General features: G+C 72.0%; 52 protein-coding genes and 1 other RNA gene. 34 read left to right on the top strand and 19 right to left on the bottom strand.

The window, feature by feature from the left end:
• Positions 1-189: 189 nt before the first annotated feature.
• On the top strand, positions 190-504 hold the full coding sequence (locus DEJ35_RS13265; protein WP_110862170.1) for a hypothetical protein: 315 nt from the start codon (positions 190-192) through the stop codon (positions 502-504).
• 35 nt (positions 505-539) lie between these two features.
• Here DEJ35_RS13265 and DEJ35_RS13260 read toward each other — a convergent pair whose 3' ends face one another.
• A complete protein-coding gene (locus DEJ35_RS13260) occupies positions 540-869 on the bottom strand; it encodes a hypothetical protein (protein ID WP_110862172.1) in 330 nt (109 codons plus the stop codon).
• A 105-nt stretch (positions 870-974) separates the two neighbouring features.
• Here DEJ35_RS13260 and DEJ35_RS13255 point away from each other — a divergent pair, with 105 nt between their 5' ends.
• The 3 genes from DEJ35_RS13255 to DEJ35_RS13245 all read left to right on the top strand — a co-directional run bounded on the left by DEJ35_RS13255 (position 975) and on the right by DEJ35_RS13245 (position 3,342).
• The gene (locus tag DEJ35_RS13255) at positions 975-1,931 is read left to right on the top strand and encodes an AraC family transcriptional regulator (protein WP_110862174.1); all 957 of its coding nucleotides are present in this window, start codon (positions 975-977) and stop codon (positions 1,929-1,931) included.
• A 119-nt stretch (positions 1,932-2,050) separates the two neighbouring features.
• Positions 2,051-2,683, top strand: a complete 633-nt coding sequence (locus DEJ35_RS13250; protein ID WP_111192912.1) for a DapH/DapD/GlmU-related protein — start codon at positions 2,051-2,053, stop codon at positions 2,681-2,683.
• Positions 2,684-2,925: 242 nt separating this feature from the next.
• Complete coding sequence (locus DEJ35_RS13245) at positions 2,926-3,342, top strand: VOC family protein (protein WP_111192911.1); 417 nt, start codon at positions 2,926-2,928, stop codon at positions 3,340-3,342.
• On the opposite strand, the gene DEJ35_RS13240 is transcribed toward DEJ35_RS13245, so the two are convergent.
• From DEJ35_RS13240 to DEJ35_RS13230, 3 genes are all read right to left on the bottom strand, one after another.
• On the bottom strand, positions 3,323-4,270 hold the full coding sequence (locus tag DEJ35_RS13240; protein WP_111192910.1) for an isoprenylcysteine carboxylmethyltransferase family protein: 948 nt from the start codon (positions 4,268-4,270) through the stop codon (positions 3,323-3,325). The genes DEJ35_RS13245 and DEJ35_RS13240 overlap by 20 nt on opposite strands.
• A 63-nt stretch (positions 4,271-4,333) precedes the next feature.
• A complete protein-coding gene (locus tag DEJ35_RS17355) occupies positions 4,334-4,480 on the bottom strand; it encodes a hypothetical protein (RefSeq protein ID WP_181420139.1) in 147 nt (48 codons plus the stop codon).
• A gap of 95 nt (positions 4,481-4,575) precedes the next feature.
• The gene (locus DEJ35_RS13230) at positions 4,576-5,796 is read right to left on the bottom strand and encodes an alcohol dehydrogenase catalytic domain-containing protein (RefSeq protein WP_111192909.1); all 1,221 of its coding nucleotides are present in this window, start codon (positions 5,794-5,796) and stop codon (positions 4,576-4,578) included.
• Positions 5,797-5,919: 123 nt separating this feature from the next.
• Here DEJ35_RS13230 and DEJ35_RS13225 point away from each other — a divergent pair, with 123 nt between their 5' ends.
• Positions 5,920-6,258: a DUF3140 domain-containing protein gene (locus DEJ35_RS13225; protein WP_111192908.1), complete on the top strand. Its 339-nt coding sequence runs from the start codon at positions 5,920-5,922 to the stop codon at positions 6,256-6,258.
• 23 nt (positions 6,259-6,281) lie between these two features.
• The gene (locus tag DEJ35_RS13220; RefSeq protein ID WP_146244801.1) at positions 6,282-6,497 is read left to right on the top strand and encodes a hypothetical protein; all 216 of its coding nucleotides are present in this window, start codon (positions 6,282-6,284) and stop codon (positions 6,495-6,497) included.
• A 55-nt stretch (positions 6,498-6,552) separates the two neighbouring features.
• On the opposite strand, the gene DEJ35_RS13215 is transcribed toward DEJ35_RS13220, so the two are convergent.
• Together DEJ35_RS13215 and DEJ35_RS13210 are read right to left on the bottom strand one after the other, a co-directional pair.
• Entirely contained in the window at positions 6,553-7,404 is an 852-nt protein-coding gene (locus tag DEJ35_RS13215; RefSeq protein WP_181435582.1) for a family 16 glycosylhydrolase, read from the bottom strand.
• A gap of 125 nt (positions 7,405-7,529) precedes the next feature.
• Positions 7,530-7,790 (bottom strand): hypothetical protein, encoded by a 261-nt coding sequence (locus DEJ35_RS13210; RefSeq protein ID WP_110862190.1) that lies wholly within the window; start codon positions 7,788-7,790, stop codon positions 7,530-7,532.
• A 75-nt stretch (positions 7,791-7,865) separates the two neighbouring features.
• On the opposite strand from DEJ35_RS13210, the gene DEJ35_RS13205 reads away from it, so the two are divergent.
• On the top strand, positions 7,866-8,825 hold the full coding sequence (locus DEJ35_RS13205) for an SDR family oxidoreductase (RefSeq protein ID WP_110862192.1): 960 nt from the start codon (positions 7,866-7,868) through the stop codon (positions 8,823-8,825).
• A 202-nt stretch (positions 8,826-9,027) separates the two neighbouring features.
• Here the strand turns inward: DEJ35_RS13205 and DEJ35_RS13200 are convergent, their stop codons facing one another.
• Positions 9,028-10,254 (bottom strand): cobalamin-independent methionine synthase II family protein, encoded by a 1,227-nt coding sequence (locus DEJ35_RS13200; protein ID WP_111192906.1) that lies wholly within the window; start codon positions 10,252-10,254, stop codon positions 9,028-9,030.
• A gap of 151 nt (positions 10,255-10,405) precedes the next feature.
• On the opposite strand from DEJ35_RS13200, the gene DEJ35_RS13195 reads away from it, so the two are divergent.
• Entirely contained in the window at positions 10,406-11,260 is an 855-nt protein-coding gene (locus DEJ35_RS13195; RefSeq protein WP_220036900.1) for a DUF1684 domain-containing protein, read from the top strand.
• A 68-nt stretch (positions 11,261-11,328) separates the two neighbouring features.
• Complete coding sequence (locus tag DEJ35_RS13190; protein ID WP_110862197.1) at positions 11,329-12,351, top strand: transporter; 1,023 nt, start codon at positions 11,329-11,331, stop codon at positions 12,349-12,351.
• A gap of 69 nt (positions 12,352-12,420) precedes the next feature.
• Here DEJ35_RS13190 and DEJ35_RS13185 read toward each other — a convergent pair whose 3' ends face one another.
• Positions 12,421-12,981: a histidine phosphatase family protein gene (locus DEJ35_RS13185; protein ID WP_111192905.1), complete on the bottom strand. Its 561-nt coding sequence runs from the start codon at positions 12,979-12,981 to the stop codon at positions 12,421-12,423.
• Positions 12,982-13,124: 143 nt separating this feature from the next.
• Between DEJ35_RS13185 and DEJ35_RS13180 the strand changes: the two genes are divergently transcribed.
• Genes DEJ35_RS13180 through DEJ35_RS13170 form a run of 3 tightly spaced genes read left to right on the top strand, consistent with a single transcriptional unit; the run spans position 13,125 to position 16,866 of the window.
• Positions 13,125-14,339, top strand: coding sequence for an LLM class flavin-dependent oxidoreductase (locus DEJ35_RS13180; RefSeq protein WP_111192904.1), 1,215 nt, complete (start codon positions 13,125-13,127; stop codon positions 14,337-14,339).
• Complete coding sequence (locus tag DEJ35_RS13175) at positions 14,336-15,727, top strand: NtaA/DmoA family FMN-dependent monooxygenase (RefSeq protein WP_111192903.1); 1,392 nt, start codon at positions 14,336-14,338, stop codon at positions 15,725-15,727. Before DEJ35_RS13180 ends, DEJ35_RS13175 begins: the two co-directional genes overlap by 4 nt.
• Positions 15,724-16,866, top strand: a complete 1,143-nt coding sequence (locus DEJ35_RS13170; RefSeq protein ID WP_110862205.1) for an LLM class flavin-dependent oxidoreductase — start codon at positions 15,724-15,726, stop codon at positions 16,864-16,866. The genes DEJ35_RS13175 and DEJ35_RS13170 overlap by 4 nt, the downstream gene beginning before the upstream one ends.
• 141 nt (positions 16,867-17,007) lie before the next feature.
• Here DEJ35_RS13170 and DEJ35_RS13165 read toward each other — a convergent pair whose 3' ends face one another.
• Genes DEJ35_RS13165 through DEJ35_RS13155 form a run of 3 tightly spaced genes read right to left on the bottom strand, consistent with a single transcriptional unit; the run spans position 17,008 to position 19,954 of the window.
• Entirely contained in the window at positions 17,008-18,024 is a 1,017-nt protein-coding gene (locus DEJ35_RS13165; RefSeq protein ID WP_110862207.1) for a transporter substrate-binding domain-containing protein, read from the bottom strand.
• A 44-nt stretch (positions 18,025-18,068) separates the two neighbouring features.
• Positions 18,069-18,842 carry an amino acid ABC transporter ATP-binding protein gene (locus tag DEJ35_RS13160; RefSeq protein WP_110862209.1) on the bottom strand — a complete coding sequence of 258 codons (774 nt, stop codon included), beginning with the start codon at positions 18,840-18,842 and terminating at the stop codon, positions 18,069-18,071.
• Positions 18,842-19,954, bottom strand: a complete 1,113-nt coding sequence (locus DEJ35_RS13155; protein WP_110862211.1) for an amino acid ABC transporter permease — start codon at positions 19,952-19,954, stop codon at positions 18,842-18,844. The genes DEJ35_RS13160 and DEJ35_RS13155 overlap by 1 nt, the downstream gene beginning before the upstream one ends.
• 154 nt (positions 19,955-20,108) lie before the next feature.
• Here DEJ35_RS13155 and DEJ35_RS13150 point away from each other — a divergent pair, with 154 nt between their 5' ends.
• The 4 genes from DEJ35_RS13150 to DEJ35_RS13135 all read left to right on the top strand — a co-directional run bounded on the left by DEJ35_RS13150 (position 20,109) and on the right by DEJ35_RS13135 (position 24,498).
• On the top strand, positions 20,109-20,360 hold the full coding sequence (locus DEJ35_RS13150) for a DUF4287 domain-containing protein (protein ID WP_110862214.1): 252 nt from the start codon (positions 20,109-20,111) through the stop codon (positions 20,358-20,360).
• A 124-nt stretch (positions 20,361-20,484) separates the two neighbouring features.
• The gene (locus DEJ35_RS13145; protein ID WP_111192902.1) at positions 20,485-21,474 is read left to right on the top strand and encodes a zinc-ribbon domain-containing protein; all 990 of its coding nucleotides are present in this window, start codon (positions 20,485-20,487) and stop codon (positions 21,472-21,474) included.
• Positions 21,475-21,556: 82 nt separating this feature from the next.
• The gene (locus tag DEJ35_RS13140; RefSeq protein WP_181430180.1) at positions 21,557-22,951 is read left to right on the top strand and encodes an alpha/beta fold hydrolase; all 1,395 of its coding nucleotides are present in this window, start codon (positions 21,557-21,559) and stop codon (positions 22,949-22,951) included.
• Positions 22,948-24,498: a GMC family oxidoreductase gene (locus tag DEJ35_RS13135; RefSeq protein WP_111192901.1), complete on the top strand. Its 1,551-nt coding sequence runs from the start codon at positions 22,948-22,950 to the stop codon at positions 24,496-24,498. The genes DEJ35_RS13140 and DEJ35_RS13135 overlap by 4 nt, the downstream gene beginning before the upstream one ends.
• Before the next feature lie 28 nt (positions 24,499-24,526).
• On the opposite strand, the gene DEJ35_RS13130 is transcribed toward DEJ35_RS13135, so the two are convergent.
• Entirely contained in the window at positions 24,527-25,093 is a 567-nt protein-coding gene (locus tag DEJ35_RS13130) for a GIY-YIG nuclease family protein (RefSeq protein WP_110862220.1), read from the bottom strand.
• A 470-nt stretch (positions 25,094-25,563) separates the two neighbouring features.
• Complete coding sequence (locus tag DEJ35_RS13125; RefSeq protein WP_111091443.1) at positions 25,564-26,409, bottom strand: siderophore-interacting protein; 846 nt, start codon at positions 26,407-26,409, stop codon at positions 25,564-25,566.
• 84 nt (positions 26,410-26,493) lie between these two features.
• On the opposite strand from DEJ35_RS13125, the gene DEJ35_RS13120 reads away from it, so the two are divergent.
• The 10 genes from DEJ35_RS13120 (at position 26,494) to DEJ35_RS13075 (ending at position 37,575) form a co-directional block, all read left to right on the top strand.
• Positions 26,494-27,186 (top strand): heme oxygenase (biliverdin-producing), encoded by a 693-nt coding sequence (locus DEJ35_RS13120; RefSeq protein ID WP_110862225.1) that lies wholly within the window; start codon positions 26,494-26,496, stop codon positions 27,184-27,186.
• A 151-nt stretch (positions 27,187-27,337) separates the two neighbouring features.
• Complete coding sequence (locus tag DEJ35_RS13115; RefSeq protein WP_110862227.1) at positions 27,338-29,995, top strand: phosphoenolpyruvate carboxylase; 2,658 nt, start codon at positions 27,338-27,340, stop codon at positions 29,993-29,995.
• Between the two features lie 774 nt (positions 29,996-30,769).
• Positions 30,770-31,978, top strand: coding sequence for a multidrug effflux MFS transporter (locus DEJ35_RS13110; RefSeq protein ID WP_258378481.1), 1,209 nt, complete (start codon positions 30,770-30,772; stop codon positions 31,976-31,978).
• Positions 31,979-32,069: 91 nt separating this feature from the next.
• Complete coding sequence (locus DEJ35_RS13105; RefSeq protein WP_017886068.1) at positions 32,070-32,405, top strand: STAS domain-containing protein; 336 nt, start codon at positions 32,070-32,072, stop codon at positions 32,403-32,405.
• Positions 32,405-32,818, top strand: coding sequence for an ATP-binding protein (locus DEJ35_RS13100; RefSeq protein WP_110862231.1), 414 nt, complete (start codon positions 32,405-32,407; stop codon positions 32,816-32,818). Before DEJ35_RS13105 ends, DEJ35_RS13100 begins: the two co-directional genes overlap by 1 nt.
• A 130-nt stretch (positions 32,819-32,948) precedes the next feature.
• Positions 32,949-33,932, top strand: coding sequence for an AraC family transcriptional regulator (locus tag DEJ35_RS13095; protein WP_181430181.1), 984 nt, complete (start codon positions 32,949-32,951; stop codon positions 33,930-33,932).
• Positions 33,933-33,981: 49 nt separating this feature from the next.
• Entirely contained in the window at positions 33,982-34,587 is a 606-nt protein-coding gene (locus tag DEJ35_RS13090) for an alpha/beta hydrolase (protein ID WP_111091446.1), read from the top strand.
• A 107-nt stretch (positions 34,588-34,694) separates the two neighbouring features.
• A complete protein-coding gene (locus DEJ35_RS13085) occupies positions 34,695-35,798 on the top strand; it encodes a hypothetical protein (RefSeq protein WP_111192899.1) in 1,104 nt (367 codons plus the stop codon).
• Between the two features lie 194 nt (positions 35,799-35,992).
• On the top strand, positions 35,993-36,838 hold the full coding sequence (locus DEJ35_RS13080; protein WP_111091448.1) for a Nif3-like dinuclear metal center hexameric protein: 846 nt from the start codon (positions 35,993-35,995) through the stop codon (positions 36,836-36,838).
• Positions 36,839-36,840: 2 nt separating this feature from the next.
• A complete protein-coding gene (locus tag DEJ35_RS13075; protein ID WP_110862241.1) occupies positions 36,841-37,575 on the top strand; it encodes a zinc ribbon domain-containing protein in 735 nt (244 codons plus the stop codon).
• A gap of 403 nt (positions 37,576-37,978) precedes the next feature.
• Here DEJ35_RS13075 and rnpB read toward each other — a convergent pair.
• From rnpB to map, 3 genes are all read right to left on the bottom strand, one after another.
• An RNA gene (gene rnpB, locus DEJ35_RS13070) (RNase P RNA component class A) lies at positions 37,979-38,339 on the bottom strand.
• A 212-nt stretch (positions 38,340-38,551) separates the two neighbouring features.
• Complete coding sequence (gene ppgK, locus DEJ35_RS13065) at positions 38,552-39,301, bottom strand: polyphosphate--glucose phosphotransferase (protein ID WP_027465446.1); 750 nt, start codon at positions 39,299-39,301, stop codon at positions 38,552-38,554.
• A 41-nt stretch (positions 39,302-39,342) separates the two neighbouring features.
• Complete coding sequence (gene map / locus DEJ35_RS13060; protein WP_111091455.1) at positions 39,343-40,206, bottom strand: type I methionyl aminopeptidase; 864 nt, start codon at positions 40,204-40,206, stop codon at positions 39,343-39,345.
• Positions 40,207-40,463: 257 nt separating this feature from the next.
• On the opposite strand from map, the gene DEJ35_RS13055 reads away from it, so the two are divergent.
• From DEJ35_RS13055 to DEJ35_RS13030, 6 genes are all read left to right on the top strand, one after another.
• Positions 40,464-40,643 carry an SPOR domain-containing protein gene (locus tag DEJ35_RS13055; protein ID WP_027465448.1) on the top strand — a complete coding sequence of 60 codons (180 nt, stop codon included), beginning with the start codon at positions 40,464-40,466 and terminating at the stop codon, positions 40,641-40,643.
• Between the two features lie 137 nt (positions 40,644-40,780).
• A complete protein-coding gene (gene glnA, locus DEJ35_RS13050) occupies positions 40,781-42,118 on the top strand; it encodes a type I glutamate--ammonia ligase (RefSeq protein ID WP_027465449.1) in 1,338 nt (445 codons plus the stop codon).
• Positions 42,119-42,154: 36 nt separating this feature from the next.
• Positions 42,155-45,106, top strand: coding sequence for a bifunctional [glutamine synthetase] adenylyltransferase/[glutamine synthetase]-adenylyl-L-tyrosine phosphorylase (locus DEJ35_RS13045; protein ID WP_111091449.1), 2,952 nt, complete (start codon positions 42,155-42,157; stop codon positions 45,104-45,106).
• A gap of 578 nt (positions 45,107-45,684) precedes the next feature.
• Entirely contained in the window at positions 45,685-47,325 is a 1,641-nt protein-coding gene (locus DEJ35_RS13040; protein WP_111091450.1) for a glycosyltransferase family 2 protein, read from the top strand.
• Complete coding sequence (locus DEJ35_RS13035) at positions 47,318-48,868, top strand: glycosyl hydrolase (protein WP_110862246.1); 1,551 nt, start codon at positions 47,318-47,320, stop codon at positions 48,866-48,868. The genes DEJ35_RS13040 and DEJ35_RS13035 overlap by 8 nt, the downstream gene beginning before the upstream one ends.
• Entirely contained in the window at positions 48,865-50,292 is a 1,428-nt protein-coding gene (locus tag DEJ35_RS13030) for a UDP-glucose/GDP-mannose dehydrogenase family protein (RefSeq protein ID WP_110862247.1), read from the top strand. The genes DEJ35_RS13035 and DEJ35_RS13030 overlap by 4 nt, the downstream gene beginning before the upstream one ends.
• Before the next feature lie 413 nt (positions 50,293-50,705).
• Here the strand turns inward: DEJ35_RS13030 and glnA (DEJ35_RS13025) are convergent, their stop codons facing one another.
• Complete coding sequence (glnA, locus tag DEJ35_RS13025; protein ID WP_017886082.1) at positions 50,706-52,130, bottom strand: type I glutamate--ammonia ligase; 1,425 nt, start codon at positions 52,128-52,130, stop codon at positions 50,706-50,708.
• A 142-nt stretch (positions 52,131-52,272) separates the two neighbouring features.
• On the opposite strand from glnA (DEJ35_RS13025), the gene DEJ35_RS13020 reads away from it, so the two are divergent.
• The gene (locus DEJ35_RS13020) at positions 52,273-52,728 is read left to right on the top strand and encodes an RDD family protein (protein WP_071244549.1); all 456 of its coding nucleotides are present in this window, start codon (positions 52,273-52,275) and stop codon (positions 52,726-52,728) included.
• Positions 52,729-52,838: 110 nt separating this feature from the next.
• On the opposite strand, the gene DEJ35_RS13015 is transcribed toward DEJ35_RS13020, so the two are convergent.
• The gene (locus tag DEJ35_RS13015) at positions 52,839-53,555 is read right to left on the bottom strand and encodes a DUF4191 domain-containing protein (protein ID WP_110862249.1); all 717 of its coding nucleotides are present in this window, start codon (positions 53,553-53,555) and stop codon (positions 52,839-52,841) included.
• A gap of 128 nt (positions 53,556-53,683) precedes the next feature.
• Here DEJ35_RS13015 and DEJ35_RS13010 point away from each other — a divergent pair, with 128 nt between their 5' ends.
• Positions 53,684-54,520, top strand: coding sequence for a hypothetical protein (locus DEJ35_RS13010; protein WP_146244800.1), 837 nt, complete (start codon positions 53,684-53,686; stop codon positions 54,518-54,520).
• Positions 54,521-54,610: 90 nt separating this feature from the next.
• On the opposite strand, the gene sucB is transcribed toward DEJ35_RS13010, so the two are convergent.
• Positions 54,611-55,728: 2-oxoglutarate dehydrogenase, E2 component, dihydrolipoamide succinyltransferase (gene sucB / locus DEJ35_RS13005; RefSeq protein WP_111192897.1), on the bottom strand; the 1,118-nt coding region annotated here is incomplete at its 5' end.

Raw genomic sequence — 55,728 nt, 5'->3', positions numbered from 1 at the left:
GTCTCTCCCTGTGGTCGGTTTCCCTGGACGTCCCCGATCGTCTGCGACCCCCACTGGGCACCGGCTCAGGCTCCGGGCGTACCCCATCCGGAAAGCGAAGATGTGTGCCGCGCGCGACGGCGGCCTACCGTGGCACCGGATCAGGGAACCGTCACCGCGACGGATGCTCCTCTTCACCAGGGAGCAAGTGTGAAGTACGTGAACTACGCGGGCACCGTCCGTGTCCTGACGAGCGACACGATCGCGGAAGCGGTGATCCGGTACGCGGCCGCACTGCACCAGAGCCGGCTGAGCGACGTCGTGTCGATCCCGACCGCGGACGACTTCGGGGTGGCGAGCACCGTCGAGGTGCTGCTGGCCCCGGCGATCCCGGTCGCCGTGGAGCCCGCGCCGGACGACGTCCTCGAACCCGAGGGCGAGGCCTTCCTGCTCGAACTCGGTCGGCGCACCGAGGCCGTGCTCGCCGTCGACACCAACGCGTCGCCGCCGGACTTCGGGCGCTGAGCCGGCGCTGCGCAGGCGCTCCGCAGGGTTGCTCCCTACGCCACCGGCCCCTCGGTCAGGTCCGACCGGGTGTCCGCGTGGATCACCTCGTCGTGGTCGAACGTCAGCGCGGCGGCGCGCAGCCGCGCCACGAACACGGTGTCCTCACCCTCGAGTTCGTCCTCCTCGGCGTCCTCGACGACGAGCTGGCTCGACGGACCGATCAGCACCTTGGTGGTCGTCATGGTGCCGTCGGCGGCCACGGCAGGGATCGCCACGGTGTCCGCCCGGCTCCCCCCGGCCAGGGCAGCGGCGTACTCGATCACGGCGTCGGCCACGTCGTCGCTCGTCAGGATCGTCGAGCGGTCGTACTGGATGTACTTCATGTTCGACCTCCTGCAGCACAGCCAACAGCGCGCCGGCTGGTCGCCGTACAGGAACGCGGCGCGTCGCGCGTTGCGCAGACGCCGAGTTGTCGGGAGGATCGTCACGTGCCCGAGACGATGCACCGCATGCAGCGGGAGATCCAGACCGCCGAGCCGTCGGTCGCGGCCGAGGCGATGGCTCGGACGCACATCACCCACGGACTGTCGGTCGAACCGACGGACGCCGAGTTCGTGTTCGAGGAGCGCGTGCGCGGGACCGCACTGCTGTCGCTCGAGTCGACCCGCTGCACCGGGGTCCTGAGCGGCGCGATCGAGCCGGGCAGCGCGGTGATGATCTTCTGGATGAAGTCCGGGGTCGCCCAGCTCGACGAGAACCCCGTGAAGATCGGCCGCCCGACGCTCTTCCGCCAGGGCCCCCAGCGCTTCCGCTGGATCGCCTGCAACAAGGACGTCCTGCGCATCGACCGCTCGATCGTCGAGCAGGTCGCGGCCGAGCGCGGCGACTGGGCCCCCGGTCCCATCGAGTTCCGTCCGCGGCACGTCCCCGAGGGCGCGCCGCTCGCTGCCTGGTGGCTCATGGTGCGGTCCGTCGCACAAGAGGTGCTGGCCGGACCGGACGCCGTCCCGATCGAACGCGAGCGGGAACTCGCGCGCTTCGCCGCCGGTGGTCTGCTCACCGCGATCCCGCACTGGCCCGTCGGGCAGTACGAGCCGGCGATGGCCGCCACCGCCCGCTTCGCCCGTGCCGAGACCTTCCTGCTCGAGCACGCCACCGAGCCGATCACCGTCGACGACGTCGCCGAGGCCGCCGGCCTGAGCGTGCGCGGCGTGCAGGCGGCGTTCCAGCGGCACCACGGCATCACCCCGACCATGTACCTGCGCCGCATCCGGCTGCTGCTCGCCCGCGAACAGCTCGAGTCGGGCGACGGGCGGAGCATCGCCGAGATCGCCCGGGCCACCGGGTTCGCCCACCTCGGCCGGTTCGCGGGGAGCTACCGCGAGGAGTTCGGCGAGCTGCCCCGGCACACGGCGTCCACCGCGCGCGACGGCGCCCGCCCGTAGACGAGCAGCCGCGCGGCCCCGCAAGAATCCCGCAACCGCCCGCCGTCCGGCCGATCGCCGACGAGCGTCGCCCTACGTTTGCGCTGCACGGACACGCAGCCACGACGACTGGAGACCCCATGGCCGGCTCAGCAGCACCGCCCGTCCCGACCCCGGCGCCCGTCCCGTCGGAGCCCGTCCCGACCGCGTCCCATGCCTCGACGTTCGGCCGCCGGCTCATCGAGGACGCCTCCTACGCCCGTGAGCACCTCGTCTTCACCGCACTGCTCGGATCGGCGCTGCTGCCCCGGATCGTCCGTCGGCTGCTGCTCCGTGCCGCCGGTGCACGCGCCGAGTCCGGTGTGGGCACCGGGTTCTCGCTGACGGGCGACCCGAAGCACCTCACGATCGGCCGGGGCGTCTTCTGCAACCGGAACGTGACCGTCGAGGCCGTCGCCCCCGTGACGATCGGTGCGAACACCGCGATCGGGATGCAGGTGCTCATCATGACGAGCCACCACGAGATCGACGCCGAGGGCCGGTGGAGCGACGTCGCGACCGGCCGTCCGGTGGTCGTCGAGGAGCACGTCTGGATCGGCGGCCGCGCCACGATCCTGCCCGGCGCCCACATCGAGCACGACGTCGTGGTCGCCGCCGGCGCCGTGGTCGTCGGCCGCCTGGCGGCGCACGGCGTCTACGCCGGCGTCCCCGCCAAGCGGATCCGCGAGCTCGCCCCGTCCGCGCGACCGGCGGTGGTGGACCCCGCCGCGTGACGGACTGGAGGCCCGTGGCGGCGCCGCCACGCGCCTCCCGTCCGGCGCTGGTGCTGCTTCGGACACGCCGGCGTGTTGCTGCGACGCCGTGCCGTCGTCGAGACGCCGCCGAATGTGGAGGCGTCTCGACGACCTGGCGGCGCCGAAGGAAGACGACGGCGTCTCCTTCCGCGGCGACGCGCGCTCTGCCACGATGATCACGACGCGGGCGACGGCGCCCGCGCAGGACGAGGGAGACCGTCATGACCGTTCGCCTCAACCCCTACCTCGGGTTCCGGAGCGGCGCCCGCGAAGCGCTCGAGTTCTACCACTCGGTCTTCGGCGGCACGCTCACCATCGGCACGTTCGGTGAAGCCGGCATGAGCCAGGACCCCGCCGACGCCGACAAGGTGATGCACGGCCAGCTCGACGGCGACCAGGGCCTGCTCCTGATGGCCTCGGACGCGCCGTCCGGCATGCCCACGCCGGCCGAGAGCAGCATCTCGCTGTCCCTCAGCGGTGACAACCACGAACTGCTGACACGCTGGTGGAACGGCCTCGCCCAGGGCGCCACGATCGTCGAGCCACTCACCGCGGCGCCCTGGGGTGACACGTTCGGGATGCTGACCGACCGCCACGGGGTGTCGTGGCTCGTCAACATCAGCGGCGCGACGAGCTGAGCGGCACCGAACCCACGCGCGCCGGCACCGGCCACCGCGGCACCCAGCACCGGACCTGCTCCGCGTAGCGGCGGAAGTCGTCGCCGAACCGTTCCTGAAGGTCGGATTCCTCGAGCGGGCGGACGATGCAGTTCCAGACCACGGAACCGGCGACCGCGTAGACGACGACCAGCCACGACGACAGCATCAGGCCGACGGCGACCCCCTGGGTGATGCCGGCCAGGGCCATCGGGTTCCGCACCGACCGGTACGGCCCGGCGACCACCAGGCGGTTCGCGGTGGCCGAGGGCAGCGGCGTGCCCTCGCCCTTCGTCGACATCGCCGCTGCCGACGCGATGCCGAGCGCACTCGCCAGCAGGAGCACGACCACACCGACGACGGTGAGGGCGGTGACGGAGGGTGTCGGCAGGCGAAGGTGCAGGCCCCAGCGGTGCTCGGCGAACGCGATCACCAGGGGGAACACCCCGAGGAACAGGCCCCAGAAGACGACGATCTGCAGCACGGTCGCGGTGACGTGCCGGGAACGCGGGGCCGCGGCGTCAGCGGTGCGGATCCGCAGCGGACCGCTCGTCACCCACTCCGTCGGGACCCGTCCGAGCAGGACGAGGGCGAGGGCGAGGGTCGATCCGATCGTGGCGGCCAGCATGACCAGCACGCCCCAGCCGGCCTCGCCGATCGCGGTGGCCCAGACGCTCAGGGCAACGAGCACCAGCGCGGTCCACGCCGTCGTGACCACCGCGGCGGTCCGGACTCCCGCGGCGGCGAGGGCCGAGGCGACGACGAACAGCGGGACGTCGAACACGGCGACCAGCACCGGATCGAGCGAGCCGAGCGTCGCCGTGCGGATCCACGGCAGCGTCGCGACGGCGATCCACCAGGCCGCTCCGCCGACGGCTTGCAGCGCGTAGTACCGCCGGCCCCAGAACATGGGTGCACGGTAGCAGTGCGCGGCGAGGGTCCGGGCGGTGGGTGCCCCCGCTCCGCTGGTGGGTCAGTCGGTGTGGTTGATCTGGCCGAGCCAGCGGCCGAAGGACGGGGTGCGCTCGTCGTGCAGGCTGGGCAGGACGGGCTTCGGCAGGCAGGCGCGCTCGTCGGTGACGGTTCCGGCGCCGGTGCTCTTGTGGAGGTCGAGGCTCATGGTGGGCTCCTTCGTGGTCGGTGCAGAGTTCGACACCGGGCGGGGACGTTCCATTCCCACCCGGTGTCGTCGCGGTCCGGTGCAGCGCGTTCCGGTCAGGAGGTGCCGAGCTCGACCTTGATCCAGCCGGGTTCGCGCCGGTCGAACGCCTCGTAGGCACCGATCGCGTCGGTGATCGGCTCGTGCTCGGTGATCAGGGCCGTCGGGTCGAACTGTCCGGCGGCCACCATGTCGATCAGCGGCGGGGTGACGGAGTGGTGGTCGCAGTTCCCCATCCGCACGGTCAGGTTCTTGAGCATCGCCTCGCCGATCGGGTAGTGCTCGGCCGTGGGTCCGTACACCCCGATGATCCCGATGCGGCCGTACTTCGCCACGCTCGAGACCGCCCAGCGAGCCACCTGCGAGGGGCCGTCACCGGGCTTCCACTGCTGCTGCTCACCGAAGCCGTCGGGTGCGGCATCGGGCGCGACCGCGGCCACCTCGGCGTCGAACGCCTCCGCCTGGTCCTGGTCGACCGCCGCCGGGCCGCGCTTCGGGCGTTCGGCGTCCACGCCGACTGCGTCGATCACGCAGTCCGCGCCGATGCCGTCGGTCAGCGACATGATCGTCTCGACCGGGTCTTCGGCGTTGTAGTCGACGACCTCGCAGTGCTGGGCGAGCGCGGCGGCGAGCCGGGTCTCCTCGCCGTCGACGACGATGACGCGGGCCGCGCCCTGCTTGTACGCCGAGGCTGCCGCGAACTGTCCGACGATCCCGGCGCCGAACACCACCACGACGTCACCGCGCGTGACGCCCGCGAGCTCCGCGCCGAACCACCCCGTGGGGAAGATGTCGGACAGCAGGATCGCCTGCTCGTCGGAGACGGTGTCCGGGAGCGGGTGCATGGTGTTGCGGGCGCACGGGACGCGGACGTACTCCGCCTGCATGCCGTCGACCGGTCCGGTCGAGGCGGGGCCGCCGAAGAACGCGGTGCCTGCCTGCGGTCCGTTGCTGTTCGAGCGGTCGCACTGGGCGGTCCTGCCCATCCGGCAGTACCGGCAGGCACCGCAGGACACGGTGGAGTTGATCACGACGCGGTCGCCGGGGCTGAAGCCGCGCACCGCGTCCCCGACCTCGGTGACGACGCCGACGGCCTCGTGGCCGAGGATCGTGCCCTCGACCATCGGTGCCATGGTGCCGCGGACGAAGTGCAGATCGGTGCCGCAGATGGCACTGCGGGTGATCCGGACGATCGCGTCCTCCGGGTCCTGGATGGTCGGCTGCGGGACCTCGTCGAGCCGGATGTCGCCGATGCCGTGCCACACGACTGCGCGCATGTGATGCCTCTTCCTGTTCGGGTGCGGGGTTCGCAGGGTCAGGAAACGCGTGAGGGGCTGGGCACGGTCGGAGCCGCGTCCGTCCTGCGCAGTCGTCCAGCACCGCCGGGTTGGCTCGACCGCATGAGCGAGCACGACGACGAGCAGACCCGGGCCGACTTCGACGACGCGGTGAACATGACCGCCACCGAGCTGCGGAAGTGGCTCGACACCGACGAATCGAAGGCCGTCGGGCAGAAGCCCTCTGGCGGGGGCGAATCGACCGGGCACGAGAGCGGTCGGCACATCATCCGGATACTCGAGAAGCACCGGGCCGACCGCACCGACGACGACCTGGCGCACATGCGGAAGGTCGTCGGCTACGTCGCCCGGCACTCGGAGCAGCGGCCCGAGGGCGACGTGCACGACACCCCCTGGCGGTACTCGCTCATGAACTGGGGCCACGACCCGGAGAAGCACTGACGGCATCGGGCAGAATGGGTGGCGTGAACGAGACGGGCATGCCGCGCTTCCGACGGATCTGGTCGACCGTGCAGGTCGGTGTCCTCGCGGTCGCCGTCGCGTTCTGCGTCGTGATGCTCGTGATCGGGCAGGGCAAGCTCGACCGGGTCTACGCGGTCGCCGCGGTGTTCTTCGGACTCGCCCTGGTCGGGCACAGCACCTACCTGTGGCTCGTCGCCCGGGCGAACCGCCGTCCCTGACGCGGACGAGCGCGGCCTGACGGGGACGAGCCCGGTCACGGCGTGGGCGACCCGGCTAGCCGTTCTGGTGGACCCGCAGCCAGTCGACCGTCATCTGCTGCGGGAACCGCGTCGAGGCGTCGGGCGATCCCGGCCAGTTCCCGCCGACCGCGACGTTGAGGATCACGAAGAACGGCTTGTCGAACACCCACGGGGCGGAGCCGACGTCGGCCCGGGTGACCGTCCGGTACGCGACACCGTCGACCGTCCAGGTGATGGAGCCGGGGCGCCAGTCGACCCCGTACACGTGGAATTCGTCGGCGAACGCTGCTCCGGACGGAGCCGTGTACGCCGCCGAGATGCCCTGGGCGCCTGAGTACCCGGGCCCGTGCACCGTGCCGTGCACGATCCCCGGCTCGTACCCGACGTTCTCCATCACGTCGATCTCCCCGCACGCCGGCCACCCGACCCGCCCGATGTCCGCGCCGAGCATCCAGAACGCCGGCCAGATGCCCTGGCCGCGGGGGATGCGGATCCGCGCCTCGATGCGGCCGTACTGCGCGGTGTAGGTGCTCTCGGACTTCAGCCGGGCCGACGAGTACGAGCCGTCGGCCTCGCGGCGTGCGGTGATGACGAGGTTGCCGGCACCGTCGAGCGCCGCGTTCCGCCGCGAGTCCGTGTAGGTCTGCAACTCGGCGTTGCCCCAGCCGCCGGCACCCAGGTCGTACCGCCAGATCCCCGGGTTCGGCGCGCTGCCGGCCGGGCCGTCGAACTCGTCGGCGGCGAGCAGCACGGGGGCGGCAGCCGCCGCCGTGGTCGCCGCCTGCGCCGACCCGTCCGCGCCGATCGCGGTCGCGCCGAGGGCGGTCGTCGCGGCTCCGGCGAGTCCGAGCGTCATGAAGCGCCGTCGATCGATGTGCTGGTCCATGTCGTGCTCCCTGCAGCGCGATGGTGGTGTGGTCGTCGGATCATGCACCATCCGGACGAGTCAGACCAGGGCCGCACCGTGATTGATCCGCCCCGCGCACACCGCAGCCGGCGCCGACGGACCCGTCAGCCGAAGCGCATCGCCAGCGGCACGAGCAGTCCCGCGACCCAGACGAGCACCATCACGAGGGCCCCGACCGCGATGAGTCGTCGGCGACGCCGCAGCTTCGGGCTCCGCTCCTCGCCCCACATCTGCGCACGGACCAGTACCCGGTTCGCCTGCTCGACGACCTTCCGCACCTCGGGGTCGTCGACGTCGAGGGCACCGGAGCGGGCGTGCTCGGCGATGACCGCGGCTTCGTCGACGGTCAAGTCGTCCTTGCGCATGCTCCATCTTCGCACCGCGTGCAGGGGTACGACCCGGCTGTGCGGGAACGGACCACGGCCGGGTACCAAGGACACATGGGACATCGGTACCGCGGGAAGATCGTCGTCATCACCGGAGCATCGAGCGGCATCGGGAGGGCCGCCGCACACGAGTTCGCTCGCCAGGGCGCCACGCTCGTGCTCGCCGCACGCGGGCAGGACTCGCTCGAGGCCGCAGCCGCCGAGTGCCGGAAGCTCGGCGCCGAGGCGACCGCGATCCCGACGGACGTCGCCGACGAGCACCAGGTCAAGGACCTCATCGGCACGGTGACGACCCGCTTCGGTCGCATCGACGTCTTCGTCGGCAACGCGGCCCTGTTCGTCTACGGCCTGTTCGAGCAGACCCCCACCGAGGCGTTCAAGCGCGTCGTCGACACGAACCTGTACGGGCACCTCAACGCCATCACGCACCTGCTGCCGCACTGGAAGCAGCGCGGGAAGGGCACCTACGTGCTCGTCGGCTCGATCCAGTCCCTGCTCTCGGCGCCCTACCAGTCGGCGTACGTGACGAGCAAGCACGCGGCCCTCGGCCTGGTCGACGTGCTCGGCGACGAGTTCGCGGGCACCGGCATCCGGTTCACCGCGCTGCTGCCGTCCACGATCGACACCCCGATCTACCAGAACGGTGCCAACTACACCGGCAAGACCTCGCACCCGCTGCCGCCCACCGTCTCGGTCGAGCGGGCCGGCCGTGCCGTCGTGCAGGCCGCCACGCACCCCAAGCGCTACCGCTTCGTCGGACGGATCCAGGCCTCGCTCGTGCCGCTGCAGTACGTGTTCCCGGGCCTGTTCCACAAGATCACGAAGCCGATGGTGGAGACGTTCGCGCTCCGTGGCGAGGGCGCCCCGACCGACGGGAACCTCTACGCCCCCGCCGACGCCGCGAACGCGACGAACGGCGGCTGGGTCGCGAAGCGTCGGCGCGTCACGCGCCCCGTGCTGTGGGCCGGAGCGCTCGTCGCGGTCGCGGCCGTCGCCCTGGGCCGACGCCGCTGACGGACGGGAGGCACGGTGCCAACCCGCACCGTGCCTCCCGTCCGTCCGTGCGTGCGTCCGAACCCGCGCGTACCTGCACGAAACGGGCGTACCTGCACGAAACGGGCGTACCTCCCCGAAACGGGCGTACCTCCCGTGTTCTTCGTGGCAGGTACGCCCGATCTCGCCAGGTACCGCAGCCGTTCTGGGAAGGAACGGGCGGCTAGAACAGCTTCGCGCTCGCGCGCCGGGCACCCTCACCGAGGGACTCGAGCTTCGCCGCGGCGATCTGCGGGTGCACGCGGCCGCCGAGCCCGCAGTCGGTGCCGGCGATGACGCGCTCACGCCCGACCACCGAGGCGAACCGCTCGATGCGCTGCGCGACGAGGTCGGGGTGCTCGACAACGTTCGTCGCGTGGCCGACGACACCGGGGACGATGACCTTGCCCTCGGGCAGGGTGACGTCCTGCCAGACGGTCCACTCGTGCTCGTGGCGGGCGTTCGCGGCCTCGAACGAGTACGCGCCGGCGTCGATGTCGAGCATCAGGTCGACGATGTGGCGGAGTTCGATGTCGGTGGTGTGCGGGCCGTGCCAGGAACCCCAGCACAGGTGGAAGCGCACGCGGCTGGTGTCGAGGCCCCGCAGCGCGTGGTTGAGCGCCTCGACACGGATGCGGGTGAAGGCGCGGTAGTCCTCGATGCTCGGCTCGGGGTTGATCTGGTCCCAGTTCTCGGCGATCGAGGGGTCGTCGATCTGCAGCACGAGGCCGGCGTCGAGGATCGTCGTGTACTCCTCGCGCAGGGCGTCGGCCCACGCCCAGATGTGTTCTTCCTCCGTCGCGTAGTACTCGTTCGCGATGCGGGCGGCGGAGCCGGGGGAGAGCGCCGTGATGAAGCCGTTGTCCGCGCCGGCGGCCTCGACCGCGTGCTTGAGGTTCGCGGCGTCGGTGGCCGCGGCCTCGTGGCCGGTGTAGGTGATCGGGCCGGTGGTCGTCGGGAACGCGGTGGCGTTCTTGCCCGTGCCGATGCCCGACTCGGGGTCGGTGTAGGCGTCGTGGAAGATCGTCCAGTCGCGGCGGTCCGGGAAGCTCGTGAGCCGGATGTTCCCCGGGGTCGAGCGGACCGGCTTCTGCGAGAAGATGTTCTCGTCGGTCAGGCTCAGGCCGCTGACGCGCTGGAACGAGTACCCCCACCAGGCGCCGTAGTCGACGCTGTTCGACATCGCCTTGCCGAACTCGCCGTCGCCGGGCTGCGTGATGCCGAGCGCGGTCTGCCGGGCGACGACGTCGTCGACGGCCGCGCTCGTCAGGGCCCGGACCTCGTCGGTGGTCTCGAGCGTGAAGCCGTCGGCGGCCACGGGCCGTGCGGCGTTCGCGGCGATGAGCTCCGGGGTGCGGGGGAGCGATCCGGCGGTGGTGGCCTGGATGCGGTCGGTGTTCTCGAAGGGCATGCGCTGCCTTCCTCTCGATGAGTGCGGACTGTCGGGAGTCGGGGGCCGCGCGCGAGGCTTCGCGGTGCGCTGCAGTGCCACTCTCCCACGAGGGGTCGGACCCGTTACGTTCCGCGTCGCGCCCCCGGTCCGCGCGTCGTACGGTCGACCCATGAGCACGACGACCCCGGCGAACGCGACCACCCCGACCACCACGACCCCGACCACCACGACCGCACCGACCTTCGCCGAGTCGTGGACCACGTGGCACGACGACCACGAGCAGGCCCGGGCGAGCGAGCACGGGTTCCTCGCGATCACCAGCATCCGTTGGCTCACCGCCACGCCGGAACGGTTCGAGGACGCACCGGGCAGCTGGTCGACGGACGAGGACGGCCCGGTGGTCGCACTGGCCGAGGACGAGACGATCGAGGTCGACGGGCAGCAGGTCACCGGGACGCACCGGTTCGGCCCGCTGCCCGAGCGCTCGAGCACGAACGTGGTGTGGCGCGACGGCGACGAGACCGTGGTGATCGAGGTCGCGCGGCGAGGCGGCAGCGACCTGCTGCGCCCGCGGCACCCGTCGAACCCGACCCGCGTCGGCTACCACGGCACCCCGGCGTACGCCCCCGCTGAGCACTTCGTCGTGGACGCGCACTTCGAGCCGTTCGACACTCCGCGCGAGGTCACCGTGGGCAGCGTCGTCGACGGCTTGCTGCACGTGTACGAGGCCCCCGGCGTCCTGACGTTCGACCTCGACGGGCCGCGGTCGCTCCTGGCGTTCAACGGGCACGCCGGCGGCCTGCACGTGCTGTTCACCGACCGCACGAGCGGAGTCACGACGTACGCGGCGAACCGGAGTCTCGACATCGCCGCACCGGATGCCGACGGTGCCACCCGCATCGACTTCAACCGGTCGACGAACCTGCCGTGCGCGTACACCCCGCACGCGACCTGCCCGCTGCCGCCCGCCGAGAACCGGCTCGACGTGGCGATCGAGGCGGGCGAGCAACTGCCCGCAGCCTGACCGCGGAGCACGCACGGCCCCCGGGCGCGCACCGGGGCAGCCGACACGTCCGGAAGAATGGGGGAGCCATGCCACGACCCACCTCCCGCATCCCGCTCAACACCCTCGCCGTCCCGTTCGGCCTCGCCGGCTTCGCCGAGACGTGGTCGTACGCCGCCCCCGTGCTGCACCTGCCCGCCGTGGTGCCGCAGGTGTTCTGGGCGATCGCCGCCGTCGCGTCGGTGTGGCTGCTCGGGGCGCACGCCGTCCGGGGCGCACGCGTCGGGGAACGGCTCGTCGACCAGCTCCGCCACCCGGCGCAGGGGCCGATCGCCGCGCTCGTGCCCGCGACCGCGATGCTGCTCGGCGTCGACCTGGCGCGGTTCGCCCCCGTCGCCGGGCAGGTCGTCGTGCTCGCCGCCGTGGCCACCGCGGCCGGGTTCGCCGCCTGGCTGCTGAGCACCTGGTTCGAGGGCCGGCTCGCCCTGGAGTCCGTGCACGGCGGCTACCTGCTGCCGACCGTCGCCGCGGCCCTGGTCGCCTCGGTCGCCACGCACGAGGTCGGCGTCGGTTGGCTCTCCTGGCCGGCCCTCGGCGTCGGTGTGTTCTTCTGGGGCGTCATGACCGGCCTGCTGCTCATCCGGCTGGCGTTCCGACCGGCGCTGCCGGGGCCGCTCGTGCCGACGATGGCGATCCTGGTCGCGCCGCCGGCGGTCGCCACCCTGTCGGTGTTCGCCCTCACCGACGGAGCGGTCACCCTGCCCGTGCAGGCCATCGCGGGGCTCGGCGTCCTGATGGTCCTCGTGCAGCTGGCCCTGCTGCCGCGGTACGTCCGCCTGGCGTTCTCGCTCGGGTTCTGGTCGTTCGTGTTCCCGGCCGCCGCGGTCGCCACCGCTTCGGTGGAGTGGTTCCGGGCACTCGCGCTGCCGTCCGCCTGGATCCCCACCGCCGTGTTGTTGGCGCTGCTGAGCGTGCTCGTCGCGGTCGTCGGTGCCCGTTCGATCGGCCTCGCCGTGCACCACCTGCTCGGACAGGCCGAGCGGACCCTGCACGACGCCGACGACGAGGACGCCGCCCCCGGCCCCGTGACGGGCGCGACGCGCGTGGTCTGACGAGCGGGGCGCTCGGGCCGCGCAGGCGACGGACGGGAGGCCCGTGGCGGCCCCGCCCCGCGCCTCCCGTCAGGTCGCGGGGACGCGTCTCCAGCCGCTGGTCGCCCGCCAGGCGGGCGCGTCGAAGCGGAAGACGCTGCCCATGCCGGGCTGGTCGAGGGCGCGCGTGATCGGGACGCCGCGCAGGTGGGCCAGGAGCAGCGCGCCGACCGCACCGTGCGAAACGATCATGACGTCGCCGGTGGCGCAGTGCCGGCGCACGGCCGCGACGATGCGCTCCTGGGCGTCGACCGCCCGCTCCCAGCCGCGGACCGACTGCTCGGGTCGGGCGAAGAACGCGTCGACGACGGCCTCGAACTCGGACGGCGGCAGGTAGCCGGTCGCGCTCCGGTCGATCTCGCCCAGCAGTGGGTCGTGCTCGACCGGCAGTCCGACGGCGCTGGCGAGCAGGTCGGCGGTCTCGACGGCCTTGCGCTCGGTGCTCGAGACGATCCGCCGGGAGCCCGGCGTCCACGCGAGCCGGTGTGCGGCGGCGGCCCGGACGCGGCCCTCGGGCGACAGCCCCCACGACTCGATCGGGACCGCGGGGTCGACCACCACTTCAGCGTGGGTCAGGAACGACGAGACCATCCGGCGATCCTCGCACGGCGCGAGGTGCGCACCGAGCGACGCCGCCGTGCGGCCCGCCCCCGCCGCGCGTCACACGGCGACACCGTCGGTCACGTTCCGCAACACCGCTTCGCCGCCCGGCCGAACCGTCCTAGCGTCGCCCCATGACCGTGCCCGACCGCATCACCCTCGTCACCGCGCTGCAGGGCGCCGGCTGGCATCCCGCCGCCTGGCGCGCCGCCGGCTCGGCAGCGCACCGGCTCACGAGCCTCCGGCACTGGCGCGACGTCGTCGTCGAGCAGGACCGGCTCGGAGTCGACGCCGTCACCCTCGAGGACTCGTTCACCGCCGGCCCCACCGACCCCGACGGCGGCCTCGACACGTCGACCGTCGTCGGCCGCCTCGACGCGCTCCTCGTCGCGAACGCGGTCGCCCCCGCGACCCGCGCGATCGGTCTGGTGCCGACCGTCTCGGTGACGCACACCGAACCGTTCCACGTCGCCACGGGCCTCCAGACCCTCGACCACGTCTCGCTGGGGCGAGCCGGGTGGCGGATCCAGGTGAGCCCGACGACCCGCGAGGCCGCGCTGTTCGGCCGCCGACCCGGCGGCGGCGACGCGGCCACGCTGTTCGACGAGGCCCGCGAGGTCGCCGAAGCCGTCTCCCGCCTCTGGGACAGCTGGGACGACGACGCGATCATCCGCGACGTCACGACCGGCCGCTTCATCGACCGCGACCGCATCCACAACGCTGCGTTCTCCGGTTCGTTCGTCTCGGTGCACGGCGCGTCGATCGTGCCGCGGTCGCCGCAGGGGCGGCCGCCGGTGTTCGCGCTGGCACACCGCGCCGACGCGGCCGCGTTCGCCGTGGACGCTGCGGACGTCGTGCTGGTCACGCCCGGCTTCGACGGCAGGGAGGCGCGGGAAGCGTTGGCACTCGTCCGTGACGCCGAGCAGGCGGCCGGATCCGACCTCCGTCGTCCCGTCCTCGCCGACCTCGCGGTGCTCATCGGGTCGTCACCGGCCGCCGCCGCCGACGAGCTCGCCGCGCTCGACGCGGCCGCTGGCGCCCCGTACGCCGTCGGTGCGGGGTCGGACACGTCCGTCCTCGCGACGACGGTGCCGGAACTCGTGTCGCTGATCGCGGACCTGCGGGCCCTCGGGTACGCCGGCGTCCGGCTCCGTCCGCTGCGCATCCCGGTCGACAGCACCGCCATCGCGCGGCAGCTCGTCCCGGCGCTCGTCACCGCGGGGCTCCGCGCCGACGTGGCATCCCGTCCCACCGCCGACCTGCGCACGCGGCTCGGCATCGCGCCGGCGGTCAGCCGGTACGCGCGTCGGTCCTCCACCCATTCTGTTCCTTCGGGGGTCTCAGCATGAACGCCAAGCGTCAGGTCCACCTCGCCGCCCACTTCCCGGGCGTCAACAACACCACGCTCTGGAGTGACGACCGCGCCGAGAGCCAGATCGCGTTCTCGTCGTTCGAGCACTTCGCCCGGAACGCCGAGCGCGGGTTCTTCGACTTCCTGTTCCTCGCCGAGGGGCTGCGGTTGCGCGAGCAGAAGGGACGCATCCACGACCTCGACGTCGTCGGGCGCCCGAACACGCTCGCGATCCTCGCGGCGCTGGCCGGGGTCACCGACCACATCGGGCTCGTCGGCACCCTGCAGACGACGTTCAACGAGCCGGTGGAGCTCGCGAAGCAGCTCGCCACGCTCGACCACCTGACCGACGGTCGCGCCGGCTGGAACGTCGTGACGAGCTCGGACGCGTTCCACGGTGCGAACTTCCGCCGTGGCGGGTTCCTCGACCACGCCGACCGGTACACGCGGGCCGCCGAGTTCGTGGAGCTGTCGCGCGAACTCTGGGACTCGTGGGAGGAGGACGCCGTCGTGGCCTCGGCCGCCGGGCCGGGCGCCGCCGGGGCCCTGGCCGCCGGGGCCTTCGCCGACCGCTCCCGCATCCACGACGTCGACCACCACGGCCCGCAGTTCGACGTGACCGGCACGTTCCCGGTGCCGCGCAGTCCCCAGCGGCACCCGGTGATCGTGCAGGCCGGCGACTCCGACGAGGGCCGCGACCTCGCCGCCGCGAACGCCGAGGTCATCTTCTCGCTGCACACCGAGTTCGACGACGCACAGCGCTTCTACGGCGACGTCACCGAGCGCCTGGAGCGGGTCGGGCGGTCGAAGGACGAGCTGCTGATCCTGCCCGGCGCGACGTTCGTGCTCGGTGACACGGCGGACGAGGCCGAGGAACGTTCCCGGGCGATCCGCCGCGCCCAGGTGAGTCCGGCGACCGCGATCGCGTTCCTCGAGCAGGTGTGGAACCGCGACCTGACGTCGTACGACGTCGACGGGCCGTTGCCCTCGGTCGACCCGGACCTCGAGGGCGCCGACATCACCCGTGGCCGCGTCCGTCACACCCGCGACGTGCCCGCGCTGGTGCAGTCGTGGCGCGACCTCGCCGCGGCCGAACACCTGTCGATCCGTGACCTGGTCATCCGGGTCTCGACCCGCGGCGGCTTCGTCGGCACGCCCGCGCACATCGCCGCCGAGATCGACCGGTACGTGCAGGAGCGCGCCACCGACGGCTTCGTCGTCGTGCCGCACACCAACCCGTACGGGCTCGACGAGTTCGTTGACCGGGTCGTCCCGCTGCTGCAGGAGCGCGGCGTGTACCGGCAGTCGTACGACGAGGGGGCGACGCTCCGGCAGACGCTCGACCTTCCCGGACGGGTCCTCGACCGGCAGCGGGTGCTCGCATGAGCCGGGTCCCGCTCTCCGTCCTCGATCTCGTGCCGGTGAGCAGCGGGTCGACCCCCGCCGAGGCCCTGGCGAACACGGTCGACCTCGCACAGCGTGCCGAACGTGCCGGGTACGCCCGGTACTGGCTGGCCGAGCACCACCTGAACCCCGGGGTCGCCGGCAGCGCACCGACGATCGTCATCGGTGCGGTCGCCGCCGCCACCTCGACCATCCGGGTCGGCAGCGCCGCGACCCTGGTCGGCAACGTCCGCGGGTTGCAGATCGCCGAGACCTTCGGCACGCTCGCCGCGCTGTACGGTGCCCGGATCGACCTCGGGCTCGGCCGCTCAGGAGCGCCAGCACCCGGCACCCCGAAGCCGCCGTCGCTCGCCCCGCGGACCGACCAGGTCGTCGACGGCCTGCTCGTCCCCGCGCCGTTCGAGTTCCGCTTCGAGCCGGGCAGCCGGTTCGCCCTGCAGGGGGAGCTGCTCGGCCGGGTGCCGGGCGACGTCGACCGGTTCGCGGGCGAACTCGACCTGATCCGCGGCCTGTTCGCCGGCACGTGGTCGCGGGACGGCGCGCTGATCGAGGCCCCGCCGGCCGGGGGTGCCGCTGTCGAGCTGTGGATCCACGGCTCCACCGGCGGCGAGAGTGCCCGGATCGCCGCCGCGCTCGGGCTGCCGTACGGCGCGAACTACCACACGTCGCCCGGCACGGTCCTGGCGTCGGTGCAGGCCTACCGCGACGCGTTCCGCCCGGGTGTGCTCGACGCGCCGCACGTGATCGTGTCGGCCGACGTGCTCGTGGCGCCGACCGCGGCCGAGGCGGACGAGCTCGGGCTCGGGTACGCCGAGTGGGTGCACTCGATCCGCTCCGGCGTCGGGGCGATCGAGTACCCCACCCCGGACGAGGCTCGAGCGGTTCGGCTGCCGGACGATGCCGCCGCGTCGGTGGCGGACCGGCTCGCGACGAGGTTCGTCGGCGACCCGGCACACGTCGCGGAACGGCTCGAGACGCTCCGGCGGGTCACGGGAGCGGACGAGTTGCTCGTCACGACGATCGCGCACGACCACGAGGCCCGGGTGCGCTCCTACGAGCTGCTCGCCGCGGAGTGGGCGGCGCGTGTCGCCGAGGGGGAGTCCGCTCTGGCTGCCCGGTAGGTCGCTGCGTGTGCATGTTCCGACATCCCACCTGTCGTTCGACGGGTGGGATGTCGTTCGTTGCGCACACATCGGGTGCGTGTGCGAGAAACCGACGACACCCCCGCGACCACGACGGTCACGGGGGTGTCGCGGCACACCTCAGCTGTTGTCGAGCGGCAGACCCTCGGGGTTCACCTCGGACGTCTTCACGGCCTCGTTCGACAGGTTGTAGGCCGCGAGCCACTTCGCGTAGGTGCCGTCCTCGATGAGCTCGTTGATCGCGGCCGCGACGGGCTTCGCGATCCCGCTGCCCTGCTTCGTCGTCGCTGCGATGAGCCCCTGCAACGAGGAGCCGGCGCCGGAGTACGTGCCCGCGGTCTTCGTCGGCTTCGCGGTGCTCCCGCTCTGCGTGTTCTGGTAGGCGATCGTCGGGTTCGGGCCGAAGTAGGCGTCGATCTTGCCCGAGTCGAGCGCGAGCCTGACCGCGTTGCCGTCCGGGTAGTACTTGATCGTGAAGTCCTCGCCCTTCGCCCGGAGCTCCTCCTGCCACTCGAGCAGGATGTTCTCCTGGTTCGTGCCGGAACTCACGGACAGGGTCTTCCCGGCGAGCACGGACGGGTCGCCGTCGAAGCGCAGCGAGCTCGAGGCCAGCACCTGGAAGGCCAGGTTGTCCTGCCGGTACGAGGCGAAGTCGTACTTCTCCTTGCGCTGCTCGGTGACCGTGACGTTCGAGAAGCCGGCGTCGTACTTGCCGCTGTCGATGCCGACGAACAGGTTGTCCCACGTCGCGTTCTGCACGTCCGCGCGCAGCCCGAGCTTCGCGGCGACGAGTCGTCCGAGGTCGGGCTCCGAACCGGTGATCGTCTTCTGGTCGTCGCCCGTGAAGGCGAGTGGCGGGAACCCGGCGGGCAGGGCACCCACGCCGATGGTCAACTTGCCGGACTCCCGGACGGCGGCGGGGAGCGCGTCGTGCAGCTTCGTGTCCTCGGTGACCTCGAGGGTCGTCTCCTTCGCCGCACCGTTCGAGGCGGCGCCGATGGTGACGGAGCCGTCGGGTTCGCCGCTCGTGTCGGCGGAAGCGCCCGCCGAGCACCCGGCGAGGGCGACGACGACGCCGGCTGCGAGGACGAGGAAGCCGGCGCGGTTGCGCCAGCGGGACGGGGTGATCGTGGACATGGTTCTCCTTGGGGTGGGTGTGGGGTGCGTGCGGGGATCAGGGGTCAGCGGACACGGGACAGGAAGTCGCGCGTGCGGGTGTGCTGCGGGTGGTCGAGCACCCGGGCCGGCGGCCCCTGCTCGACGACCCGCCCGTGGTCGAGGAACACGACGTGGTCGGCGACCTCGCGGGCGAAGGCGATCTCGTGCGTGACGATGACGAGCGTCGTGCCCGTGTCCGCCAACCCCCGGATGACCCCGAGCACCTCGCCGACGAGCTCCGGGTCCAGCGCCGAGGTCGGCTCGTCGAGCAGGACCACCGACGGCTCGAGCGCCAGGGCCCGGGCGATGGCGACGCGCTGCTGCTGCCCGCCGGACAACTGCCGGGGGCGGGCCGAGCCGCGGTCGCCGAGTCCGACCCGATCGAGCAGGGTCCGTGCCCGCGCTCGGGCCGTGGTGACGGGGACCCCGGCGGCGATCGGCCCCTCGGCGACGTTCTCGAGCGCGGTGAGGTGCGGGAACAGGTTGAAGTGCTGGAACACGAAGCCGATCCGTGACCGCTGCCGCAGGATGTGCCGCTCGGGCAGCTCCTTCCAGCGGGGGACACCGTCGCGGCCGGTGCGCAGGCGGACACCGATGGGCTCGTCGCCGACGGTGACGATCCCGCGATCGAGCGGTTCGAGGTGGTTGATCGCCCGGAGCAGCGTGGACTTGCCGGAACCGGAGGGGCCGAGGACGACGGTCACGCTGCCGGACGGCAGCGACAGGTCGATGCCGTCGATGACGACGCTGTCCCCGAACGCCTTGACGGCCCCGTGGATGCTGATCGCTGCGCTCATCAGATGGTCCTGTCGTCGATGGTGGAACCGGGGCCGGACGCGACCACGCGCGCTGCGGAGGCGGCCTGCCGGGGGTGATCCGGGCCTCCAGGCCGTCCCGACCCACGTCCGGAAGCGCGACGCACGGCGGTGCGCACCCGCTGCCAGGGTGTCGGCGGCAGCGCCCGGACCGAGCCTCGGGCGGTCCACCGCTCGACGTGGTACTGCACGATCGACACCGCGCTGGTGAGCACGAGGTACCAGATCGTGGCGACGACGAGCAGCGGGATGATGTCCGTCGGGTAGGTGCTCGACAGGTTCTGCACCACGCCGAACAGGTCGAGCAGCGAGACGTAGAACAGCAGCGAAGAGGCCTTCAGCAGTCCGACGACCTGGTTGACGAACGCCGGCACGATCGACCGCAGCGCCTGCGGCAGGATCACCCGCACGAACTGGCGGCGGCGGGGGAGCCCCAGTGCCTGTGCGGCCTCGTGCTGCCCGTGGTCGACGGCGAGCACGCCGGCGCGGACGATCTCCGACGCGTAGGCGATCTCGCTGAGGCTCAGCCCGATCACGCCGATCGCCAGGTCGCCGAGGACGTTGGCGGTCGGCACCTGGAACTGGGGCCCGAAGGGGATGCCGATGCCGATGGTCGGGTACAGCGACCCGAGATTGTACAGGAAGACGAGCACCAGGATGAGCGGCACCGACCGGAACAGCCAGACGTACCCCCAGGCGAGCCCGGACAGCACGGGGTTCCGCGACAGCCGTGCGATCGCGACGACCACACCGCCGGCGAAACTGATCACCGCGCTCAGCGCCGTCGCCGTCAGCGTCAGCTGCAGTCCGGTCAGGACGGCGGGGCTGAACAGCCACTTGCCGACGGCGGGCCAGCCCCACTGCTCGTTGGTGAACAGCGTCTCGACGAAGTTCAGCAGCACCACGAGCACGAGGGCCGCGGCGATCCACCGCATCGGGTGGCGCAGCGGCACGACGGGGCGGTCGAGTGCGGCGTGTCCGGCCGCGACGATGGTCGCGGACGTCGGCCTGGAGGCGCGTCCCGCCTCGGGCGGTCGACCCCCGTCGTCGACGCTGGTCGCCTCCCGCTGCGGGGCCCTGGTGGTGTCGGTCATGTCGCGACCGTAGGAGGCCTGGGCGGCGCCGACAACGGGTCGCGCAACACCCCGCCACGCGACGCAACACCCGGCCATCCGGCGCAACGCGGCGTCACAGAACGGTGTCCTGGGTGACGTTCCGTGACGGCCGACGAAGCGCTACCGTTGCGCCATGACAGCGCATCGTGTGACCGCCCCGGCACCCCCGGCGGACGGCACCAAGGTGAAGGGTCCGGCGTCGTACTTCCCGAGCATCGAGACGACGTACGGCCGCCCGGTGCAGGAGTGGCTCGACCTGGTCGCCGACCGGCTCGACGACCACCAGCACATGGAGGTCGTCGGGTGGCTCAAGTCCGAGCACGGCCTCGGGCACGGGCACGCGAACGCCCTGGTCGCCTACGTGAAGCACGCGCTGGCCCCCTGAGCGATCGCGCGTCCCTGCGTGGTGCCGCGGCGGTGTCGGTCGCGCTGCTCGCTGTGTGGTGCGGCGGGTGTCGGCCGCGCTGCGTGGTGCGGCGGGTGTCGGTGGTCGTTCCTAGCGTGGTGGCGTGGCCGAACCCGTCGATGCGTGGTGGCGCCGCCGACAGTGGTCGCGCGGCGAAGCGGTGCCGTACGCCGTCGGACAGTTCCGCGCGGACTGGGCGCCGTACCCGGTGCTCATCAGGCAGTACCACCCCGACCTGAACCACGGCGTTGTCCTGACCCAGGTCCCCCCGGCGGCCGAGGTCCTGCTCACCTGGGAGTGCGACGTCGGGCACGTCTTCGTCGCGACGCCCTCCGAACAGCGGTCCCGCCCGGGTCGTGAGCGCCGCCGCTCCGTCTGGTGCCCCGAGTGCGCGGTGCAGGCCCAGCCGCAGCGGTGGCCGGTGCTGCCGTCGGACTGGCCCCAGGCGGTGCCCGTGCCGCAGCGGGTCGTCCGGAGTACCGGACGACAGACCCTGCCGGCGGCTCCGGTCCGCGGGGTCCCGGCCGGCGCCGTTGCGTCGAGCCGTGCCCGGTCCCGTCGGCCCGTCGCCGGGTCCGCCGGGTCGGCCGCTGGGGCACCCCGTCGGGCCGCCCAGTCCGTTCCCCGCACGATCTGCCCGAAGACCCCGCGGTTGCCGTCGGGTGAGTCGTTCACGAGCGTCTGCCCCCCGGCGACGGCATCGGCGGTCGAAGCCGAACTCCGAGGCATGCTGTCCGACCGGTTCGCGTTCACCTACGACCACTCCGCGATCCGGCTCGACCGCCCGTTCTTCGACCACGTCGAGGCCTGGCCGGACATCATCCTGCCCGAGCTCCGCGTCGCGATCGAGTACGACTCCACCGGTCGGCACGGGCTCGAGCACGTCGGCCCCCGGCAGGAGACCGACCGCAGAAAGGACCGCGCCGTCCGTGCCGTGGGGTGGGAGGTCGTCCGCATCCGCACCGGACGGCTGCCGGCGCTCGGCCCGTACGACCTGCAGGTCTCGGGCATCTCCGGGCGGACCGTCGAGCGGCTTGCGGACACCCTGCGCGAGCTCCGGGGCGCGCTGTTCGTCGACGCGTACACCCGGTGACGCCGCCGACCGGGGGACAGGCGCGGCGTGACGGGGTACGACCCGGCTGGGAGCGGTCGCGAGCGACGGGTAGGTATACATGGTGACCACCGTCTTCTGTCTCCACGCCCTCGGCGCGAGTTCCGAGGAGTTCGCGCTGCTGCGCGCCGAACTCGTCGGCGACCTCGACCTGATCGGCATCGACCTGCCCGGCTTCGGTCGCAGCCCGGCGTCGTCCGGCACCACCGTCGAGGAGATGGCCGTCCTGGTGGAGCGCGCGATCGGGGCGAGCGGCTCGACGGAGTGGATGCTCCTCGGGCACTCGATGGGCGGCAAGGTCGCCACGGTGGTGGCCGACCGCACGATCTCCGGCGCGAACGGCCTGTTCGGGCTGCGAGCCGTGGTGCTCCTCGCCGCGTCCCCGCTCGCTCCCGAGCCGATGGACGACGACCGCCGCTGGACGATGCTGTCATGGGCTGCGGGTGGCCCGATCGGCGCCGAGGACGCCGAGGAGTTCGTCGCCGCCAACACCGCGGCACCCCTGGCGCCCTCGCGGCACAGCGCGGCGGTGCAGGACGTCGAGCGGACCGACCCGGCAGCCTGGACGGACTGGCTGTCCCGCGGCAGCCGCGAGGACTGGTCGGACGCCGCACCGAACCCGGTGCCCGCCCTGGTGCTCGCCGGCGCCGAGGACGGCGACCTCGATGCCGACGCCCAGCGCCGCCTGACCCTGCCGCACTGGCCGAACAGCGAGCTCCACGTCGTCGACGGCGCAGCCCACCTGCTGCCCTGGGAACAGCCCGAGGCCGTGGCCGAGCGCATCCGCGACTTCTGGCAGCGCCGTGTCACGGGGTCGCCGGTCGTCCCCGTGGAGCACGCCCGCGTGATCGCCTCACCGCGGGTCAGCGCCCGGACCCGAGGTCTGCTGGCCCAGCGGGCACTGCCCGACGACCCGGCGGCCGCACCCCACGCCCTGATGCCGACGCAGTTGGACACCCTGCGTGCGGTCGCGCGGATCGTCGTCCCGCAGCCCGGCACCGACCAGGTCGACCTGGCACTGCGGGTCGACGCGCAGCTGGCCGCCGGGCTCGGCGACGGCTGGCGGCCGGACGGCCTGCCGGTGGACGCCGAGGCCTACCGTGCCGCGCTCGACGTGCTCGCCGCACCCGCCCGCGACGGCGTGCTCGACCAGGCCCTCGAGTCCGTGGCTGCCGGGCGGTACCGCGCCGACGGCGATCTCGACGCCGAGCAGCTGCGCGCGTGGTTCGAGGACGCCAGCGTCGACCTCGTGAAGCACTGGCTCGCACACCCCGCCACCCTGGCCGCCATCGACTTCGACGGCTACGCGAACGGCGGCGACGGCGTCCGCAAGCAGGGCTTCCAGCTGCTCGCGGCGGGCGAGCGCGAGGCCTGGGAACCCGAGGCCCCCGCCGGCCCCGGTACCGCCGGCACCGCCGGCACGATGGACACCGCACCGACGACCGGAGCTGCACGATGAGACTCGACGGACAACGCACGTACGGCACGGACGACGTCATCGACGTGGTGGTGGTCGGCACCGGGGCCGGGGGAGCGCCGCTCCTCGCATCGCTGGCCCGCCGTGGCCTGACGGTCGTCGCGCTCGAGGCCGGTCGCAACACCGAGCCGGGCGACCACGTGCCGGACGAGGTCGCCGCCCCCGGTGACATCAACTGGATGGACGAGCGGCTGAGCGGCGGTGGGACCCCCACGGCCTTCGGCCCGAACAACAGCGGCACGGGCGTCGGCGGTTCTACGCTGCACTGGGGCGCGTTCACCCCGCGGCCGAGCGAGCACGACCTGCGGCTGCGGACCGAGAGCGGCGCGGGGCAGGACTGGCCGATCAGCCACGCCGAACTCACCGGCTGGATCGAGCAGGTCGAGCACGACGTCGGCGTCGCCGGCCCTGAGCACTACCCGTGGGACCCGTCCCGCCGTTACCGGATGCGCCCGCCGGCCCGGAACGCCTCGTCGGACATGATGATGCGCGGCACCGCGGCCGCCGGGATCACCGCGACCGACGCCCCCGTCGGCCTGACCACCGAGGACCGGCACCAGGAGCACCACGGGCTGCGTCAGGCCTGCGTGTCCTGCGGCTCGTGCCACCAGGGCTGCCGCAACGGCTCGAAGGTGTCGATGGACACGACCTACCTGCCCGCCGCCGTGGCGTTCGGTGCCGAGATCCGTCCGGAGTCCTTCGTGCACGGCATCGAGCTCGACGCGGCGGGACGGGTCGAGGCGGTCCTGTACACCGCCGACGGGCGCGAGCACCGCCAGCGCTGCCGGACCCTCGTCCTCGCCGCGGGCGGTGTCGAGACGCCGCGGCTGCTGCTGCACACCGGTGTCGCGAACGGCAGCGGACAGGTCGGCCGGAACTTCACCGCGCACGGAGCCACCCAGGTGTGGGCGCGCTTCGACGAGTCGATGCGCTCGTACCGCGGGTACCCGTCGTCGATCATCACCGAGGACTTCGTCCGACCGGCGGACGCCGACTTCGCGGGCGGCTACCTCATCCAGAGCCTGGGCGTGCAGCCACAGACCTTCGCGACCTCGCTGGTCCGGGGTGGCGGACTCCGCGGCACCGAGCTCGTCCGGGCGCTGCAGGACTACCCGTTCTCGGCCGGCGTCGGCATCAACGCCGAGTGCCTGCCGTACGACGACAACCGCCTCGAGCTGACCGACGAACTCGACGAGCACGGTGTCCCGCGTGCCCGGGTCTCGTTCACCCCGGGCTCGAACGAGGAAGCGATCCGTCGTCACGCGGTCCGCACGATGACGACCATCGTCGAGGCTGCCGGTGGGCAGGACGTCCGGGTGCTCGAACGCACGGCGCACACCATCGGCACCGCGCGGATGGGCACGGACCGCGAGACCTCCGTCGTCGACCGGGACGGCCGCTCGTGGGACGTCCCGAACCTGTGGATCGCCGACAACTCGGTGTTCCCGAGCGCGGTCATCGCGAACCCGGCGCTGACGATCATGGCGCTCTCGCTCCGCACCGCCGACCGCATGCTGCAGGCCGCCTGAGCAGGTGCCCCGACGGCCTGGTCGCGCGTCAGCCCCGCAGCGCGAGCGCCTCGCTCGTCCACCGTGCGTGCAGGTCCCACGGGTCGTCGACCCCGGCGGCGACGGCGTCCACGTGGGCCAGGAGTTCCGGCGTCACCCGGAACCACTCGGTGCCCGGGTACCGGCTGGCGGCGAAGGCTGCGTGCCGGCGGCGTTCGAGGGTCCGGTCACCGCGCTCGAACGCCAGCAGGTCCTGGTGCGGGATCGCCGCGAGCCGCTGCCGAGGGTTCATCGTCGTGCCGATCTTGATGCGGTCGCCGAAGTCGTCGCGCATCCGCAGGTAGTAGACGACGTCGACCCGAGGGGGAGCGAGGTCGCCGTCCGGCACGTCACCCCAGCGCCACTCGCACCGGGCGCACACCGCACCCGAGGGGAACCGCACCCCGATCCGCGAACCGCACGCCGGGCACGGTCCGGGCAGGGTGTCCTCGATGCCGGAGTGTTCGGCGGCGAGGTCGGCGACGAACGCGACGTGCGCGCCGCACAGGGGGACGCCCGCGAGCCCGTCCGCGAGCACGCCCGCGCAACCCGGCACGCAGCACGACGAGGTGACCATGCGCCGAACGCTAGCCCGACCCACCGACGTGCCCCGGGCCTCCCGGCCGCTGCGCGCGCTGGGCGTACCGGGTCGAATCGGTCGTACCTGGTCAAATCGGGCGTACCTGGTCGAATCGGGCGTACCTGGTCCGTTCTTCCCACCAGGTATGCCCGTTCCTACCAGCCATCGCACCCGTTCTGGGAAAGAGCGGGCGTACCTGCGGGAACCGGGCGTACCTGGTCGGATCGGGCGTATCTGGTCGAATCGGGCGTACCTAATCCGCTCTTCCGATCAGGTATGCCCGTTCCTACCTGCCATCGCGCCCGCTCTGGGAAAGAGCGGGCGTACCTGCGGGAACCGGGCGTACCTGGTCGAACCGGGCGTACCGGCCAAGATCGGGCGTACCTGGTCCGTTCTTCCGACCAGGTACGCCCGTTCCCACCAGCCATCGCACCCGCTCTGGGAAGGAACGGGCACGCAGGCCGCCGTCAGTCGGTGAAGATCACCCCGACGGGCTCGCGCTTCTCCTCCTGGAACTCGTCCTCACCGCGACCGAGCGCCCAGTACGCCGACAACGACATCTCGCGCTTCTCCAGCCCCCAGTCGTCCTGCAGCAGCCGACGGATCGCCTTCATCGCGGTCCGCTCGCCGTGCGCGAAGACCTGGACCGGCCTGGAGGCACGCGGCAGCCCGCGGGCCGTCTCCAGCAGGAGCGTGCCCGGCTGGGCGCCGGTGGCGTCCCGGTGCAGCCACCGCAGGTCGACCCCGGCCGGGTGCCGGATGTCCTGCTCGTCGGCGGGCCCGGCCACCTCGACCAGGGCGACGCCGACGGCGGAGCCGGGCATCGACTCGAGTGCGGCGCCGATCGCGGGCAGGGCGCTGTCGTCGCCGAGCAGCACGTGCGTGACCGCCGGGTCAGGGGTCGGCGCGTAGCCACCACCGGGCCCGGACAGGGCGAGTCGATCGCCGGGCTGCGCAGACGCTGCCCAGGGACCGGCGAGGCCCTCCTCGCCGTGCACGACGAAGTCGATCGCGATGGTCCGCGTGGTGTGGTCGACCGCACGCACCGTGTAGGTGCGGCGGGCGGGGCGGTCGTGCTTCGGCAGGGTCTCGCGCAGGGCCTCGAGGTCGTACGGCGGCACGAGTCCGAGCGACGGCTTCGCGAGCAGGAGCTTGACGTACTTGTCGGTCGAGCCGAGCCGGTCGGGGTCGGCCTGGGCGACGAAGTCCTCGAAGGCCGAGCCGCCCAGGTGCACGCGCACCATGTGGGGCGAGAGCCGTTCGGTGCGGTCGACGACGAAGACGTGCTGGGGGCGTTTGGGTTTCGAGCTCATCGTGGGGGAGCTTCCTCTCGCGGGTTCGGCGCCACCTGGGTGATCCCTGCTTGACGCGCGCGGCACTAAGGTTAGCCTTACCTCATGGACTCGACCGTCATCCCGTTCTCCGAGCTGCTGCGGCGTCGCACGCGGCGCTCGCACGGTGCCTCGGCCACGAGCGGCTTCATGCAGGACCTGCTCGGCGGCGACTGCGACGTCGCCGACTACGCGGACCTGCTCGGACAGTACGCCTTCGTGTACGACGCGCTCGAGCGGGCGGCGGAACGCATGGCCGACCACCCCGTGGCGGCGCCGTTCGTCACCGCGCAGCTCACCCGGATGCCGGCGATCCGCGCCGACCTCGAGTACCTGATCGGCCCGGACTGGTCCGAACTGGTGTGCCCGCTGCCCGCGACGACCGCGTACGTGCGACGCCTCAACGAGGTCGCGGCTGAGTGGCCCGGCGGCTTCGTGGCACACCACTACACGCGGTACCTCGGCGACGTGTCCGGCGGGCACGTGATCGGGCAGGTGCTGGCCGAGCGGTTCGGGTTCGACACGAACGGCGTCCTCTTCTACATCTTCGACCAGGTCGCCGACCCGAGCGACTTCGAGCACACCTACCGGGCCCAGCTCGACGCCGCGCCCTGGACGGCCGAGGAGCAGGAGCGGGTGATCGCCGAGGTCGAGCTCGCCTACGAGCTGAACCGTGGGCTGCTCGCCGGCCTCGACGCCCGCCGTGCTCCGTTCCGTCAGGAGCCGGGCGACACGTCGGTCGCCGCCGTCACGGCCTGACCGCACAGCGGCGGTCCCCGCGCAGAGCCCCTCGGCCCCGGCCCCGGCCCCGGCCTCGCGTCCGTCCGGACGGTCGACGTCATGCGCCCCCGGGTGCCGATACGCTGCTGGGACCCGGGACCAGCCTCCCGGACGACCCGGAAAGGACTCCATGACGGCGATCGACGGATCTGCACGCCACGAGCGCGCGCGGGACGACGTCAGCGGTGCGGTCGACAGTGACCTGCGCGCCGACGTGCGGTACCTCGGCAACCTCCTCGGCCGGGTGCTGCGGGAGAACGGGGGCGACGAACTGCTCCACGACGTGGAGTCGTTGCGCGCCGCCGTGATCGACGCCTACGAGGGCGACCACGCCGAGGGTGCAGCGCGTGCCCAGGCGATCGTCTCGGGCATGTCGGCCGAACGCGCCGAGGCCGTGGCACAGGCGTTCACCACCTACTTCCACCTCACCAACCTGGCCGAGGAGCACCACCGCGTGCGGGTCCTCCGGCAGCGCGGTGACGACGGCGGCGTGGCCGGCGACTCGTTCCCCGCCACCTACGCCGAGCTCGTCGCCGAGGTCGGCGAGGCCGAGGCCGCCGAGCGCCTCCGCACCCTGCGGTTCCACCCGGTGCTGACGGCCCACCCGACCGAGGCCCGCCGCCGCGCGGTCACCACGGGTGTCCGCCGCATCACGGACCTCATCGACGAGCGCGACCGTGCCCGCAACGCGATGGCCCGCGCCGAGAACGAGCGCCGCCTGCTCGAGGAGATCACGACCCTCCTGCGCACCTCGCCGCTCCGCACCACCCGGCCGACCCCGCTCGACGAGGTCCGCACCGCGATGAGCGTGTTCGACCAGACCCTGTTCGAGATCGTCCCGCAGGTCTACCGCCTGCTCGACGACCGGCTGCAGGGCGACGACGCCGGCCGCGCTTCCGTGATCGCGCCCGCGTTCGTGCGGTTCGGCACCTGGATCGGCGGCGACCGCGACGGCAACCCGCACGTCACGGCCGACGTCACCCGCCAGGCCGCCGAGATCGCGGCGGAGCACATCCTGCTCGGCCTCGCCCGCGCGACCACCCGCATCGGCAGCGCCCTGACCCTCGACGCGAGCGACACCCCCGCCGACGCCGGCCTCACCGCCCTCGTCGCCGCGCAGGAGTCCCTCGACCCGGGCATCGCCGAGCGCATCGGCGTCCGCGCACCGAACGAGACCCACCGTCGTGCGCTCCTGTTCGTCGCCGCGCGCATCGACGCCACCCGGACCGGCACCACACCGCTGGCCTACGACGGCCCCGAGGCGCTGCTGGCCGACCTCCGCACCATCCAGGCGTCGCTCATCGCCGCCGGTGCCATCCGCCCGGCGAACGGCGAGCTGCAGAACCTCGTCTGGCAGGTCGAGACCTTCGGGTTCCACCTGGCCGAGCTCGAGGTCCGGCAGCACTCGCAGGTGCACCGAACGGCCCTCGCCGAGATCCGCGCCGGTGGCGAACTGAGCGAGACCACCGAAGAGGTCCTCGCCGTGTTCCGCACGATCGCCGGGCTGCAGTCCCGCTACGGCGTCCGTGCGGCGAACCGGTACATCGTGTCCTTCACGCAGTCCCCGGCGGACCTGGCGAACGTGCACGAACTCGCGGTCGCCGCGCTCGGATCCGCCGAGGCCGCGCCGGTGCTCGACGTCATCCCGCTGTTCGAGACCTTCGCCGACCTGCACGCCAGCGTCGACATCCTCGACGAGGCCGTCCGCACCGAGGCGTTCCAGCGACGCCTCGCCGCGACCGGCCGTCGGCTCGAGGTCATGCTCGGCTACTCGGACTCGTCGAAGGACGTCGGCCCGGTGTCCGCGAACCTGGCGCTGTACGACGCCCAGGCCCGCATCGCCGACTGGGCCCGCGACAACGACATCGAGCTGACCCTGTTCCACGGCCGGGGCGGTTCGCTCGGCCGCGGTGGCGGTCCCGCCAACGAGGCGGTCCTCGCGCAGCCGCCGGGGTCGATCGACGGTCGCCTGAAGCTCACCGAGCAGGGTGAGGTCATCTTCGCCCAGTACGGCGACCAGGACATCGCCGCCCGCCACCTCGAGCAGATGGCCTCGGCGACGCTGTTCGCGTCGTCGCCGTCGAACGAGGCGCGCACCGCCGCCGCGGCCGCCCGGTTCGCCGACCTCGCCCAGCAGCTCGACGACGTCTCGCGCGTCGCCTTCTACGACCTGGTCAAGGCCGACGGCTTCGCGCCGTGGTTCGCCCGGGTCACCCCGATGGAGGAGATCGGCCTGCTGCCCCTCGGCTCCCGCCCGGCCCGTCGTGGCCTGTCGGTGGAGTCGCTGGAGGACCTCCGCGCCATCCCGTGGGTGTTCTCGTGGACGCAGGCGCGCATCAACCTCGCCGGCTGGTACGGGCTCGGCTCCGCGCTCGAGGCCGTCGGCGACGTCGACGTGCTCCGCGCCGCGTACGCCGATTGGCCGCTCTTCGCCGCGATGATCAAGAACGTCGAGATGTCGCTCGCGAAGACCGACGAGCACATCGCCCGCCGGTACCTCGAGCTCGCCGACCGCGACGACCTCGCCGCGAAGGTGCTCGACGAGATGGTCCGCACCCGCGACTGGGTGCTCCGCGTCTCCGGCGGCAGCGACGTGCTCGAGGACCGACCCGTCCTCGCCCGCGCCGTGCGCCTCCGCAGCCCGTACGTCGACGCCCTGTCGCACCTGCAGCTCCGTGCGCTGCGCGCCATCCGTACGTCCGGCAGCACGGACCCGACGGACGCCGACCACCGGCTCCTGCTGCTCACCGTCAACGGGATCGCGGCCGGCCTGCAGAACACGGGCTGACGCCCCCGACCGACGGACAGGAGGCCGGGTGCCAGCTGGCACCGGGCCTCCTGTCCGTCCGCGCGCGCGTCCCGGGTCGCGCCGCCGAGTGGTCACCAACCGTCGGCTGCGCCGTCGCCGAGCGACGGAACGCGACCACTCGGCGGACGTGAGCGGGCTGTCGTGACCGCTCACGCGCCTCACGCCGCCGCTCCGCCGAGTGGTCACGACACGTCGGGAGGTCCCGGCCGAGTGGTCACGAAGCGTCGGCTGCGCCGTCGCCGAGCGACCGGTTGCGGCCACTCGGCGGACGTGAGCGGGGTGTCGTGACCACTCACGCGGCGCCCGCCGCCGCTCCGCCGAGTGGTCACGACACGTCGGGAGGTCCCGGCTGAGTGGTCACCAACCGTCGGCTGCGCCGTCGCCGAGAGACCGGTTGCGGCCACTCGGCGGACGTGAGCGGGGTGTCGTGACCACTCACGCGGCGCCCGCCGCCGCTCCGCCGAGTGGTCACGACACGTCGGGAGGTCCCGGCCGAGTGGTCACGAAGCGTCGGCTGCGCCGTCGCCGAGCGACGGAACGCGACCACTCGGTGGACGTGAGCGGGGTGTCGTGACCGCTCGCGCGCCGCACGGGAGGCCCGTGGCGGGGCCGCACCGGGCCTCCAGTCCGTCCGCGCGCACGTCGCAGGCCGCGTTTCGTGAGCAGCAACGGTCGCTTCCGGCACCGCGACCCGACCGTGGCTGCTCACGAAGTGCCTGTCGAATCGATTCGGGGACGCGTAGCGTGTCCGAGGTGACGACGGAGCGCAGGCTGGGACCGACGACGACCGTGCTGCCCCCGATCGTGCCGCTGGCGCTCATCGTCGGCGTGTCGCCGTTCGCCACGGACATGTACATCCCCGCACTCCCGGCCATCGCGCGCGACCTCGGCACCACGCCCGGCGCGGTGCAGCTGTCGCTCACGGCGTTCCTCGTGGCCTTCGCGGTCGGCCAGCTCCTCGTCGGACCGGTGAGTGACGGGATCGGTCGTCGGCCGATGCTCGTCGTCGGGACCGCACTGTTCGCCCTCGCGTCGGTCGGCTGCGCGCTCGCCCCCGACGTCGTGACGCTGGTGGTGGCCCGCGTTGCGCAGGGACTCGCCGGTGCCGCGGGCGCCGTGGCGGGCCGGGCGATGGTGTCCGACGTGACGAGCGGCACCCGGATGGCGAAGGTGTTCGGCACGCTCGCGGCCATCAACGCGATCGGACCCGTGGTGGCCCCGCTGGCCGGGGGAGCGGTGCTGACGGTCGGCACGTGGCGGCTCATGTTCGTCGTGCTGGCCGTGCTCGGCGCCGTGTTCTTCGTGGCCGTGGTGCTGCGGTTCCGCGAGACCCTGCCGCCGGAGCGTCGTGGTGGCGTCGGGTTCGCGGCCAACGGGCGGCGCATCCGCGAGCTCCTGGCAATCCCGCGGTTCCGGGCCTACGTGCTGAGCGGGGTGCTGTCGACGGTGGGGTTCTTCGCGTACATCGCGACGAGCTCGTTCGTGTTCCAGTCGGAGTTCGGGTTCTCCGAGGGCCTGTACACGCTGGTCTTCGCCACGAACGCGTCGATGATGATCGTCACGACGCTGCTGTTCGGTCGGCTCGTCGGACGGTTCACCGAAGACGCCCTGCTGACCCTGGGCCTGGTCGTCGGGACGGTCGGGGCCACGGCCGTGTTCGTGTCGGCGCTCCTCGGACTCGGGGCCGTGCCGGTGTGGTGCGCCCTCGCGGTCGTGACGGCCGCGTGGGGCTTCGTCCTGCCGTCGGCGATGACCCGCACCCAGCACGTCGGTGCGGCGCACCCGGGCACCGCGGCCGCCCTGCAGGGCGGGCTGACCTTCGGCATCGGCGGTCTCGGCACCCCACTCGCCGGCGCGCTCGGCGGCACCGCACTGGCAATGGGCGGGGTGATGGCAGCGCTGATGGCCGCGGCCGTGGTGGTCCAGGTGACGGCGACGCGGCGAAACCGGTCCCACAACTGAGGGCGACGCGGCGAAACCGGTCCCACAACTGAGGGTCTGAGCCGGTAGGTTGCTGGTTGCAAGGCGCACCGATCTGAGGAGACCCACCGAGATGGACATCGTCGTACACGAGGCGGAGACCGACACCGCCGTCCTGGAGTGCAGCGGCCGGCTCAACATGGTCTCCGCGCCCACGTTCCGCGAGACCGTCGCGCAGATCGTCGGCAACGGGCGTTCGCGGCTCGTGGTCGAGCTCTCCGGGGTCGAGTTCATGGACTCCTCCGGCCTCGGCGCCCTGGTCGGCAGCCTGAAGACCGCGCGGCAGGCCGGCGGCGACCTCCGCATCGCGGCACCGTCGGAACAGGTCCAGATGGTGCTCAAGCTCTCCAACATCGACAAGATCCTGCGGACGTACCCCGACGGGGACGCCGCGGTGACCGACTGGTGATGACCGCCCCCGTCGCCGAGCACATGCTCGCACTGGCGTGCCCCCCGGATGACGTGTCCGCCGTGCACGACTTCCTCGCGGGCGTGTGGCAGCACGAGCCGTCGGTCGCGACCGAGGACCGGATGGCCCTCGAACTCGCGCTCGTCGAACTCACCTCGAACGTCATCGAGCACGGCGCGCGTGCGGACGGCGTCTCGTGCGAACTCCGGCTCGAGATCGGCGACGAGCGCTTCCAGGCGCTGCTCTCCGACGACGGGGTCGCGGCGACGGTGGATCCCGATGCCGCCGTGCTGCCCGACGACTTCGCCGAAGGCGGTCGCGGGCTCGCCCTCGTCCGGATGGTCGTCGACGATCTGCGGTACGAACGCGTCGCCGACCGGAACCGCTGGACGGTGCTGCGCTCCCGGCATTGAGCGGGAGCACGGCCGTCACGCATCGACGGATCCGCCCCGGTCGTCCGCCCAGCGCACTCCGTGGGCCGTAAACCGCAATGACGGATCGCCGATTGCCGCGCATCCTGGACACCGTGTCACGATTCGCGCGATGACTGTCGAGCCTGATCCCCGGATCCGGTTCGAGACGTCCGGCGCCGGACTCGACGCGGCCGTGCAACTGTACGAAGAGGCCTACGAGAGCACGGGGTTCTCGGCGTCCCGGACCGATCGTCCGTTCGCGTACCGGTTCCAGGTCGTCGGCGATGACTTGATGACGTTCCGCTCCACCCGGTTCGACGGGCGGATGCAGGGCGAGGTCGAGGTCCCCGACGAGTACGTCGTGATGTGGACCTCCGACGGCGGTGGCCGCGTCGACGTCGGTCGCCAGGAGGTCGACTTCGCACCGGGGACGCCCCGCGTGTTCCCGACACGGCGCCCCTTCGCGTTCGACCTGCAGGACATCCGCCAGAGCCTCGTGCAGTTCGACCGCACGTACCTGGAGGGCGTCGCCGCCGAGGTGCACGGCACCCGGCCCGGCCCCCTGGTGTTCGACCACACCGCGGCGCCCCGGCCGGAGGACCTCCGCGCCTGGAACGCCCGGGTGCAGCGTGCCGCAGCGATCGTGCTCGGCCCGGCACCGCTCACCGAGCTGGCCCTCGCCGAGACCGTGCGCGAGACCGCGCTGGCGTTCCTCGACACGTTCCCGCACGAGTCCATCGCCCCCGACGTCGGGCTGCCGCAGGGCGCCACGGGCCGCGTCCGCGAGGCCGTGGAGTTCATGCACGCCTTCGCCCACACGCCCGTGACCACGACCGACGTCGCCCTGCACGTCGGCCTGAGCGTCCGGGGGCTGCAGCAGGCGTTCCAGCGGCAGGTCGGCACAGCGCCGAACGCGTTGCTGCGGGGGATCCGCCTGGACCGCGTGCACGAGGAACTCCGGCGTGCGTCGGCGGGTGACCTGACGGTGGCGAGCGTGGCGCTGCGCTGGGGCTTCGCGCACCTCGGCCGGTTCTCGGCGGCGTACGCGTCGCGCTTCGGGCAGTACCCGCGCGACACGCTGCAGCAGCCCCGGGGCGCGGTCCCGCAGCCCTGACGCACGTCACACTCCGGATCGCGCCTCGCCGGTTCGTTACGCTGCCCGGGTGAGCAGACCGCGACCGTGGGTGATCGTCCCCGGCATCTGGAACTCGGAGCCGGACCACTGGCAGTCCGTCTGGGAGCGGGAGGGGGAGCAGCAGGACGAGCGCGACCGCCACCACCAGCTCCGCGCCGCCGTCCGCATCGCCCCCACCTCCTGGAGCGACCCGGACCCCGACGACTGGCGCGCCGCGATCGCCACGGCCGTGGCCTCGTGCGCGGAGCCCCCGGTCCTCATCGCCCACAGCCTCGGCGTCCTGGCCGTCGCCGACTGGCTCGTCACCACGGTGGACGCTCCCACGCTCGTCGACGGCGCCTTCCTCGTCGCCCCGCCCGACCCGCTCGGCGACGCGTTCCCGGCCGAGGCCGCGGGCTTCGTGGCACCGCGGCCGGTGCCCCCGGCCCAGCAGATCCCGACGCGCCTCGTCCTGAGCGACGACGACCCGTACTGCAGCGCTGACCGGGCCGTCGTGTTCGCCGACGCGATGGGCGCGGACGTCGTCCGTGTCGGTGCCCTCGGGCACGTGAACGTCACCAGTGGTGTCGGTGCCTGGTCCGCGGGACGGGAACTGCTACGGGCGTTCGAGGACGGCCTCCGCCCACCTCGGTGAGCACGGGGCGCGACACGCCGCTCAACTCCGCTCCGATATGGCAGGCGGTACAGCGACACACCGCGGATGTCCCGCGTTTCGTCCCGCGCGATATTTATCCTTCGGACATGGAGACCCAGTCCGGCGCACGCACCCCGCTCGTGGACCCGTTCGGCCGCGAGCTCGAGGAGTGGCTCCGCGACGCACCGGCGACCCGTGCCCCGTACGTTCCGGACCTCGTCGTCCCGCCCGTCACCGGCCCCGTGCAGCGCCCCGGACACGCCGCGATCAGCACCTCGACCGCCGACGAAGCGACGGCCGCAGCGCCGACCGCCGACGCGACAACCGCGACGACCGCCCCGGCGCACGCCGCCACCCCGGCACCGGCGCATGCCGCCACCCCGACACCGGCCGACGAGACGACCCCGTCGGCGCCCGCCGCCCCCGCGTTCCGCCGCGACCGCGCCCGGCACGCCGCTGTCTGCGCCCCGTCCTTCCCGGAGCCGCCGGAGCGTCTGGCCCTCCGCATCGAGGACCTCGCCGTCGAGATGTCCTCGTCGACGGGCCGCAGCAGCATCGAGCGCATCGTCCTGCTCGAGGACGAGGTCCGCCGCCGTGACGAGGACCTCGCTCGCCTCGCCGCGTGGGAGGCCACCGTCGCCGACTCCGACGACCCCGAGGTGACGGCCGCCCGCGCCTTCGCCCACACCGTCTTCGCCGACCTGCTGACCGACGCCGCCGCCGAGGCGGACCGCCGCGACCGCGCCGCAGCCCGCCGCGCAGCGACCGCGCCCGTGACGCTCGTCACCCGACCGGCCCCGGTGCCGACCCGCGCAGCACGGAGCGTCCCCGCAGCAGAGCAGGCACCCGCACCGGAAGCCGCACCGGTGGTGGAACTCGTCACCCCGGAACGCGACGAACCCGTCCGGCCGGTGCTGGGCCTCCCGGCCGTGTCCCCGGTGTCCGCGGCCACACGACCGACCCCGCTCGTCCTGCCCGCCACCGGGCCGACGGTCATCGACCGCGCGGCCTTCGCCGCCGCGCTCACCGCGCACCAGGGCGTCACCGCCAGCACGCCGGTCGTCCTGCCGGACGCCGTCGCCGCACCCGTCGTCCCGGCCCCCGTCGCGGACGCGGCAGAAGCCGACACCGACACGGCGGCAGAGCCGGCCGCGGCCGGCTGGTGGTCGCGACTCGTCGACCGGCTGCTCGGCCTGCTCGGTCGTCGCTGACGGCTTGCGGCCACGGCGCCGTCGGGTGCACCGCCTCCGGTCGCACCGCCTCCGGTCGCACCGCCTCCGGTCGCATGGCCTTCGGTCGCATCGCTCCGGGTCGCACTGCTTCCGGTCGTACTGCCTGGAGGCCCGGATCACCCCACACGGGCCGGCTGCCCCGTGCGGGGCGGTCGCCTCGGTACACTGACGGGATGCCGACGCTCCGCGAACTCCAGGCCGTGATCGAGGACCTGTGGCCCGCCGCCGGTGCCGAGTCGTGGGACTCCGTCGGGCTCGTCGCGGGTGACCCGGACGCCACCGTCGAGCACGTGCACCTCGCCGTCGACGCGGTCCCGGCCACCGCCCGTGAAGCCGTCGAACTCGGCGCCGAGCTCCTGCTCACGCACCACCCGCTGCTGCTCCGCGGGGTGACGACGATCGCCGAGTCGACCTACAAGGGCAGTGTCCTCGCGACCCTCGTGCGTGGCGGCAGCGCCCTGCTCGCGGCGCACACCAACGCCGACGTCGTGACGACCGGCACCTCGGCCGTCCTCGCCGACCGCCTCGGGCTGACCGAGCAACGCCCGCTCGACGCCGGAGCCGACCCCGACACGGGCATCGGCCGAGTCGGGGTGCTGCCCGAGGGGACGACCCTCGGCGCCCTCGCCCGGAAGCTCGTCGACCTGCTGCCGCCCACCGCGACCGGCGTCCGCGTCTCCGGTGACTTCGACCAGCCCGTCCGCACCGTGGCGCTGTGCGCGGGTGCCGGCGACTCGCTGCTCGGCCACCCCGCCGTGCTCGACGCCGACGTGTACATCACGAGCGACCTGCGGCACCACCCGGCCTCGGAGTTCCGCGAACAGGCGCTGCTCGGCGGCGGGCCGGCGCTGATCGACACCTCGCACTGGGCCACCGAGTGGCTCTGGCTCGACGTGGCCGCGGAGCAGCTGCGCAGCCGGGCCGGGGTCCGCGTCACCGTGAGCGACCTCCGCACCGACCCGTGGGACTTCGCCGTCCTGCCGGCCGCCGAACCCACCACCCCCACAGAAGGAGCCTGACCATGAAGGCAGCACCCGAGGACCAGGTCATCCTCCTCGACGTCCAGCGTCTCGACAACGACGTCACCCGCATCGCCCACCGCATCACGTCGTTGCAGAAGGGCGACCAGCTGACCGAGCTGAGCAAGCAGGCCGCGGCGCTCCGGAGCGAACTCGTCGCCGCCACCGGCGAGGTCGAGGACGCCGAGCGCGACCTCGCCCGCCTGGAGTCCGACACCGCCGTGGCACAGGCCCGTGTCGAACGCGACACCACGATGCTGCAGAACGTCGCGAACGCGAAGGACGCCGCCGGACTGCAGAGCGAGCTCGACTCGCTGCAGCGGCGCATCGGCGGCCTCGAGACCGCCGAGCTCGAGATCATGGAGAACCTCGACGGGCTCCGCGCCCGGGTCGGTGACGTCGAGGCCAAGCTCGCTGACGTCGAGGCCGCCCGCGGTGGCCTGGTCGCCGAGCGCGACGCGGAGATCGCCCGGCTCACGGCCGACCGAGAGTCCGCCGAGCAGGCCCGTGCCGACGTCGCCGCCAAGGTGCCGGCCGAGCTGCTCGCCCTGTACGACCGGCAGCGTGCGCGCTACGGCTTCGGTGCCTCGCTGCTGCAGGGCGGCGTGTCGACGGCCTCGGGCGTGGCGCTCAACAACTCCGACCTGCAGACCATCCGCCGGGCTGCGCCCGACGACGTGGTGCTGTGCCCCGACAGCGAGGCGATCCTGGTGCGGACGGCCGAGTCCGGGCTGTAGTCGCGAGCGACGTCCGGGCCGGAGGCGCGGTGCCGGCTGGCACCGCGCCTCCTGTCCGTGGTGGGCTGGTCGCAACGCGTCGCGCGCGTCGCGCGCGTCACGCCGAGAGGTCACGAACTGTCGGCTGCGGCCGTGCCGGCCGACAGTTGGTGACCGCTCGGCGAACCTGAGCGGGGAGTCGTGACCGCGCGCGCCGTCCGACGGGAGGCCCGTGGCGGCTGGCACCGCGCCTCCTGTCCGTCGTGGGCTGGTCGCAACGCGTCGCGTGGGTGCCGTCGGCCGGTCACGAACTGTCGGCTGCGGCCGTGCCGGCCGACAGTTGGTGACCGCTCGGCGAACCTGAGCGGGGAGTCGTGACCGCGCGCGCCGCCCGCGCGGGCCAACGCAGCACGGAGAAGGGGGGCGAATGGGCCGGCCGTACGCCGGGTTCTGTCCCGCCGCTTGCACGGCGGTGACGGCCATCTCTCTCGGACCGACGTTGCCGTCGGCCTCCAGCGGTCTACCCGAGGACTCGGCGAGCAGCCTCAACGTCCTCTGTCTGACCTTGCTCCGGGCGAGGTTTACCGAGCGGATCCGGTCACCCGGACCCCTGGTGGTCTCTTACACCACCGTTTCACCCTTACCGACGTCTCCGCCGGCGGTCTGCTTTCTGTGGCACTGTCTCGCGGATTGCTCCGGGTGGGTGTTACCCACCGCCCTGCTCTGTGGAGCCCGGACGTTCCTCGGCGCTCCCGGGGGAGCGACGCGACCGTCTCACCGACCCATTCGCTGGAGCGAGTCTACCCGGCTCCGCGATGCCCGATGCGAGGGGCGCCCCACCCACACTGCTACCTGATGAGAACGGGCGTACCTGGTCGGAAGTTCCGACCAGGTACGCCCGGTTCGACCAGGCACGCCCGCGACCCTGCACGCCGATCCGACCCGGGACCCCCGCGACCAGGCACGCCCGCGACCAGGCACGCCGATCCGACCCGGACTAGACGCTGCGCGCCGCCAGGGTCGCGGCGCCGATGATGCCGGCGTTGTTGCGGAGCGTCGCGGGGATGATGTCGGCCTGCAGGTCGAGCAGCGGGAGGAACTCCTCGTACTGCTTCGAGACCCCGCCGCCGACGACGAAGAGCTCGGGGGAGAGCAGGGCCTCGAGCGTCGAGTAGTACTTCTGCAGGCGCTTCGCCCAGTGCTTCCACGACAGGTCGTCGCGCTCCTTGGCGGCGAACGAGGCGCGCGACTCGGCGTCGTGCCCCTCGATCTCCAGGTGCCCGAGCTCCGAGTTGACGATGAGCACGCCGTCGTTGATGAGCGCGGTGCCGATGCCGGTGCCGAGCGTCGTCACGATGACCAGGCCGTCCTTGCCCTTGGCCGCACCGAACTGCTGCTCGGCGAACCCGGCGGCGTCGGCGTCGTTGACGAAGTGGATGGAGCGGCCGAGCTCCTTCTCGAACAGCGCCTCGGCCTCGAAGCCGATCCACTTCTTCGACACGTTCGCGGCGGACATCGTCTTGCCGTCCCGCACGATGGCCGGGAAGCAGACGCCGACGGGCACGTCGTCACCGGGGGCGAGCTCGCCGATGATCTCCTTGACCACCGCCGTGATGTCCTGGGGCTTCCCGCCCTCGGGCGTGGCCTTCTTGATGCGGTCCGTGGTGAGGGCGCCGGACGCGACGTCGACGATCGCGCCCTTGATGCCCGTACCACCGATGTCGACGCCGACTGCGAGGGAGGTCATGAGGTTGTCGTGCCTTTCGGTTGCCTGCCGGAGGTGTCCGGTCAGGAGACGGTGAGGAGCTCCGCGCCGCGCTCGGTGACGACGAGGGTGTGCTCGAACTGCGCGGTCCACGACTTGTCGCGGGTCGAGACGGTCCAGTCGTCGGACCAGATGTCGGCTTCGATGCCGCCGAGCGTGAGCATGGGTTCGATGGTGAACACCATGCCGGGTTCGATCACCGTGTCGTACTGCGGTGCGTCGTAGTGGGGGATGATCAGGCCGGAGTGGAACGCCCGACCGACGCCGTGACCGGTGTAGTCGCGGACGACGCCGTAGCCGAAGCGCTTCGCGTACGCCTCGATGGCACGACCGATCACGTTGACCTGCCGGCCCGGGGCGACGGCCTTGATGCCGCGACGCAGTGCTTCTTCGGTCCGTGTCACCAGGTCCGACACCTCGGGCGCGGCCTGTCCGACGACGAACGTGCGGTTCGTGTCGCCGTGCATGCCGTCCTTGTAGGCGGTGATGTCGATGTTGACGAGGTCGCCCTCCTGCAGGACGGTGTCGTCGGGGATGCCGTGGCAGATGACCTCGTTGAGGCTCGAGCAGAGCGACTTCGGGTAGCCGCGGTAGCCGAGCGTGGAGGGGTAGGCGCCGTGGGCCACGACGAACTCGTGCCCGATGCGATCCAGCTCGTCGGTGGTCACGCCGGGGCGGATCGCTTCGCCGACGGCGTCGATGGCCTGCGACGCGATGCGTCCGGCGACGCGGATGCGCTCGACCTCGTCCGGTGTGTAGGTGTCACCGAGACCGTGCTCGTGGGGCTCGACCTTCCCGACGTACTCCGGACGCTCGATGTCCTTCGGGACGGCGCGGTGCGGGAAGATGCGGCCGGCGGTCAGGTGTCCGTGTTCGTCCCGGGGCATGCGGACCACTCTAGCCGCGGCGCGACGCGCCGAACGCAACCGCCCCCCGGGTGCGGCCCGACGGGGCGAGCGTGACTGCCTGGAGGCCCGGTGCCGGTCCGCCGGACCGGCGCCGGGCCTCCAGGGCGAGCCGAGTCTCGGACCGGCGGGCAGATCCCGGAACGCGCGACCCGGAAGACGTCCGGAGAGCCGAGTCTCGGCGTGGAGCCACCGCGCCACCGGTCCGCCGGCACCGCGACGTGGGTACGGTGGGCCGCATGAGCGAAGACCGCATCGAGTCCCAGTGGTGGTTCAACGACAAGACCGGCCAGGTCGAGCAGGGCCCGCAGTCCCCGCAGCGCGACCGGATCGGCCCGTTCGCGACGCGAGAGGAGGCGCAGCACGCGCTCGACCGCATCGCCGCGAACAACGAGAAGTGGGATGCCGAGGACCGCTGAGCACCGCGGCCGGCACCCCGACGGCGCCCCGTGCGACGCCCCGGTGACGGCGCGTCGCATGGCCCCGCGCACACCGCCGGACCACTAGCCTGGGACGAGGCCCGCCAGCGGCCACCCGATACACGGAAAGGTCGTGCATGGACAAGCAGACGGACTTCGTGCTCCGCACCATCGAGGAGCGCGGCATCAAGTTCATCCGACTCTGGTTCACGGACGTCATCGGGACGCTGAAGTCGGTGGCGATCGCCCCGGCCGAGGTCGAGGGCGCGTTCGCCGAGGGCATCGGGTTCGACGGCTCCGCGATCGAGGGCCTCACCCGTTCGTACGAGGCCGACGTCCTGGCGCACCCGGACCCCTCGACCTTCCAGATCCTGCCGTGGCGGGGCGAGATCGACCCCACCGCTCGGATGTTCTGCGACATCACGACACCGGACGGGCAGCCCGCCGTGGCCGACCCCCGCAACGTGCTGAAGCGCACCCTGGCGCGGGCGAGCGACCGCGGCTTCACGTTCTATACGCACCCCGAGATCGAGTTCTACCTGCTGAAGAGCCGCGAGTGGAAGGACGGCGGCCCGCAGCCCGTCGACCAGGCCGGCTACTTCGACAACGTCCCCGGCGGCAGCGCGCACGACTTCCGTCGCCGGTCGGTCCGGATGCTCGAGGACCTCGGCATCTCGGTCGAGTTCTCGCACCACGAGGCCGGCCCCGGACAGAACGAGATCGACCTCCGCTACGCCGACGCACTGACGATGGCGGACAACATCATGACCTTCCGCACCGTGGTGAAGGAAGTGGCGATCGAGCAGGGCGTCTACGCGACGTTCATGCCGAAGCCGATCTCGGGCCAGCCCGGTTCCGGCATGCACACCCACGTCTCGCTGTTCGAGGGCGACCAGAACGCCTTCTACGAGGCCGGTGGCCAGTACCAGCTGTCGCAGACGGCCAAGCACTTCATCGCCGGCGTGCTCAAGCACGCGCCGGAGATCACCGCCGTGACGAACCAGTTCGTCAACTCGTACAAGCGGCTCTGGGGCGGCGACGAGGCCCCGTCCTTCGTGACCTGGGGCCACAACAACCGCTCGGCCCTGGTGCGCGTGCCGCTCTACAAGCCGAACAAGGGCCAGTCCTCGCGCATCGAGTACCGCGGCATCGACTCGGCGGCGAACCCGTACCTGGCGTACTCGCTGCTGCTCGCCGCCGGCCTCAAGGGCATCGAGGAAGAGTACGAGCTCCCCGCCGAGGCCGAGGACAACGTCTGGAGCCTCAGCGACTCGGAGCGCCGGGCCCTGGGCTACAGCCAGTTGCCCGCGAGCCTCGACCACGCCCTGAGCCTGATGGAGGACTCCGAGCTGGTGGCCGAGACCCTCGGTGAGCAGGTGTTCAACTTCGTGCTGCTCAACAAGCGGCAGGAGTGGAAGCGCTACCGCGACCAGGTCACCCCGTTCGAGCTCGACACCAACCTCGGCGCGCTCTAGAGCCGAGCGCCCTGACCCCTCGGGAGCACGTTCCACATGACCGGTCGGACGACGACGTCACGTTCGGAGCTGGCCCGTCTGGGGTTCGCGGAGCTGTCGGAGAGCCTCGAGCGGGCTGCCGACCTGGAGGCCCGGTTCGGCCCCGACGTGCCGCTGCCGGTCGCCGGGTCTGCCGCGCTCTGGGGCGGCACCGCTGATCCGGACGGCGCCCTGCGGATGCTCGAGCGGCTGCTCGAGCGCGCGCCGGACGAGCTCCGCCCCGTCCTGAGGGACGACGCGGCGACCGAGCGCCTGGTCCGCCTGCTCGGCGCGTCGATCGGGCTCGGGGAGTTCCTGCACCGGCGTCCGGCGGAGCTCGCCCTGCTGCTGGAACCGGTCGGCGAACCGTGGTCGCAGGAGCGGTACACGGCGTCGCTGGCCGAGGCCGTCGACGGCGCCACGGGTGAGGACGCCCGGATGCGCCTGCGGGTGCGCTACCGCCGGCACCTGGCCCAGATCGCCCTGTTCGACGTGCTGCACCCCGTGCCGACGGATGCGTTCCCGGCCGTGGCTGCCGGCCTCGCCGACCTGGCGGGAGCCACCCTCGACGCCGCGGTCGACATCGCCCGGCGCGAGGTGCCGTTCCCCGCGGCCGACGTCGCGGCGACCCCGCTCGCGGTGATCGCGATGGGCAAGGCCGGTGCCCGCGAGCTCAATTACGTCAGCGACGTCGACGTCATCTTCGTCACCGAGCCCACCGACGAGGTCCCCACCGACCGGGCCGTGCTCGTCTCCACCCGCATCGCGATCGCCGCCATGCACGCGATCACCGACCTCGCCGCCGAGCCCGCCCTGTGGGAGGTCGACGCGAACCTCCGGCCCGAGGGCAAGGACGGCGCACTCGTCCGCACCCTCGACTCGCACGTGGCGTACTACGAGCGCTGGGCGAAGGGGTGGGAGTTCCAGGCGCTGCTCAAGGCCCGTCCGATCGCCGGGTCCGCCGACCTCGGTGCCCGGTACGCCGAGGCCGTCGCGTCGTTCGTGTGGAACTCCTCCACCCGGCCGGGGTTCGTCGAGTCGGTGCAGCGCATGCGCGAGCGGGTGACCGAGCACATCCCCGACGCCGACGTCGACCGCCAGCTCAAACTCGGCCCCGGAGGCCTGCGGGACGTCGAGTTCACCGTGCAGCTCCTGCAGCTCGTGCACGGCCGTGACGACCCGTCCGTGCGGGTCCGGTCGACGCTCGAGGCGATGGACGCCCTGACCGACGCCGGGTACGTCGGCCGTGCCGAGGCCGCTCGGTTCGGGCCGGACTACGCCCTGCTCCGGGTGCTCGAGCACCGCATCCAGCTCCGGCGTCTGCAGCGGACGCACCTGATGCCCTCCGACGAGGAGGAGTTGCGGGTGCTCGCCCGGTCGAGCGGTGTCGCCGCGTCGGCCCCGGCGCTCGAGGCCCGCTGGCGTGCCGTGAAGCTCGAGGTCCGCGGGCTGCACGAGCGCCTGTTCTACCGGCCGCTGCTGTCCGCCGTGGCCTCCACCGAGGACGAGATCGTCCTGACCAACGACCAGGTCGTCGACCGGCTCGCCGGTGTCGGGTTCGTCGACCCCACCGGCGCCGTCGGGCACATCCGCGCCCTCACGCAGGGCACGAGCCGGCGTGCGGCGATCCAGCGGAACCTGCTCCCCGTGCTCCTGCGCTGGATGGCCGAGGGGCCGGCACCGGACCGTGCGCTGCTGGCCTTCCGCCGCTTGAGCGACGGCCTGGGGGAGTCGAGCTGGTTCCTCCGCATGCTGCGCGACTCGTCCGGTGCCGCACACTCGCTCACCACGGTGCTGTCCGAATCGGCGTTCCTGTCCGGGCTGCTCGAGCGGTTCCCCGAGGCGGTCGCCTGGCTCGACGAACCCGAGGCGCTCCTGCGTCCGCGGCCGATCGACGCCCTGCTCGCCGAGATGACCGCGACCACCGCCCGGCACGGCAACGACGTCGACGGCTCCGCGGCCCTGCTCCGGTCGGCTCGACGTCGGGAGACCCTGCGGCTCGGCATGGCCGCCGTGCTCGGCTCGCTCGACGTCGACGGCCTGGGCCCGGCCCTGAGCGACGTCACCGAGGCCACCCTGGCCGGTGCCCTCGCGCTCGCCCGTCGTGACGCCCCCGAGGGTTTCGAGTTCGGGATCATCGCGATGGGCCGGTACGGCGGGCGGGAGCTCGGCTTCGGCTCGGACGCCGACGTGCTGTACGTGTACCGCGCACCCGACCTGGCCCCCGAGGTCGCGTCCCGGACCGCCCAGACCATCGTGCGCGAGCTCAACCGGCTCACCGAGGACACGATCCACCCGCTCGACCTCGACATCGACCTGCGCCCCGAGGGCAAGAACGGTCCCGTCGTGCGGACGCTCGAGTCCTACGGCGCCTACTACGCCCGCTGGTCGCTCACGTGGGAGGCGCAGGCGCTCCTCCGCGCCCGCGGGGCCGTCGGCGACGCACAGCTCCTGCGCGACTTCGAGCACCTCGCCGACCGCACCCGGTACCCGGAGCGGATCGACGACCACCAGGTGCGTGAGGTCCGCCGCATCAAGGCCCGCGTGGAGTCGGAGCGGCTGCCCCGCGGCGCCGACCCCGCCCGGCACCTCAAGCTCGGCCGGGGATCGCTCAGCGACGTCGAGTGGTTCGTGCAGCTCCTGCAACTGCAGCACGCGCTCGAGATCCCGTCGCTCCGGACCACGTCGACGCTCGAGGCGCTCGACGCCGCGGTCGAAGCCGGACTGGTCGGCGCCGAGGACGGCGAGCGGCTCGGGGCCGCCTGGCGCTTCGCGTCGCGCACCCGCAGTGCCCTCGTGCTGTGGTCGGGGAAGACCACCGACGTCCTGCCCGTCGACCGCGTCCAGCTCGAGGGGGTCGCCCGTCTGATGGAGTACCCGCCGGGCTCCGCGAGCCGCCTCGAGGACGACTACCTCGGCGTCACACGGCGCGCCCGACAGGTGTTCGAGCGCGAGTTCTACGGCGCCTGACCCGCCCCGGAGACGACGCTGCGGCGCCTGACCCGCCCCCGACACGACGCTGCGTCGCCTGCGACACCACGCAGAGCACCGCGCGACACGCCCGGCCGTCTCCGGACGGACCCGACCTGAGCAGCCTTCGAAGGTTAATTCTCCGTGTCGCGCGGCGTCCCCCGACGACATCCCGCTCGTACCCCTGTTCGAAACAGAGCCCGGCTCGTTACCGTGCCGTGACCGAACTCCCACCGGATCGCCAGGGGACCATTTCCGGTGCCCCCCGACACGCCACTTGACCACCTGCTGACCTGGGCTTTCCGTCTGGCCCGACCCGTGCCTCCAGGCCGCACCTGTCGCCCATCGGGGCCAGCCACCGCTGCCGCGCGGTCCGCAGGAGTGCTGTCAGCACGACGGGGGACCGCTCCGACCGGCGAAGAGGGGGACCAGTGTGTACCCCGTAACGCGCCCGTAACGCCCCCGGACGGGGGCCCCGTTGCGCGCGCGTTCAGGTTCTGCATCAATTGCATCACCCGAACCGGCCCTGATTCCCCGATGAAGCGGAATCTCCACCTCGAACGTTGAAGCAGGGATCAGTGTTCACCTTCATTCTGCAGATCAGGCAGATGGTCGAAGGGCACCCCGAGTTCTACCTGTTCGCCGTGTACTCCGCGGTGATCTGGTTGCTCTGGTTGCTCAAGGTCGTCATCTCCGCCCGCTACCGCCCCTTCACCGGCACCTTCGTCGGTACCACCAGCGTCGTCGTCCCCGTCGTGGACGAACCGCTCGACCTGTTCCGCGACGTCATCGGCCGCATGGTCGAGCAGCAGCCCGGCGAGATCATCGTCGTCATCAACGGTGCCCGCAACGAGGCACTCGAAGAGGTCTGCGACGAGTTCGCCCCGCTCGTCCGCTGGACCCACACGCCCATCCCGGGCAAGCGCAACGCCGTCAAGGTCGGCACCGAGATGTCCAACGGCGACATCACCGTGCTGGTCGACTCCGACACCGTCTGGACCCCCGGCGCGCTCGAGGAACTCCTCAGGCCGTTCGCCGACGAGTCCGTCGGTGGCGTGACCACCCGGCAGCGCATCCTCGAGCCGGAGCGCAGCTGGATCACCCGCTGGGCCGACTGGCTCGAGAACTCGCGCGCGCTCTACTCGATGCCGGCACAGAGTGTCCTCGGGCAGATCGGCTGCCTGCCCGGGCGCACCATCGCGTTCCGCCGGAGCATCCTCATGCGGGTGATGGACCGGTTCATGCACGAGAAGTTCATGGGCGTGTTCCTCGAGGTCTCCGACGACCGGACGCTGACGAACCTCACGCTCAAGGAGGGGTACCGGACCGTCTACCAGTACACGTCGCTGGTCTACACGGATGCCCCGCTGCAGGTGAAGAAGCTGTTCAAGCAGCAGCTCCGCTGGGCCCGCGGCTCGCAGTACAACACGCTGCGGATGCTGCCGTGGATGCTCGGCCACGCCCCGATCCTGGCGGCGTTCTTCATCACCGACATCATCCTGCCGTTCATGCTCTTCGGCGTGATCGCAGGCTGGATCTACCGCGCCTTCACCGGCCAGGGCGAGAACCTGTACCAGGGCATCCTGTCGCAGTACGGCTTCTCGACCGGCTTCGTCTACGTCGCGGCGCTCATGGTGATCTCGAGCGTGCTGAGCATGGCGATCCGCCAGATGCGGCACCTGTCGGAGAAGCCGAGCGACTTCTTCCGCCTGCCGATGTTCATCATCGTGTCGACGTTCTTCCTGATGCCGATCCGCCTCATCGGCTTCTTCCGGCTGGCGCACGCGTCCGGCTGGGGGACCCGAGCCGGCGCCTACGCCGGTGGGCCGATGCAGGAGGACCCGGCGGACGCCGTCCAGCCGCTGTCCTCCACCGCGCAGGTCCCGGTCAGCCCGATCGACGCCGAACGTGCCCGGATGACCGGCGCGGACGCAGGTTCCGCGGGCTCGGGTTCGGGCTCGTCCGCTCCGCTCGACACCGTCGACCAGGTGGCCGTCGACCGCGCGTTCGACGAGCTCTTCGGCGCCGACGCGGCGACCAACTCCACCACCACCGTCCTCGCCACCCGCCGCGAGGCCGCAGCCGCGGTCGCGCAGCAGGAGGCCCAGCGAGCAGCCGCGCCGGCCCCCGCCCGAGCCCGCCGGTACAACCCCTACGCAGCGATCCCGTACGTGATCGGCATCGCGATCTTCGCCCTGGAGGCGTTCCTCATTGTCTGACATCATCCGTTCCTCGAGTGCTTGGTGGGCGCAGTCCAGCAAGCACGCCCGCCGGACGGCCATCGGCACGACGGCCATCGTGCTGGCGCTCGGCCTCATCACCTGGTCGGTGTGGATCTCGCCCACCGGCCCCGTCTCGACCGCCGTGCACCAGGCGCTCGGCGTCGAGGCGCCGAAGGCCAAGAAGGTGTCCGCCGCCGAGCTGCAGACGCAGCTCGACGCCGCCCAGGAGCGCATCTGGTCGCTCGAGGGCAAGCTCGACTCCCGCACGGCCCAGGCCGGGTCGCGCGGCGAACAGATCTCGGAACTCAAGGCGCAGATCGCGTCGCTGCAGTCCCAGCTCGGTGCCGCGAAGGGCTCGGGAGGCTCGTCCAACGTCAACGCCGCGGGCTCCGGCAGCGGTGGCTCGGGTTCCGGCGGGTCCGGTGCCGGTTCCGCCGGCGGGTCCGGTTCGGGTTCGTCCGACAACGGGTCCGGCAGCGGTTCGGGTTCGGGCAACGGCGGTGGGTCGAAGCCGAACCCCGGCCCCTCGACCGATCCGGGTGCCACCCCGGTCGTCACGCCGACGAAGGCCGAGATCCTCGGCCAGCAGTCGCGCTGGTACGGCCTGTACACCGCGCAGTCCCCGTTCAACTGGGCCGAGTACGACGAGGTCTCCCGTCAGGTCGGCACCGCGTCGAACATGACCGGCTTCTTCCAGGGCTTCGACCAGGAGTTCAACGCCACCGCGGTGCAGCGCTCCTGGGCCAACGGCCGCGTCCCCCTCATGACGTGGGAGACGGTGCCGGCGCAGACCGGCAACGACCAGAAGTACGTCCCCGGGTACACCAACGACGACATCTCCGGCGGGTCGTTCGACGCCTACCTGACGAAGTACGCCAAGGCGCTGGCGGCCAACGGGCAGCCGATGGTCATCCGTCTCGACCACGAGATGAACGGCTCCTGGTACAACTGGGCCGAGGGTGACGCCCAGAAGAACCCCGTCGGCTCCTACAAGAAGATGTGGAAGCACGTGCACGACGTCTTCCAGGCGAACGGCGCGAACAAGTACGTCATCTGGGACTGGTCCCCGAGCCGCATCGACAAGCTCGGCAACACGAAGTACCAGACGCTCGACTACATGCAGCAGTACTACCCGGGTGCTGACTACGTGGACTGGGTCGGCATGAGCGGCTACTACCGGGACGCCACCGAGCAGCCGACGTTCGCCACGACCTTCGGAGCGACGCTCGCGCAGCTCCGGCAGATCGCGCCGGGCAAGGGCATCATGCTCAACGAGATCGGGGCGACCGAGACCGGCACCAGTGTCGGGAACCCGCAGAAGACGCAGTGGATCAACTCGCTCTTCGATGCGCTGGCCGACCCCGCCAACAAGGACATCGTCGGCTTCGCGTACTTCAGCGAGACCGCGACCACCATCGTCGACGGCAAGCGCACCACGAACGACTGGCGTCTCAACTCCCGCGCCGATTCCCTCAAGGCCTTCGCCGAGGGCATCAAGCGCAACGACATCGACTACGACCTGCAGGAGGTCACGCAATGAGCGAGTCCAAGAAGTCGACCGCATCGGCCGACACCCGTCCCGCACCCGTCATCAGCGTCATCGGCACCGGCTACCTCGGCGCCACCCACGCGGCCGCCATGGCCGAGATGGGCTTCGAGACCATCGGTGTCGACATCGACCCGTCGAAGCTCGCCGCACTGTCCGCCGGTGAGGTCCCGTTCTTCGAGCCCGGGCTGCCCGAGCTCATCACGAAGCACGTCGCCAGCGGTAAGCTCCGCTTCACGGCGGACATCGCCTCGGCCGTCGCCGCTGCGGACGTCCACTTCGTCTGCGTCGGCACCCCGCAGAAGGCCGGGTCGCACGCGGCGAACCTGGCCTACGTCGAGAGCGCCACCCGTGGCGTCGCCGAGAACCTCACCCACCCGGGCCTCATCGTCGGCAAGTCGACGGTCCCGGTCGGGACGGCATCGCGCCTCCGCGGCATCGTCCGCGAGTTCACCCCCGCCGGCATCGACGCGGAACTCATCTGGAACCCCGAGTTCCTGCGTGAGGGCAAGGCCGTCGAGGACACCCTGCACCCGGACCGGCTGGTCTGGGGCGGAGCCTCCGAGGCAGCCGACGCCGTGATCCGCGAGGTCTACGCCGCACCGATCAGCGAGGGCACCCCGGTCATCACCACCGACCTCGCCACCGCGGAGCTCGTCAAGGTGAGCGCCAACGCGTTCCTCGCCACGAAGATCTCGTTCATCAACGCGATCTCCGAGATGTGTGCGATCACCGGTGCCGACGTCTCCACGCTCGCCGACGCCCTCGGCCACGACGCCCGCATCGGCCGGAAGTTCCTCAACGCCGGCCTCGGCTTCGGCGGCGGCTGCCTGCCGAAGGACATCCGGGCGCTCATGTACCGCGCGAACGAGATCGGCGCGGGCCAGGTCGTCGGCCTCATGCAGCAGGTCGACGAGATCAACATGGGGCAGCGCCAGCGGGTCATCGACATGGCGATCGACTCGGCCGGGGGATCGGTGCTCAACCGCCGCGTGGCCGTCATCGGCGCCGCGTTCAAGCCCCTGACCGACGACGTCCGTGACTCCCCGGCGCTGAACGTCGCCGCTGCGCTGCACCTCCGCGGCGCCCAGGTGACGCTCTGGGACCCCGAGGCGATGGAGCCCGCGAAGCGCTCGTTCCCGACGCTGAGCTACGCCGCCTCGATGACGGACGCGATCGAGGGCGCCGACGTCGTCCTCGTGCTCACCGAGTGGGACGACATCATCACCGCCGACCCGGTCGCCCTCGGAGATCTCGTCGGGCGCCGCGTCGTCATCGACGCGCGCAACTGCCTCCCGGTCTCGGACTGGGTGAAAGCGGGGTGGACCGTCCGTTCCCTGGGACGTCCCACGCCGGTCACGGGTGCACCCGTGAGCGTCGCAGCGGGGACGAACGACGCGTTGGCCACGAGCCGCTAGTCACCGTTCGCGAGACGGGGTCCGTGCCGGGCGGCGCGGGCCCCGTTCCCGTGCGCCCGGGGCCGCCGGGCGGTTCCGGGCGTGCCTTGTCGAATCGGGCGTACCTGGTCGAATCGGGCGTACCTGGTCGGAAGTTCTGACCAGGTACGCCCGATTCCGCTTTCCAGTCCAGCTGCGATGGGAAGGAACGTGCGTCGCGACCGCCTGGAGGCCCGGCACCCGCCCGACGGACCGGCACCGGGCCTCCAGGCGGTCGCGTCCGCACCCGCGCTCCCGGTGGCCGCGTCCTCTCGCGCTGGGCGACACCGCACGGGTGGCGCAGCCCGTGAGGTGTCGCTCACCCCGAACCGTGGCCGGCACGCACGAAGGGCCCCGCACCTGACGGTGCGGGGCCCTTCGTCGGTCAGCGGGACTCAGACGCCGAAGTACAGCTCGTACTCGAACGGGTGCGGGCGCTGGGCCAGCGGGAGGATCTCGTTCTCGCGCTTGTAGTCGATCCAGGTCTGGATGAGGTCCTCGGTGAAGACGTTACCCTTCGTGAGGAACTCGTGGTCCGCCTCGAGCGCGTCGAGCGCCTCGTCGAGGGAGCCGGGGACCTGGGGGATGCCCTTGGCTTCCTCGGGCGGGAGCTCGTAGAGGTCCTTGTCGACCGGCTCGTGCGGCTCGATGCGGTTCTGGATGCCGTCGAGGCCCGCCATCAGCTGCGCGGCGAAGGCGAGGTACGGGTTGCCGGAGGCGTCGGGCGCGCGGAACTCGATGCGCTTGGCCTTCGGGTTGGTGCCCGTGATCGGGATGCGGATCGCCGCGGAGCGGTTGCCGGCGGAGTAGACCAGGTTGACCGGGGCCTCGAAGCCCTTGACCAGACGGTGGTACGAGTTGATCGACGGGTTGGTGAAGGCGAGCAGTGCCGGGGCGTGCTTCAGGATGCCGCCGATGTACCAACGGGCGAGGTCCGACAGCCCGCCGTAGCCGTTCTCGTCGTAGAAGAGCGGCTTGCCGTCCGACCAGAGCGACTGGTGGGTGTGCATGCCCGAGCCGTTGTCGCCGAAGAGCGGCTTCGGCATGAACGTGGCGACCTTGCCCCACTGGTCAGCGGTGTTCTTGACGATGTACTTGAACTTCAGGATGTCGTCCGCGGCGTGGACCATCGTGTCGAACTTGTAGTTGATCTCCTGCTGGCCGCCCGTGCCCACCTCGTGGTGCGAGCGCTCGAGCTCGAAGCCGGCGTCGATCAGCTTCAGGGTGATGTCGTCGCGCAGGTCGGCGGTCTTGTCGACCGGCGAGACGGGGAAGTAGCCGCCCTTGTACGGGGTCTTGTTGGCGAGGTTGCCGCCCTCTTCGTCGCGACCGGTGTTCCAGGCGCCCTCTTCGGAGTCGACCGCGTAGAAGGACTCGTTCTGCGTGACCGAGTAGCGGACGTCGTCGAAGATGTAGAACTCGGCCTCGGGGGCGAAGAACGCGGTGTCCGCGATGCCCGTCGACGCGAGGTACTTCTCGGCCTTCTTCGCCACCTGGCGCGGGTCACGGCCGTAGATCTCGCCGTTCCGCGGGTTGTAGATGTCGAAGATCATGATGAGCGTGCGCTCGGCGCGGAACTGGTCGACGTACGCCGTGGTGACATCGGGGATCAGCTGCATGTCGGACTCGTGGATCGACGCGAACCCACGGATCGAGGAGCCGTCGAACAGCTGGCCGACCGAGAAGAAGTCCTCGTCGACGGTGGATGCCGGGATGTTGAAGTGCTGCTGCACACCGGGCAGGTCCGTGAAGCGGATGTCGAGGAACTTGACGTCGGTGTCCTTGATGAAGGCCAGGACCTCGGAGGAATCGCTGAACATGGGGCCGATCTCCAATGGGTTGGGTGATGTCGGAGGCACCGGTCAAGGCACCCTCCGACGAGGCTATTGACACGGGGTTTCCCGGACATGACTGGATTGTTTCGGGCGTGTTACGCCCGGGCCGTCGCCTACGCTGGGGACCATGGCCCGCAGCACCCCCAGCCCGTCCGCGCCCTCCGAGCACCCGGACGGGTGGCCGGGCAAGGACCTCGGACTGCCCGAGTCCGGGCCCCGGAGCGTCGGGCGGATCGGCCGGCGGGTCGTCGCGCTGCTGATCGACGGCGCGCTGGCTGATCTGGTCGCCTACGTGACCGGCGTGTGGTCGCCGGTGAACGGATCGGGCGACATCGCGCACTCGTGGGTGCAGATCGCCATCTTCGCCGTGCTGCAGATCGTGTTCATCTGCCTGCTGTCCGGGTCGTTCGGGCACATCTGTGTCGGACTGCGGGTCGTCCCGATGCGCGGCGGCTACGTGGGGGTGTGGCGGCCGATCCTCCGGACGGTGCTGCTCTGCCTGGTGGTACCGGCGCTCATCATCGACCGCGACAGCCGGGGTGCGCACGACCGCATCGCCGGGACGGTGCTCGTCCGTCGCTGAGCCGGAACCCCGCACCATGCAGGACCGGCTTCGAGCGAGATCGCACCCCCGCACGCGCGAGGACGCCCCCGACCATCTGGTCGGGGGCGTCCTCGCGGGTGGGGCTTCGGTCAGCGCGGCCGTCCGGCGCGGGCCCGCATCGGGTCCATGCCCTTCGGGATCGAGGCCGCAGGGCTCTGTGTCAGCGAGTCGAGACGGTTCGCGACCGCCAGGACCTCGTTGCGGTTGAGCGACTTCTTGAGCTTGTTCATGGCACGGGGCAGCTTGTGCAGCGTCAGGCTCTCACCGGTCCCGTCACCCACGTGCAGCACGTGCACGGCGACGTTCGGGACGATGCGCTGGACCTTGCGGCGCTCCTCGCCGACCTGGCGGGTGAGGTTGCCGCGCTGGCCCTCGGTGATCAGGACGACACCCGGGCGACCCACGGCACGGTAGACCGCTGCCTGCGAGCGACCGTGCACCGCGACCGGCATCTCGCTCGAGCGCCACTGGCGACGGAGCGAGTTCGACAGCACGGCACCGACGGCGCCGGGCTGGCCTTCGATCTGCGAGTACGCGGCACGTTCGGCCAGACGACCGAGCACGATGAGGAAGAGCAGTACACCGAGCAGCACACCGGCGACGATCCACAGGACGATCGCGAGCCAGTTCTGCCCCGGCAGGAGGAGCGCCAACAGGACACCGAGGACGACCGGACCGACGAAGGCGAGGGCGAACCACCAGACCGACGACGGGTCGGCCTTTCGGGTCATCTGGAAGACCTGGAACATCTGCTTGAGACGCCCCGGCTCCTTCGCCTTCTTGTCTGTGGAAGAGCTGCGTGCCATGCGAACAGGATACGGCCTCCGTGCGCCGGGGGAGACCGTCGCGTGTCCGGCTGTGCGCGAACACGTCCTGTCCACAGATGGTGCGGGAGAGCCTGGAAGCCCACCGCGCCACCGCCACGCTGGTCACCATGGAGACGAGCACTGACCACCACCCGGATCGCTGGATCGCGACCGACGACGAGCACGACGTGCTCACGTGGGTCGCCGACCGCTCCGCGGCCGCCGAGCGCCACCTCGTCCCGGTGGCCGCGGTCGGTCGGACCCCGACGGGGCGTCTCGTGGTCGAACTCGACCGGCCGACCGGTACGCCGCTCGTGCCGGCGCTCGACCGGCTCGGCACGCCGACCACCGGCGTCGCGGTGACCCTCACGGTCCCGCTCCTGGAACTCCTGGTGGCGGTGCACGACGGCGCGGTCCTGCTCGGTGTCGCCGGTGTCGACGACGTGCTGGTGGACGACGCCGGTGCGGTCGTGCTCTGCGACCGCCCGACGAACGCGACGAACACGACGACCCCGACGGACCAAACCAACGCGACGACCCCGACGCGCACCGCGCACCCGACGCGCACCGCGCACGCGACCGATGCGACCCGGACCCTCGTGCTCGCAGCCCGGACGGTGTGGGACCGGGTGGACCCGGCCGAGCTCGCCCAGGCCCCGGTGCTCGGGGCGCTGCAGGACGCCCTCGACGGCGACGGGCCGAGCGCACGAGCAGCACTCGACGTCGTCCGTGCCGCCGCCGCGCCCCGGCCGTTCCGGTGGACCCCCGTGCCGAGCGACCTCGTGTTCGCCGGACCGCCGGCACCGAATGGGCAGGACGGACTGCACGAGCGACTGCGGGATGTGGTCGAGCACGGCGTCCCACTCGGAGCCGGACGACGACTCCCGCTCCGCCGTGCGCTCGTGGGGCTCGTCGTCACCGTCGGGTCGGTGGTCGCCGCCCTGACCCTGCTCGGCGGCGGGTGATGCGCCGGGTGACGCCGTACCGAGGACGCACACGGGAACGGCCCCGGCTCCCACGAGGGGAACCGGGGCCGTCGGCCGTGCTGCTGGTGATCAGTACCCGAGGTTCGGGGCGAAGTTGCCCTCTTCGAGACGGTTCTTCACCGCGACGAGGTACCGCGAGGCGTCCGCACCGTCGATGATCCGGTGGTCGTACGACAGCGCCAGGTAGACGAACGAGCGGATGGCGATGGCCTCCTGGCCGTCGACCTTCACGACCGCCGGGCGCTTCGTGACGATGCCGGTGCCGAGGATCGCCGACTGCGGCAGGAACACCACGGGGGTGTCGAACAGCGCGCCACGCGAACCGGTGTTGGTCAGCGTGAACGTGCCGCCGGCCAGCTCGTCGGGCTTCAGCTGGTTGTTCCGGGTGCGCTCGGCGAGGTCCGCGATGGACTTCGAGAACTGCGCCAGGTCCAGCGAGGCCGCGTCCTTGATGACCGGGGTCAGCAGGCCGCGCTCGGTGTCCACCGCGATGGAGACGTTCTCGGTCTCCGGGTAGACGATCTCGTCGCCCTCGACCGTGGAGTTGATCTTCGGGTGGGCCTTCAGCGCCTCGGACGCCGCGAGGGCGAAGAACGGCATGAAGGAGAGCTTCGAGCCGGTCTTCTCGAGGAACTCCGCCTTGTGGGCGTCGCGGAACTGCGCCACCTTCGTGACGTCGACCTCGACGACGCTCGTGAGCTGTGCGGTCGAGGTCATCGACTGCACGGCACGCTCGGCGACCACCTTGCGCAGGCGGGTCATCTTCTCGCGGGTTCCGCGCAGCGGCGAGACCTCGGCGACGAACGGGCCGGACGCGGCGGCGGGTGCCGCTGCAGCCGAGGCGGCCGGGGCCTTCGCGGCGGCGGCCAGGACGTCCTCCTTGCGGATGCGCCCCCCGACACCGGAACCCGTGACCGTGGACAGGTCGACACCCTGCTCGTTGGCGAGCTTGCGCACGAGCGGGGTGACGTAACCCGAGGCCGCGCCGTCCTGGGTGGGGTTCGGCACCGCGGCGGCGGCCGTGGAGCTCGGCGCGGACGCCGGAGCCGGCGCGGCTGCCGGAGCGGCCTGGGCCGGCACGGCTGCCGGCGGTGCGGCTGCGGGCGGCGGGACCGGCGCGGCGGCCGGGACCGGCGCTGCCGCGGGCGGGGCGGACGGTGCCTGCGGGGCGGCGGGCTGCGTCTGAC

The organism is Curtobacterium sp. MCPF17_051, from assembly GCF_003234595.1.
Taxonomy (GTDB): domain Bacteria; phylum Actinomycetota; class Actinomycetes; order Actinomycetales; family Microbacteriaceae; genus Curtobacterium; species Curtobacterium flaccumfaciens.
The sequence above is the reverse complement of the archived record's forward strand: the minus strand, read 5'-3'. Positions and strand labels throughout refer to the sequence as shown.

Coding starts and splice junctions, on each gene's coding strand:
- DEJ35_RS17355 (WP_181420139.1), bottom strand. CDS start 4,480: ATGAGCCTCGACCTCCACAAGAGCACCGGCGCCGGAACCGTCACCGAC.
- DEJ35_RS13205 (WP_110862192.1), top strand. CDS start 7,866: ATGGGACATCGGTACCGCGGGAAGATCGTCGTCATCACCGGAGCATCG.
- DEJ35_RS13010 (WP_146244800.1), top strand. CDS start 53,684: ATGGAGACGAGCACTGACCACCACCCGGATCGCTGGATCGCGACCGAC.
- glnA (WP_017886082.1), bottom strand. CDS start 52,130: ATGTTCAGCGATTCCTCCGAGGTCCTGGCCTTCATCAAGGACACCGAC.
- DEJ35_RS13195 (WP_220036900.1), top strand. CDS start 10,406: ATGAGCACGACGACCCCGGCGAACGCGACCACCCCGACCACCACGACC.
- DEJ35_RS13250 (WP_111192912.1), top strand. CDS start 2,051: ATGGCCGGCTCAGCAGCACCGCCCGTCCCGACCCCGGCGCCCGTCCCG.
- DEJ35_RS13155 (WP_110862211.1), bottom strand. CDS start 19,954: ATGACCGACACCACCAGGGCCCCGCAGCGGGAGGCGACCAGCGTCGAC.
- DEJ35_RS13210 (WP_110862190.1), bottom strand. CDS start 7,790: ATGCGCAAGGACGACTTGACCGTCGACGAAGCCGCGGTCATCGCCGAG.
- DEJ35_RS13215 (WP_181435582.1), bottom strand. CDS start 7,404: ATGGACCAGCACATCGATCGACGGCGCTTCATGACGCTCGGACTCGCC.
- DEJ35_RS13130 (WP_110862220.1), bottom strand. CDS start 25,093: ATGGTCACCTCGTCGTGCTGCGTGCCGGGTTGCGCGGGCGTGCTCGCG.
- DEJ35_RS13045 (WP_111091449.1), top strand. CDS start 42,155: ATGACCGGTCGGACGACGACGTCACGTTCGGAGCTGGCCCGTCTGGGG.
- DEJ35_RS13015 (WP_110862249.1), bottom strand. CDS start 53,555: ATGGCACGCAGCTCTTCCACAGACAAGAAGGCGAAGGAGCCGGGGCGT.
- DEJ35_RS13260 (WP_110862172.1), bottom strand. CDS start 869: ATGAAGTACATCCAGTACGACCGCTCGACGATCCTGACGAGCGACGAC.
- DEJ35_RS13055 (WP_027465448.1), top strand. CDS start 40,464: ATGAGCGAAGACCGCATCGAGTCCCAGTGGTGGTTCAACGACAAGACC.
- DEJ35_RS13230 (WP_111192909.1), bottom strand. CDS start 5,796: ATGCGCGCAGTCGTGTGGCACGGCATCGGCGACATCCGGCTCGACGAG.
- DEJ35_RS13160 (WP_110862209.1), bottom strand. CDS start 18,842: ATGAGCGCAGCGATCAGCATCCACGGGGCCGTCAAGGCGTTCGGGGAC.
- DEJ35_RS13200 (WP_111192906.1), bottom strand. CDS start 10,254: ATGCCCTTCGAGAACACCGACCGCATCCAGGCCACCACCGCCGGATCG.
- DEJ35_RS13100 (WP_110862231.1), top strand. CDS start 32,405: ATGACCGCCCCCGTCGCCGAGCACATGCTCGCACTGGCGTGCCCCCCG.
- DEJ35_RS13105 (WP_017886068.1), top strand. CDS start 32,070: ATGGACATCGTCGTACACGAGGCGGAGACCGACACCGCCGTCCTGGAG.
- DEJ35_RS13120 (WP_110862225.1), top strand. CDS start 26,494: ATGGACTCGACCGTCATCCCGTTCTCCGAGCTGCTGCGGCGTCGCACG.
- DEJ35_RS13075 (WP_110862241.1), top strand. CDS start 36,841: ATGAAGGCAGCACCCGAGGACCAGGTCATCCTCCTCGACGTCCAGCGT.
- ppgK (WP_027465446.1), bottom strand. CDS start 39,301: ATGACCTCCCTCGCAGTCGGCGTCGACATCGGTGGTACGGGCATCAAG.
- DEJ35_RS13030 (WP_110862247.1), top strand. CDS start 48,865: ATGAGCGAGTCCAAGAAGTCGACCGCATCGGCCGACACCCGTCCCGCA.
- DEJ35_RS13020 (WP_071244549.1), top strand. CDS start 52,273: ATGGCCCGCAGCACCCCCAGCCCGTCCGCGCCCTCCGAGCACCCGGAC.
- DEJ35_RS13180 (WP_111192904.1), top strand. CDS start 13,125: ATGACCGTGCCCGACCGCATCACCCTCGTCACCGCGCTGCAGGGCGCC.
- DEJ35_RS13080 (WP_111091448.1), top strand. CDS start 35,993: ATGCCGACGCTCCGCGAACTCCAGGCCGTGATCGAGGACCTGTGGCCC.
- map (WP_111091455.1), bottom strand. CDS start 40,206: ATGCCCCGGGACGAACACGGACACCTGACCGCCGGCCGCATCTTCCCG.
- DEJ35_RS13095 (WP_181430181.1), top strand. CDS start 32,949: ATGACTGTCGAGCCTGATCCCCGGATCCGGTTCGAGACGTCCGGCGCC.
- DEJ35_RS13150 (WP_110862214.1), top strand. CDS start 20,109: ATGACAGCGCATCGTGTGACCGCCCCGGCACCCCCGGCGGACGGCACC.
- DEJ35_RS13245 (WP_111192911.1), top strand. CDS start 2,926: ATGACCGTTCGCCTCAACCCCTACCTCGGGTTCCGGAGCGGCGCCCGC.
- DEJ35_RS13085 (WP_111192899.1), top strand. CDS start 34,695: ATGGAGACCCAGTCCGGCGCACGCACCCCGCTCGTGGACCCGTTCGGC.
- DEJ35_RS13170 (WP_110862205.1), top strand. CDS start 15,724: ATGAGCCGGGTCCCGCTCTCCGTCCTCGATCTCGTGCCGGTGAGCAGC.
- DEJ35_RS13125 (WP_111091443.1), bottom strand. CDS start 26,409: ATGAGCTCGAAACCCAAACGCCCCCAGCACGTCTTCGTCGTCGACCGC.
- DEJ35_RS13240 (WP_111192910.1), bottom strand. CDS start 4,270: ATGTTCTGGGGCCGGCGGTACTACGCGCTGCAAGCCGTCGGCGGAGCG.
- DEJ35_RS13225 (WP_111192908.1), top strand. CDS start 5,920: ATGAGCGAGCACGACGACGAGCAGACCCGGGCCGACTTCGACGACGCG.
- glnA (WP_027465449.1), top strand. CDS start 40,781: ATGGACAAGCAGACGGACTTCGTGCTCCGCACCATCGAGGAGCGCGGC.
- DEJ35_RS13165 (WP_110862207.1), bottom strand. CDS start 18,024: ATGTCCACGATCACCCCGTCCCGCTGGCGCAACCGCGCCGGCTTCCTC.
- DEJ35_RS13185 (WP_111192905.1), bottom strand. CDS start 12,981: ATGGTCTCGTCGTTCCTGACCCACGCTGAAGTGGTGGTCGACCCCGCG.
- DEJ35_RS13175 (WP_111192903.1), top strand. CDS start 14,336: ATGAACGCCAAGCGTCAGGTCCACCTCGCCGCCCACTTCCCGGGCGTC.
- DEJ35_RS13135 (WP_111192901.1), top strand. CDS start 22,948: ATGAGACTCGACGGACAACGCACGTACGGCACGGACGACGTCATCGAC.
- DEJ35_RS13190 (WP_110862197.1), top strand. CDS start 11,329: ATGCCACGACCCACCTCCCGCATCCCGCTCAACACCCTCGCCGTCCCG.
- DEJ35_RS13115 (WP_110862227.1), top strand. CDS start 27,338: ATGACGGCGATCGACGGATCTGCACGCCACGAGCGCGCGCGGGACGAC.